The sequence below is a fragment of the bacterium genome (genome assembly GCA_020444325.1).
GTDB lineage: Bacteria > Bacteroidota > Ignavibacteria > SZUA-365 > SZUA-365 > BM516.
The window spans coordinates 173,015-230,518 of the sequence record JAHLLD010000006.1 but is presented as its reverse complement, the minus strand read 5'-3'; the positions used below and the strand labels follow the sequence as shown (position 1 = coordinate 230,518).

Annotated in this window: 58 protein-coding genes and 1 tRNA gene (2 of these 59 only partly in view); 45 read left to right on the top strand and 14 right to left on the bottom strand. The window is 56.2% G+C overall.

Translation table 11 applies throughout. The features are described from left to right. Window positions 1–806, bottom strand: partial view of a TIGR01777 family oxidoreductase gene (locus tag KQI65_10350; protein MCB2205139.1) — the 5' portion only. Its footprint begins 118 nt before the window's first position; the window shows 806 of its 924 coding nt (coding positions 1–806); it begins with the start codon at window positions 804–806; its stop codon lies beyond the left edge, outside the window. Between the two features lie 190 nt (window positions 807–996). On the opposite strand from KQI65_10350, the gene KQI65_10345 reads away from it, so the two are divergent. Then, complete coding sequence (locus tag KQI65_10345) at window positions 997–2,052, top strand: class I fructose-bisphosphate aldolase (protein MCB2205138.1); 1,056 nt, start codon at window positions 997–999, stop codon at window positions 2,050–2,052. Between the two features lie 267 nt (window positions 2,053–2,319). On the opposite strand, the gene cydB is transcribed toward KQI65_10345, so the two are convergent. From cydB to KQI65_10330, 3 genes are all read right to left on the bottom strand, one after another. Then, the gene (gene cydB / locus KQI65_10340; protein ID MCB2205137.1) at window positions 2,320–3,336 is read right to left on the bottom strand and encodes a cytochrome d ubiquinol oxidase subunit II; all 1,017 of its coding nucleotides are present in this window, start codon (window positions 3,334–3,336) and stop codon (window positions 2,320–2,322) included. 4 nt (window positions 3,337–3,340) lie between these two features. After that, window positions 3,341–4,777 (bottom strand): cytochrome ubiquinol oxidase subunit I, encoded by a 1,437-nt coding sequence (locus KQI65_10335; protein ID MCB2205136.1) that lies wholly within the window; start codon window positions 4,775–4,777, stop codon window positions 3,341–3,343. Between the two features lie 119 nt (window positions 4,778–4,896). Further along, window positions 4,897–5,139 carry a hypothetical protein gene (locus tag KQI65_10330; GenBank protein MCB2205135.1) on the bottom strand — a complete coding sequence of 81 codons (243 nt, stop codon included), beginning with the start codon at window positions 5,137–5,139 and terminating at the stop codon, window positions 4,897–4,899. 134 nt (window positions 5,140–5,273) lie between these two features. Here KQI65_10330 and KQI65_10325 point away from each other — a divergent pair, with 134 nt between their 5' ends. The 10 genes from KQI65_10325 (at window position 5,274) to KQI65_10280 (ending at window position 12,107) form a co-directional block, all read left to right on the top strand. Beyond that, the gene (locus KQI65_10325) at window positions 5,274–5,582 is read left to right on the top strand and encodes a metalloregulator ArsR/SmtB family transcription factor (protein ID MCB2205134.1); all 309 of its coding nucleotides are present in this window, start codon (window positions 5,274–5,276) and stop codon (window positions 5,580–5,582) included. Between the two features lie 89 nt (window positions 5,583–5,671). Further along, window positions 5,672–6,790: a C-GCAxxG-C-C family protein gene (locus KQI65_10320; protein MCB2205133.1), complete on the top strand. Its 1,119-nt coding sequence runs from the start codon at window positions 5,672–5,674 to the stop codon at window positions 6,788–6,790. A gap of 288 nt (window positions 6,791–7,078) precedes the next feature. Further along, complete coding sequence (locus KQI65_10315) at window positions 7,079–7,417, top strand: metalloregulator ArsR/SmtB family transcription factor (GenBank protein MCB2205132.1); 339 nt, start codon at window positions 7,079–7,081, stop codon at window positions 7,415–7,417. A 5-nt stretch (window positions 7,418–7,422) separates the two neighbouring features. Continuing rightward, window positions 7,423–7,656, top strand: coding sequence for a TM0996/MTH895 family glutaredoxin-like protein (locus tag KQI65_10310; GenBank protein ID MCB2205131.1), 234 nt, complete (start codon window positions 7,423–7,425; stop codon window positions 7,654–7,656). Window positions 7,657–7,682: 26 nt separating this feature from the next. Next, window positions 7,683–8,102, top strand: a complete 420-nt coding sequence (locus tag KQI65_10305) for a hypothetical protein (GenBank protein MCB2205130.1) — start codon at window positions 7,683–7,685, stop codon at window positions 8,100–8,102. A gap of 2 nt (window positions 8,103–8,104) precedes the next feature. Continuing rightward, complete coding sequence (locus tag KQI65_10300) at window positions 8,105–8,806, top strand: sulfite exporter TauE/SafE family protein (protein MCB2205129.1); 702 nt, start codon at window positions 8,105–8,107, stop codon at window positions 8,804–8,806. 54 nt (window positions 8,807–8,860) lie between these two features. Next, complete coding sequence (locus KQI65_10295; GenBank protein MCB2205128.1) at window positions 8,861–10,156, top strand: permease; 1,296 nt, start codon at window positions 8,861–8,863, stop codon at window positions 10,154–10,156. 215 nt (window positions 10,157–10,371) lie between these two features. Beyond that, complete coding sequence (locus KQI65_10290; GenBank protein MCB2205127.1) at window positions 10,372–11,169, top strand: hypothetical protein; 798 nt, start codon at window positions 10,372–10,374, stop codon at window positions 11,167–11,169. Next, window positions 11,114–11,590 carry a thioredoxin family protein gene (locus KQI65_10285; protein MCB2205126.1) on the top strand — a complete coding sequence of 159 codons (477 nt, stop codon included), beginning with the start codon at window positions 11,114–11,116 and terminating at the stop codon, window positions 11,588–11,590. Before KQI65_10290 ends, KQI65_10285 begins: the two co-directional genes overlap by 56 nt. Before the next feature lie 10 nt (window positions 11,591–11,600). Next, window positions 11,601–12,107: a TlpA family protein disulfide reductase gene (locus KQI65_10280; GenBank protein ID MCB2205125.1), complete on the top strand. Its 507-nt coding sequence runs from the start codon at window positions 11,601–11,603 to the stop codon at window positions 12,105–12,107. Here the strand turns inward: KQI65_10280 and KQI65_10275 are convergent. Genes KQI65_10275 through KQI65_10250 form a run of 6 tightly spaced genes read right to left on the bottom strand, consistent with a single transcriptional unit; the run spans window position 12,104 to window position 16,353 of the window. Beyond that, window positions 12,104–12,865: a DUF1573 domain-containing protein gene (locus tag KQI65_10275; GenBank protein ID MCB2205124.1), complete on the bottom strand. Its 762-nt coding sequence runs from the start codon at window positions 12,863–12,865 to the stop codon at window positions 12,104–12,106. The genes KQI65_10280 and KQI65_10275 overlap by 4 nt on opposite strands. 17 nt (window positions 12,866–12,882) lie before the next feature. After that, window positions 12,883–13,419, bottom strand: a complete 537-nt coding sequence (locus KQI65_10270) for a thioredoxin family protein (GenBank protein ID MCB2205123.1) — start codon at window positions 13,417–13,419, stop codon at window positions 12,883–12,885. Further along, the gene (arsM, locus tag KQI65_10265) at window positions 13,406–14,221 is read right to left on the bottom strand and encodes an arsenite methyltransferase (protein MCB2205122.1); all 816 of its coding nucleotides are present in this window, start codon (window positions 14,219–14,221) and stop codon (window positions 13,406–13,408) included. The genes KQI65_10270 and arsM overlap by 14 nt, the downstream gene beginning before the upstream one ends. Window positions 14,222–14,255: 34 nt before the next feature. Beyond that, window positions 14,256–14,945: a protein-tyrosine-phosphatase gene (locus KQI65_10260; protein MCB2205121.1), complete on the bottom strand. Its 690-nt coding sequence runs from the start codon at window positions 14,943–14,945 to the stop codon at window positions 14,256–14,258. After that, window positions 14,942–16,012, bottom strand: coding sequence for an ACR3 family arsenite efflux transporter (gene arsB, locus KQI65_10255; GenBank protein MCB2205120.1), 1,071 nt, complete (start codon window positions 16,010–16,012; stop codon window positions 14,942–14,944). Before arsB ends, KQI65_10260 begins: the two co-directional genes overlap by 4 nt. Then, complete coding sequence (locus KQI65_10250) at window positions 16,009–16,353, bottom strand: metalloregulator ArsR/SmtB family transcription factor (protein ID MCB2205119.1); 345 nt, start codon at window positions 16,351–16,353, stop codon at window positions 16,009–16,011. The genes arsB and KQI65_10250 overlap by 4 nt, the downstream gene beginning before the upstream one ends. 219 nt (window positions 16,354–16,572) lie before the next feature. Between KQI65_10250 and KQI65_10245 the strand changes: the two genes are divergently transcribed. The 5 genes from KQI65_10245 to KQI65_10225 all read left to right on the top strand — a co-directional run bounded on the left by KQI65_10245 (window position 16,573) and on the right by KQI65_10225 (window position 20,422). After that, window positions 16,573–17,724, top strand: coding sequence for a hypothetical protein (locus tag KQI65_10245; protein MCB2205118.1), 1,152 nt, complete (start codon window positions 16,573–16,575; stop codon window positions 17,722–17,724). 63 nt (window positions 17,725–17,787) lie between these two features. Further along, window positions 17,788–18,414: a porin family protein gene (locus KQI65_10240; GenBank protein ID MCB2205117.1), complete on the top strand. Its 627-nt coding sequence runs from the start codon at window positions 17,788–17,790 to the stop codon at window positions 18,412–18,414. 36 nt (window positions 18,415–18,450) lie between these two features. Continuing rightward, entirely contained in the window at window positions 18,451–19,206 is a 756-nt protein-coding gene (locus tag KQI65_10235; protein MCB2205116.1) for a DUF1573 domain-containing protein, read from the top strand. Window positions 19,207–19,296: 90 nt separating this feature from the next. Beyond that, window positions 19,297–20,028 carry a PASTA domain-containing protein gene (locus KQI65_10230; protein ID MCB2205115.1) on the top strand — a complete coding sequence of 244 codons (732 nt, stop codon included), beginning with the start codon at window positions 19,297–19,299 and terminating at the stop codon, window positions 20,026–20,028. Window position 20,029: 1 nt separating this feature from the next. After that, window positions 20,030–20,422 (top strand): hypothetical protein, encoded by a 393-nt coding sequence (locus KQI65_10225; GenBank protein MCB2205114.1) that lies wholly within the window; start codon window positions 20,030–20,032, stop codon window positions 20,420–20,422. Here KQI65_10225 and bshB1 read toward each other — a convergent pair. Next, window positions 20,415–21,146: a bacillithiol biosynthesis deacetylase BshB1 gene (gene bshB1 / locus KQI65_10220; protein ID MCB2205113.1), complete on the bottom strand. Its 732-nt coding sequence runs from the start codon at window positions 21,144–21,146 to the stop codon at window positions 20,415–20,417. The genes KQI65_10225 and bshB1 overlap by 8 nt on opposite strands. Window positions 21,147–21,148: 2 nt before the next feature. Beyond that, window positions 21,149–24,076, bottom strand: coding sequence for a hypothetical protein (locus tag KQI65_10215; GenBank protein ID MCB2205112.1), 2,928 nt, complete (start codon window positions 24,074–24,076; stop codon window positions 21,149–21,151). 358 nt (window positions 24,077–24,434) lie between these two features. Between KQI65_10215 and KQI65_10210 the strand changes: the two genes are divergently transcribed. From KQI65_10210 to KQI65_10165, 10 genes are all read left to right on the top strand, one after another. Continuing rightward, window positions 24,435–24,605, top strand: coding sequence for a hypothetical protein (locus KQI65_10210; protein MCB2205111.1), 171 nt, complete (start codon window positions 24,435–24,437; stop codon window positions 24,603–24,605). Window positions 24,606–24,616: 11 nt separating this feature from the next. Beyond that, entirely contained in the window at window positions 24,617–24,850 is a 234-nt protein-coding gene (gene rpmE, locus KQI65_10205) for a 50S ribosomal protein L31 (protein ID MCB2205110.1), read from the top strand. Beyond that, window positions 24,847–25,104, top strand: coding sequence for a 30S ribosomal protein S18 (gene rpsR, locus KQI65_10200; GenBank protein ID MCB2205109.1), 258 nt, complete (start codon window positions 24,847–24,849; stop codon window positions 25,102–25,104). Before rpmE ends, rpsR begins: the two co-directional genes overlap by 4 nt. Before the next feature lie 28 nt (window positions 25,105–25,132). Further along, window positions 25,133–25,357 carry a 50S ribosomal protein L28 gene (rpmB, locus tag KQI65_10195; protein MCB2205108.1) on the top strand — a complete coding sequence of 75 codons (225 nt, stop codon included), beginning with the start codon at window positions 25,133–25,135 and terminating at the stop codon, window positions 25,355–25,357. 256 nt (window positions 25,358–25,613) lie between these two features. Next, window positions 25,614–25,964 carry a hypothetical protein gene (locus tag KQI65_10190; protein ID MCB2205107.1) on the top strand — a complete coding sequence of 117 codons (351 nt, stop codon included), beginning with the start codon at window positions 25,614–25,616 and terminating at the stop codon, window positions 25,962–25,964. Between the two features lie 101 nt (window positions 25,965–26,065). Beyond that, window positions 26,066–26,395 carry a hypothetical protein gene (locus KQI65_10185; protein MCB2205106.1) on the top strand — a complete coding sequence of 110 codons (330 nt, stop codon included), beginning with the start codon at window positions 26,066–26,068 and terminating at the stop codon, window positions 26,393–26,395. Window positions 26,396–26,411: 16 nt separating this feature from the next. Beyond that, the gene (locus KQI65_10180) at window positions 26,412–27,125 is read left to right on the top strand and encodes an acetolactate decarboxylase (protein ID MCB2205105.1); all 714 of its coding nucleotides are present in this window, start codon (window positions 26,412–26,414) and stop codon (window positions 27,123–27,125) included. Between the two features lie 69 nt (window positions 27,126–27,194). After that, a tRNA-Ser gene (locus KQI65_10175) sits at window positions 27,195–27,283 on the top strand. 461 nt (window positions 27,284–27,744) lie between these two features. Then, the gene (locus KQI65_10170; GenBank protein ID MCB2205104.1) at window positions 27,745–28,593 is read left to right on the top strand and encodes a hypothetical protein; all 849 of its coding nucleotides are present in this window, start codon (window positions 27,745–27,747) and stop codon (window positions 28,591–28,593) included. A 161-nt stretch (window positions 28,594–28,754) separates the two neighbouring features. Further along, window positions 28,755–29,120 (top strand): hypothetical protein, encoded by a 366-nt coding sequence (locus KQI65_10165; protein ID MCB2205103.1) that lies wholly within the window; start codon window positions 28,755–28,757, stop codon window positions 29,118–29,120. A 120-nt stretch (window positions 29,121–29,240) separates the two neighbouring features. On the opposite strand, the gene KQI65_10160 is transcribed toward KQI65_10165, so the two are convergent. Then, window positions 29,241–29,561 (bottom strand): antibiotic biosynthesis monooxygenase, encoded by a 321-nt coding sequence (locus KQI65_10160; GenBank protein ID MCB2205102.1) that lies wholly within the window; start codon window positions 29,559–29,561, stop codon window positions 29,241–29,243. Window positions 29,562–30,344: 783 nt separating this feature from the next. Here KQI65_10160 and KQI65_10155 point away from each other — a divergent pair. The 4 genes from KQI65_10155 to KQI65_10140 all read left to right on the top strand — a co-directional run bounded on the left by KQI65_10155 (window position 30,345) and on the right by KQI65_10140 (window position 36,231). Then, window positions 30,345–30,965 carry a hypothetical protein gene (locus KQI65_10155; protein MCB2205101.1) on the top strand — a complete coding sequence of 207 codons (621 nt, stop codon included), beginning with the start codon at window positions 30,345–30,347 and terminating at the stop codon, window positions 30,963–30,965. A 246-nt stretch (window positions 30,966–31,211) separates the two neighbouring features. Beyond that, complete coding sequence (locus KQI65_10150) at window positions 31,212–33,365, top strand: NAD(P)-binding protein (GenBank protein MCB2205100.1); 2,154 nt, start codon at window positions 31,212–31,214, stop codon at window positions 33,363–33,365. A 15-nt stretch (window positions 33,366–33,380) separates the two neighbouring features. Beyond that, window positions 33,381–35,507, top strand: a complete 2,127-nt coding sequence (locus KQI65_10145; GenBank protein ID MCB2205099.1) for an NAD(P)-binding protein — start codon at window positions 33,381–33,383, stop codon at window positions 35,505–35,507. 1 nt (window position 35,508) lies between these two features. After that, complete coding sequence (locus KQI65_10140; GenBank protein MCB2205098.1) at window positions 35,509–36,231, top strand: acetoacetate decarboxylase family protein; 723 nt, start codon at window positions 35,509–35,511, stop codon at window positions 36,229–36,231. On the opposite strand, the gene KQI65_10135 is transcribed toward KQI65_10140, so the two are convergent. Beyond that, a complete protein-coding gene (locus KQI65_10135; protein ID MCB2205097.1) occupies window positions 36,213–37,199 on the bottom strand; it encodes an acetoacetate decarboxylase family protein in 987 nt (328 codons plus the stop codon). The two genes, KQI65_10140 and KQI65_10135, sit on opposite strands and share 19 nt — an antisense overlap. Before the next feature lie 218 nt (window positions 37,200–37,417). Here KQI65_10135 and KQI65_10130 point away from each other — a divergent pair, with 218 nt between their 5' ends. From KQI65_10130 to KQI65_10060, 15 genes are all read left to right on the top strand, one after another. Beyond that, window positions 37,418–42,754, top strand: a complete 5,337-nt coding sequence (locus KQI65_10130; protein ID MCB2205096.1) for an AAA family ATPase — start codon at window positions 37,418–37,420, stop codon at window positions 42,752–42,754. 230 nt (window positions 42,755–42,984) lie between these two features. Beyond that, a complete protein-coding gene (locus KQI65_10125) occupies window positions 42,985–43,218 on the top strand; it encodes a hypothetical protein (GenBank protein ID MCB2205095.1) in 234 nt (77 codons plus the stop codon). Continuing rightward, the gene (locus KQI65_10120) at window positions 43,215–43,571 is read left to right on the top strand and encodes a type II toxin-antitoxin system PemK/MazF family toxin (GenBank protein MCB2205094.1); all 357 of its coding nucleotides are present in this window, start codon (window positions 43,215–43,217) and stop codon (window positions 43,569–43,571) included. The genes KQI65_10125 and KQI65_10120 overlap by 4 nt, the downstream gene beginning before the upstream one ends. Before the next feature lie 59 nt (window positions 43,572–43,630). Beyond that, a complete protein-coding gene (locus tag KQI65_10115; GenBank protein MCB2205093.1) occupies window positions 43,631–44,266 on the top strand; it encodes a hypothetical protein in 636 nt (211 codons plus the stop codon). A 23-nt stretch (window positions 44,267–44,289) separates the two neighbouring features. Further along, entirely contained in the window at window positions 44,290–44,835 is a 546-nt protein-coding gene (locus tag KQI65_10110; GenBank protein ID MCB2205092.1) for a hypothetical protein, read from the top strand. Window positions 44,836–46,197: 1,362 nt separating this feature from the next. Continuing rightward, window positions 46,198–47,085: a T9SS type A sorting domain-containing protein gene (locus KQI65_10105; protein MCB2205091.1), complete on the top strand. Its 888-nt coding sequence runs from the start codon at window positions 46,198–46,200 to the stop codon at window positions 47,083–47,085. A 64-nt stretch (window positions 47,086–47,149) separates the two neighbouring features. Next, window positions 47,150–51,718, top strand: a complete 4,569-nt coding sequence (locus tag KQI65_10100) for an AMP-binding protein (protein MCB2205090.1) — start codon at window positions 47,150–47,152, stop codon at window positions 51,716–51,718. Between the two features lie 143 nt (window positions 51,719–51,861). Further along, complete coding sequence (locus KQI65_10095; protein MCB2205089.1) at window positions 51,862–52,500, top strand: methyltransferase; 639 nt, start codon at window positions 51,862–51,864, stop codon at window positions 52,498–52,500. 19 nt (window positions 52,501–52,519) lie between these two features. Then, entirely contained in the window at window positions 52,520–53,230 is a 711-nt protein-coding gene (locus KQI65_10090) for a 7-cyano-7-deazaguanine synthase (protein MCB2205088.1), read from the top strand. Further along, the gene (locus tag KQI65_10085) at window positions 53,227–54,924 is read left to right on the top strand and encodes a hypothetical protein (protein MCB2205087.1); all 1,698 of its coding nucleotides are present in this window, start codon (window positions 53,227–53,229) and stop codon (window positions 54,922–54,924) included. The genes KQI65_10090 and KQI65_10085 overlap by 4 nt, the downstream gene beginning before the upstream one ends. Window positions 54,925–55,134: 210 nt before the next feature. After that, on the top strand, window positions 55,135–55,512 hold the full coding sequence (locus tag KQI65_10080) for a hypothetical protein (GenBank protein MCB2205086.1): 378 nt from the start codon (window positions 55,135–55,137) through the stop codon (window positions 55,510–55,512). A 13-nt stretch (window positions 55,513–55,525) separates the two neighbouring features. After that, the gene (locus KQI65_10075) at window positions 55,526–55,930 is read left to right on the top strand and encodes a hypothetical protein (protein MCB2205085.1); all 405 of its coding nucleotides are present in this window, start codon (window positions 55,526–55,528) and stop codon (window positions 55,928–55,930) included. A gap of 53 nt (window positions 55,931–55,983) precedes the next feature. Next, window positions 55,984–56,811 (top strand): hypothetical protein, encoded by an 828-nt coding sequence (locus KQI65_10070; protein ID MCB2205084.1) that lies wholly within the window; start codon window positions 55,984–55,986, stop codon window positions 56,809–56,811. A gap of 37 nt (window positions 56,812–56,848) precedes the next feature. Next, the gene (locus KQI65_10065) at window positions 56,849–57,406 is read left to right on the top strand and encodes a YceI family protein (protein ID MCB2205083.1); all 558 of its coding nucleotides are present in this window, start codon (window positions 56,849–56,851) and stop codon (window positions 57,404–57,406) included. A 6-nt stretch (window positions 57,407–57,412) separates the two neighbouring features. Next, on the top strand, window positions 57,413–57,504 hold the 5' portion of the coding sequence (locus KQI65_10060; protein MCB2205082.1) for an OB-fold putative lipoprotein. 352 nt of this gene lie beyond the right edge of the window; only the first 92 of its 444 coding nucleotides appear in the window; it begins with the start codon at window positions 57,413–57,415; the stop codon falls past the right edge of the window.

Genomic DNA, 57,504 nt, shown 5'->3' with positions numbered 1-57,504 from the left:
AGCTCGCCCATGGCCAGCTTGATGACGAAGGCAGGGACGCTGAAACGGGAGGGACGGTCAAGCGCCATGCCCAGCGCATCGGCAAATTCTCGGTTGCGGAGAATGCCGGGGGCAACGGCATTGAGGACGCCGCTGATTTCCTCATGATCGAGCGCGTGGAGGATGATGCCGACGACGTCGTCGATATGCACCCAGGGGAACCACTGCTCGCCGTCGCCGACGGGACCACCGGCAAACATCTTGAAGGGAGTGAGCAGTTTGTCGAGCACACCGCCGTCATGCGCGAGTACCAGACCGAAACGTGTGGTCACCACGCGCACATCCAGCTCCTCTGCCTTCCGCACTGCGGCTTCCCAGTCAATGCATAACTCCGCGAGAAAATCCTTGCCCGGGGCGTCGCTCTCATCAACCTGGTCCTCACCCGTGTCGCCATAAAACCCGACAGCCGAAGCGGAAATCATGGCTGAAGGATGCTTCTCCGCTTTTTTCATGGCGTCGATCAGCGCAGCGGCCGTAGCGATGCGGCTGTCGTAAATGCGCTGCTTGTACGCATCTGACCAGCGCTCCTCCGCGATGGATTCACCTGCAAGATGAATGATGGCGTCCACTTCGGCGACGGCAGACTGCCAGTCGTCGTCGTCGTCGCTGAGCCAGCGAAGAATGTTCACGCCATCGGGAAGCTTGTCCCCTGCGCGTTTGGGATTTCGGGTGAGAATGGTGACGGTGTCTCCGCGGCGGGTCAGTTCCCTGGTGACGCGGGAACCAATCAGACCGGTGCCTCCGGTCAGGAGAATATGTTTCGACATGGCTACGGACAGATGAGTAGTGAGAATCTTCACTGTGTAACATGCGCCGGACTGCAAATCATTCCCACTCGCGCAGATATTTTACAGCAACGGAGAAGGATGCGGTACATCACGAGGATGTTTGTCCTGATTATGCGCATATTGTACATTGAAGAACATCCAATGTCTCAACAGCAGTGATTGATCCGCCATGATTGAGAAAATTCAGGAATTGCTCGGCAGCGATGCCGATAATCTGCTCAACCACACCTGCAACACCATCGCGAAAGATGCCCTGCACCTTCCGGGACCCGATTTCGTCGACCGCGTCTGGAAAGACAGCGACCGCAATCCCCGCGTGCTGGTGAACCTGCAGCGTATTTACGGACATGGACGCCTCGGGAATACGGGCTATATGTCCATTCTCCCCGTGGACCAGGGAATCGAACACAGCGCCGGCGCTTCGTTTGCTCCCAACCCGATTTACTTCGATCCTGAAAACATCGTGAAGCTGGCCATCGAAGGCGGCTGCAATGCCGTCGCCAGTACGCTTGGCGTCCTCGGCTCCGTCGCCCGCCGCTACGCGCACCGCATCCCCTTCATCGTCAAGATCAATCACAACGAACTGCTGACGTATCCGAATACCTTCGATCAGATTCAGTTCGGAAGCGTCGATCAGGCATTCGACATGGGTGCGGCAGCCATCGGCGCCACAATCTATTTCGGTTCGGATGAGTCTGACCGCCAGATCCAGGAAATCGCCGAAGCCTTCGAGTACGCACATGAACTCGGTATGGCCACGATTCTCTGGTGCTACCTCCGCAACCCGGGCTTCAAGAAAGACGGTACGGATTATCACACCGCGGCGGACCTGACGGGACAGGCCAATCACCTTGGCGTCACCATCCAGGCCGACATCATCAAGCAGAAACTACCCACGAATAATGGCGGTTTCACGGCGATCAACTTCGGCAAAACGCACAAGCTCGTGTACGAGCAGCTCAGCTCTGACCATCCCATCGATCTGACCCGCTACCAGGTCGCCAACTGCTACATGGGCCGCGCGGGACTGATCAACAGCGGTGGTGCCAGCTCTGGCGCGACCGACATGGCGGAAGCCGTCGCCACAGCCGTCATCAACAAACGCGCAGGCGGACAGGGACTCATTTCCGGCCGCAAAGCCTTCCAGCGTCCCATGACCGAAGGCGCCGCCCTCCTCAACGCGATCCAGGACGTGTACCTCTGCGAGGACGTGAGCATAGCGTAATAGCGCCGCGATACGGCGCGTAGTTGTCCCGCTAAGCGGGACGGCGTTGCCAGCCACTTCGTGACTGTCGTTTTCGTCCCCCCGTTCCTTTCAGGAGCGGGGGGACGCTGTTTTATGCACTTTCTGCATATTCTTCTGTCGCGCAAGCGACAAACGCCTGTCGCGCAAGCGACAAACGCCTGTCGCGCAAGCGACAAACACCTGTCGCGCAAGCGACAAACACCTGTCGCGCAAGCGACAAACGACCGGCGCGTCAGCGCCGAACTACTAGTATGAAAACTTCCCCAGCTTCGTTTTGCCGCGGAAGATCCAGTAGATCGCGACGGTGTAGCTGAGGACGAAAGGCATGCCGAGGATGGCGATCCAGCGCATGATGCCGAGGGTCTTCTGGGAAGACGCGGCGTTGTAGATGGTCAGGTTGTAGGCCGGGTCGATGCTGGAAACGATCATGTTCGGGAAGAGATCAAAGCCGAACAGGAAGGTTAGCGCAGCAATAGTAGCGGCCGATGAGATGAAGGCGTAGCCGGGCTTACCGAGATAAATGGCTCGCGGGATGTTGGCGATGGCCAGCACGTTGAGCACGACGACGACCCATGCCCAGGGGATTTCCTGGAAGTTTTTCACGGCACTCGGCAGCATGACCAGCGTCGCCATGGTGGTGAGCATATACAGTACGAGGAATACGCCGAAGGTCGTCCACATCCAGCGCTGAATGCGCTTCTGCAGATTACCCTCGGTTTTCAGGTACAGGTATATCGAGCCGTGCATGGCGAAGGTCGCCACCGCAAGCACGCCGGTGAGCAGGGGGAAGGGGCCCAGCAGATTGAAGAGTCCACCGGTGTATTCCATGTCGGGACCAATGGGCAGTCCTTTCATCATGTTCCCAACGGCCACACCGAACAGGAAGGTCGCCAGCGTACTGGCGCCCGTGAAGCTGACGTCCCACATCTGCCGCCACCAGCGCATTTCCTGCTTGGAGCGAAACTCCATCGACACGGCGCGGAATATCAGGGCGAAAAGTAGCAGCATGAATGGAAGGTAAAAGCCGGAGAACGCGGTGGCGTATGCGTGGGGGAAGGCCGCGAACAATGCGCCACCGAAGGTCACGAGCCAGACTTCATTGCCGTCCCAGAGGGGACCGATGGAATTCATGAGCAGGCGGCGTTCTTCATCCTTTTTCACGAAGAGGTGCAGAATCCCCACGCCGAGATCGAAACCGTCGAGAATGGCGTAGCCCGTCAGCAGCGCGCCCATGAGTATGAACCAGAAGGTGTTGAGATCCATTCTCCTAGCCCTCCTTTCCGTCTTTGTCGCGGGGATTGGTCAGCGATGCACCTCCGGTGCCGGCCCTCTCTCCCACGGTTTCCAGTAGTCCACCCTCCATGCCGGACTCCAACTCGGAGACGTCATCGGGTCCGTGCTTGATCTTGTCATTCATGATGTACAGCCAGATGGCGAAGAGGAAGAGATAAATAATCGTGAAGAGAATGATGCTGGTCAGAACTTCCTCGGCGGAAACGGCTTTACTCAGCGCGTCGCTGGTCCTGAGCAAACCGTAGACAATCCAGGGCTGACGGCCGACTTCGGCGGCGATCCATCCTGCCTGGTTGGCGATGTAGGGGCCGATGATACTGAAGACGAATACCCAGAGCAGCCATCGCTTGTCGAACAGCGTGCCCCGCCATCGGAAAAATGAGGCCAGCAGGGTGATGAAGATGAAATACATCCCCAGGGCCACCATCAGATGATAGGTCTGAAACGGGATTTGCAGTGGGGGATGTTCGTCTTCGGGAATGGCATCCAGTCCGGTCACATCCGCATCGAAATCGCCGTGCACGAGGAAACTGAGTCCTCCCGGAATGGCGATACCCATATGCACTTTCTGCTGATCCGGATCCGGGATGCCGAACAACCAGAGATCGGCCGGACCTGTTTTAAAATGTCCTTCAAACGTGGCGAGCTTCGCAGGTTGCGTCACCGACACGGTCTGGGCCTGATGGTGTCCGCTGACCAGCGCGGCGAGGGATGCGATTGTGGCAACCGCGAGTCCGATAGTGAATCCCTGTTTCGCCACGACCATATGCCGCTTGTGCAGGATATACCATGCCGTGATGCTCATGACGAAAAAACCGCCAAGGATGAATGCGCCAATGAGCGTATGCGTCAGCCGGTCGACGGAGGAGGGGTTGAACACCATCGTCCAGAAGTCCGTGATTTCGGCCCGGGCCATCATGCCTTCACCCACGATGTGGAATCCCGCCGGCGTCTGCTGCCAGGAATTCGCCACGACAATCCATACCGCGGAAAACATGGAGCCGAAGGCCACCATGAGTGTGGAGAAAAAGTGCATCTTCGGTCCGACACGATCCCAGCCGAAGACGAGAACGGCGAGGAAACCGGATTCGAGGAAGAAGGCGAACACACCTTCCGCGGCGAGGGGAGAGCCGAACACGTCACCGACATAGCGCGAATACGTCGCCCAGTTGGTGCCGAATTCAAACTCCATCACGATACCCGTGGCAACGCCCATCGCGAATACCACGGCAAAAATCTTTGTCCAGAACCGCGCCATGACTTCGTACTGGCGGTTCTTCGTCTTGAGAAACATTCCCTCGGTAATGACCATGACCACGCCGAGTCCGATCGACAGCGGCGGGAACAGGTAATGAAACATGATCGTGAGGGCGAACTGGAAGCGGGAGAGAAAAAGGACGTCAAGATCCATGGGGAGATCCTTTCATAAGGTGCTGCGTGTATTCACATCACGGTGTGTACATATATGTGATGCGCTTCAAGGCTAACAGATTTTGGAGGAAATGAATTCCTTCCGGGAGTATGTCACCATCAGACCGATTCAGCAGCAGGCTCTGGAGTAGGCGCAGGGAGCCCGTTAATCACCGGCCAGATCGCAAGCAGTATTTCGGCCAGCTCGAACGGCATGAGGATGCCGGAGATGCTCGCTCCAAGCGTCGGCGCGAGGTAGTACAATACCCCGTCGATGGTTTCGGAACTGCATGCATTCCAGTCCTCCGTTCCGTATGATGTTCGCGGGCCGGCGCCCGCATGATCTGTCAGTATTGCACTCAAACATAAACAACCTGAACATCGCAGGCAAAGCTCTGAAAACGTTGTTCTCCAGCGGCAATCCGCTATTGACATTCCATGTATACTTGTACATATTGACATGTAATCATACATGCATTGAAAGGACGCAAATATATATGGAGCATCACGACCTTCTTGCCGAAATGTTTACGGCACTCGGTCATCCCAACAGGTTGAGGATTGTTGCTTTCCTTACCGATGGTGAACGTTGCCAATGTGAATTGCCTGATGTCCTGCAGCTGGAGCAGTCGAATATTTCGCGCCATGTCAAAGTCCTCGTCAGTGCAGGGGTACTCCGCGCACGGAAGGATGGCATACGGACCATGCTGCGGGTTTCGAATCCCGCGGTTTTCGACCTCTTGAATGACTCGGAAGCAATTGTACTCGATGCCCTGCAAAGCCGCATCAAAGCCTTGGTGCCATAAGCGGGGCGAGCCATCTCCATCTTCGTTTTCATCTCGATAGAAGCCCACCTGGGCTGAATAGACTCACCATTATCAGCCGGAGATGCACAATGAATCAAAACCTTACCAGGAAACAGTTCCTGAGAAATGGAACAAAGTATGTGGCAGGGATCGCAGTGGGAGCAGCCGCGCTCAATGCAATGGACTTGAAACCGCTCCAGGCCTTCACGAAAACGGCCGCGTGGCCATATCCGTATGCGGAACTCGATATCGAAGCTGTACGCATCGCTGCGCACGATGCGTTTTGGAGCGGGAAGGGATGCTCGTACGGTGCGTTCTATGGAATAATGTTCGAGCTGCGCAAGCAAATCGGGGAACCGTGGGATAGCTTTCCACCTGAGATCATGATATATGGCCATGGTGGTGGCGCAGGGTGGGGGGCCACCTGTGGCACCATTAACGGGGCTGCCGCCTTGATCTCGCTCGTGAGCGAAAAGGCGACATCAGATAAACTGGTCAACGAACTCTATGGCTGGTACACTCAGGTGATGCTGCCCACCGATACGAGCAATCAGCTCGGCGTTGACTCCGGGTACGGCGAGAACAAGGTCACCGAGGCGCTCCCGCAGAACGAGTCGGGTTCACCTCTCTGTCATGCTTCCGTCACCATGTGGTGTGATACCGCAAAGAAGAAAGTTGGTGATCTCGAACGCAAGGAGAGATGTGCCAGAGTCACCGGTGATACTGCTGCATATGCCGCGTACCTGTTGAATGAAAACCTGCTCGGTGAGTTCAACCCGATGTATGTTGTTCCGCAGGAGGTTACCGACTGCATGGCTTGCCATGGAAACGGGATGAATGACAACGTGGCAGCCAAGATGGAATGCGAGACCTGCCACGGCGATCCGCATGCCACCAGTGGTATCACCCAGCTCGGCGGAGCTGCTCTCGGATTTTCTCTCTCGCAGAACTACCCCAATCCATTCAATCCGAAAACAACGATCAAATTCGCACTTCCGAAGTCGGAGAATGTGTACCTGTACATCTATGACAGCCATGGAAGGTTGATGAACACTCTCGTCAACGGGGAGAACATGGCCGCTGGAAGCTATGAAGTCACCTGGAACGGGATCAACGATTTCGGGCAAACGCTTTCAAGCGGTACGTATTTCGCCCGTATCAAGGCGGGGCAGTTCGAGAAGACCCGCAAGATGATCCTCGCGAAATAACCAGCCTCTCCTGATCACCTTGCTTGACAGCGGGGCGGTGGTGGCCGCCCCGCTGTGATGTTCTCCCGGGCCGAGGGAGAAGCTCTCCCGGTAATACAGGGTAATTTCATCCAGATATCTTGACACCAGATTGGGCGTTTCGTATATTTACGAAATACGAAACGCCCGATGGATTCAGCAAATGCGTATAGCAACCGCGAGAGAGCGGATCACTGGCCGGACTGTACAGGGCGTCTGAACGAGTTCCTGAAGTATGACGAGGAACACAACTTCTGAAAGGATATCGCCATGGAACAGAGTACAGAGATAGAATTAAACACGAAGCTCGCCCGCTTTGCGAAGGCGCTATCGCATCCAGTTCGGATTTATATTCTCGAACTGCTCAATGCTCAGGCGTGCTGCTACAGCGGTGACCTGGCTGAGAATCTCCCTATTGCACGCAGCACACTTTCACAGCATCTCAAGGAATTGAAAGACGCTGGACTCATTCAGGGGGAAATCAATCCCCCGAAAATCAAGTACTGCATCAATCATGCGGTATGGAGTGAAATGCGGGGAGAACTCAATCGTTTTCTCAACACGGATATCAAAACTGCAACCTGTCACATTGATTCTAACGAGAGGTAATCAACATGAATATCAAGATCCTGGGAACGGGCTGTCCCAAATGCATCACGCTGGAGCAGCGCGTTCGAGAAGTCGTCACAGCGGAAGGCCTGGAGGCAGATGTTTCAAAAGTCGATGACATCATGGACATCATGGCCTACGGCGTCATGTCGACACCTGCATTGGTTGTCAATGAAAAGGTCATTGTGAAAGGCCGTGTCCCAACCGCACGAGAGATCGTGGAACTTCTTCAAGCATAACTGACAAGAAACCTCGGAGTATCATCATGAAAATGCTGTCTGTCATTCTCGCACTGATGTTCATCATGTCTGGAAGCGCAAGGGCAAGCACGACCGGAAGCACTGATGTTGAAAATGGGAAAAACGTAAAGCAGAAGACCGTTTCCGTGTATTATTTCCACAGCACCCGGCGTTGCAAAACCTGTCTGAGCATCGAGCGCGTCGCCCGAGGCGTTCTGAAGGAAAAGTATGGGGACAATGAGAACGTGTCCTTCCAATCATTGAACATTGAACACGAAAAAAATGAAACGCTTGTAGAGAAGTACAAGATCGCTGGATCCTCACTGATCGTTTGCTGCGGGAAGGAGAAAGTTGATCTCACGGCGAAGGCTTTCCAGTACGCGCTCTCCAGCCCGGAGAAGCTCAAGGACGCGCTGATCGCTGCCGTCGGTAAGATGCTGAAGTAGAAATGGAAATTCTTCAGCAATGGCTTGATGCTACCAATGTTCCGGTGCTTTCCGCCTTTATTCTGGGACTGATGACTGCCATCAGTCCCTGTCCCCTCGCAACGAATATCACTGCCATCGGCTATATCGGCAGGGATATCGAAAACAGAAAAAAGGTGTTCTACAAGGGACTGCTGTATACGGCGGGCAGGGCCATTTCATATACCGGATTGGGCATCGCGATCTTTGTCGGCGCATCCACGTTCGATGTGGCCAGGATATTTCAGGGATGGGGTGAAAAACTGCTGGGACCAATACTGATTCTTATCGGACTCTTCATGCTTGACCTGCTGCATCTGAGTTTCGGTGGAGGCGGAAGCTGGACGAATCGAATCGGAGAACGGTTCACCCAGGGATCGTTTGGGGCCTTGTTCCTCGGAATGCTGTTCGCTCTCGCATTCTGTCCTTATAGCGGGGTGCTGTATTTCGTGATGCTCATGCCCATGACCGTTGCAAGCGTAGATGGTCTGTACCTCCCGGTGGTCTTTGCTGTCGCGACCGGACTCCCCGTTATCGTGGCTGCCTGGCTTCTCGCATTTACTGTCAGTGGAATCGGAAGTTTCTATCAGCGCCTCAAAATTTTTGAAAAGTGGTTTCGCCGGGCCGTCGGCGTACTGTTTGTACTTACCGGGGTGTATCTCATCTGGCAGGTGTTTTTCTCCTGACAAATATTAAGCGCAAGGAAGTGCAGCCGCTATGGATGGCTGCCATCTCTCACAATGGAACAAAGAAAAGAACTGAAAATATTTTCCTTGATCGCGGCGTTTTTCCTCGCCGCTTGGTTTATGCCTGTCGGAACACCCCGTTTCGACAATGCGGTACTCGAATCCTTCGAACTGCTGCGTTGGTACGCTCATGAACATGTTCTCCTCTGCCTGGTGCCGGCGTTTTTCATCGCCGGTGTGATCGCCGTTTTCGTCAGTCAGGCGTCGGTGATCAAGTATTTCGGAGCCAATGCGGTCAAGTGGAAATCCTATCTTATCGCGTCCGTTTCTGGCAGTATACTCGCGGTCTGTTCATGCACGATTCTCCCGCTCTTCTCCAGCATTCATAAGAGAGGTGCAGGACTCGGTCCCGCCATCGCCTTTCTGTATTCCGGTCCCGCCATCAATATTCTTGCCATCATTCTCACTGCAAGAATACTCGGCTTCGAACTTGGTGTGGCCCGTGTGATTGGTGCAGTGGTTTTCTCCATCATCATCGGTTTACTGATGGCATTGTTCTTCCGAAAGGAGGAGCGCGAGAAAGCTGCTGCGCAGTTGAACCTTCCCCCGGTCGAGGACGGCCGGCCGTTCTGGCAAACCGCCCTGCATTTTTTTGCGCTCGTGGGTGTGCTGGTGTTTGCGAACTGGGGGCAACCGGGAGATGACGCAGGCCTGTTCTCGCTGATTTTCGATTGGAAATGGTTCCTCACCGGGGCCTTCGCCATCATTGTTGCGTACACACTCGTTCGTGTCCTCGGTATGAAACCGCTGCATGTGCTGCTCGCTGCGGTACCAGTTGTCGTCCTAGCCATTCTCGTCCCGGGCAGCCCTCTCCTGGCTTTCGTCGTCGGTACGGGAAGTCTCACCGTTCTCACCGCGTTGTATCCGGGCGAGCCCCGGGAATGGCTGATGTCCAGCTGGGATTTTACCAAGCAGATCATGCCGCTGCTTGCTGCGGGCGTTCTTGTGGCGGGGTTGCTGCTTGGAACTGCCGGCGGCGAAGGACTGATCCCGAACGAGTGGGTTTCCGCGCTCGTTGGTGGAAATTCGCTCGGCGCAAATCTCTTCGCTTCGGTGTTCGGTGCGTTCATGTATTTCGCGACGCTCACGGAAGTCCCCATCGTCCAGGGATTGCTTATGAGCGGCATGGGAAAGGGGCCCGCACTCGCACTTTTACTTGCAGGCCCGGCCCTTTCGCTACCAAACATGCTCGTCATCCGCAGCGTGATGGGGACGAAAAAAACGCTCGTTTTCGTCGCCCTTGTCGTTGTCATGGCGACTCTGAGTGGACTGCTGTACGGCAGCTTTTAAGTAGGCTTCGTTATGGATCGATAAGATCGGCATGAGGTAGTACTGCCTGTAGGAGTTTATGCATGCAATCTGAAAACGTCACCTCCCAGGTTGAACGCTTGCTCTTTATTACACTGATCTTTCTCTGTTGTATTGCTGATTCGGGGAAAGCTCAATGTACGTGTATGGGCGGAGCCGCCGTCGGAGGAGGGGCGCCCACATACGGGAATGCAGCGATGAATATGCTCCCTGTCGGGGGCATGCTCACTTCTGCCTCCTATCGGTATGGACATGGAAATACCTTCCTCCGCGGGGACAGCCATACGGAGACTGGTGCTGTACTCTCCTATACCATGCATTATCTCGACCTCGCTTTCGCATACGGAATTCATGCGCGAGTCACTGCCGTGGCGAACCTGGGGTTTTTTCCACGCAAATCCCAGCGATTCCCGGACTACACCATCACCGGGAGCGGTGTATCTCATGTATTTCTCGGAGGGAGATACCTTCTGTACAGGGACGAGGCAGATGGTTGGGATTGGAATGCGGGAGCTGGCCTGCGCATCCCACTGTCTGCTGCGTCAACGAATCTCCCTCAACATATCGACCCGAGTACAGGTGCCTTGGGCGTATCCCTCCGATCACATCTCACTGGCAGCTTGAGTGAGGATGTCCTCTATCTCCTGTTCGGGCAGTCATTTGATATCAGTGCGACGAATTCCGCAGAATACCGGTATGGTCCTGTTCTGCGGTCCTCCATTGCTTTTCTCTGTCGCGTCACGGAACCCCTGGCGGTGATTGCGGAGATACGTATCGAGCATCGATGGCAGGATCACTTTTATGATGGACCAATCGATGATTCGGGGATGTCGACGCTGGTTTTTTCTCCGCAGTGTGCCGTTCGCATTGGACCGCTGCTGTTTTCACCATTTTTCGATTACCCTTTGTACAGGTATTATCATGGGACACAACTCGCGAATGATATGCAAGCAGGATTCCACCTTATCTGGAAGTCTGGCGAAGCTGCGCATTGATCGCGTCATCCTGCCCTTTCTCATCGTTGTGTTCCTCCTGCTGACAGCGTGCGATGACGAATCGACAGGAACTGCACCAGGTACGGTGACGCAGGGAACCCCGGTGACATTCCTGGAGATCGGAATGGACCACTGTGAAGCGTGCATTCTGATGCGTCCCATCATGGAAGCAATCGCTTCACGCTATGGAGAAGAGCAGCTTACCGTCATTTTTCTTGACGTGATAAAGGATAAGGCGGAAGTCGACCCCTATAACATCCGTGTCATGCCGACGCAGATATTCCTTGATCAGGAAGGAATTGAGTTTCACCGACATGAGGGGTTTTATCCAGAGGAAGTTATAGATTCTCTTCTCTCCACGCGAGGTCTTACTCCTTCCCGGCCCCCTCCAGTACTACGTACCTTAAATTCACGTTCGTAGTGGGAGCATCATGAAGAACCTCATCGCGACAGTTGTCATCTTCCTGTGTTGCGTAGCAACGTTGCGCGCACAGAATCTTACGTCCGTTGATTTTTTTCTGCAGGATGTAGAAGGGGAGGACCAATCCTTTCAGCAATATCTCGCAGAGGTAAGAGATAACACTGGAAGAGGGAAGAGCGGAGTCGTCGTTCTGGTATTCTGGGGATTGTGCAAAGCGTGCAAGCAGGAGTTGAAAGCATTGGAGAGCGTGTACAAAGCGCACACGGCTGGAAATCTGCATATCCTCGCCATCAACATCAACAATACCCGCAGCATCGCCAAGGTCAAATCATACATCACTGCTCAGAGAATCCCATTCGAAGTATGGCTGGATCCCGTCAGTGAGGTGTTTAAAAAACTTAATGGACAGGGAATCCCCTATACGCTCATTGTCGATACGGACGGAAAGCTCCTCCTGAAGCAGCACGGTTTTCTTGCTGGAGACGAGAAGAAATTCGAGAAAGTGATCAAAGACTAACGCGCCCCCTGCGCAGCCACATCGGCGAACATGAAGATGATGCTTTCATTTTCACCTATGCGCAGACCAAGCGAACCGTTGATCTGCCCCTCCCACTCCGGTATGAACGTAATCGTGAAATCAGCGCGTTCGTCCGGCGCCAGTGTGAGCTGCGTCGGCGACACGCTGCCACCCGACAGGGGAAGCTTTGCCTTCCCCGCCTGCTGTGGGTACGCGGGATACGAGATCAGGCTCACGCCTGTCGTCTCCACCAGCAGCGTGCGATCCGAAATATTATGTACTGTCGATTGCACGGTGACCTGTTTACCAGCGCGGGCATCGGGGATTTTAATGTATGACGGATCGAGCGCAATGTCGCTGCGTACACGTGCAGATACGCGCAGGACGGTATGTGCTGTGTCGTCTCCGGAGAGATACACGCTCACGGATTTCCGCACGCGATCGCGTGAGCCACGTGGCGGGGTGAATGTTGCCTGAATACGTGCCGTCTCACCCGGGGGAATGATTTTTTCACTTAGTACGACAGCCGTGCAGCCACAGCTCGATCGAGCGGAGGCTATGGTGACTGTATCAGCGCAGCCATTGCGGAATATGAAGGTATGCGAGACAGTGTCGCTCTGCGCTATGCTGCCGAAATCGAAATCAGTGGATTCCTCAAGCTGAAAGCATGAGCGCGGCTCCTGCTGCTGCGCATCCATACTCGTCGAGAGGAGGATAACCAGCAAACTGATCGCAGTTAGCAAACGTGGGGAAAGCATGAAAAATCTCCAGAAGTTCAGTATGTGAGCGATTCGTTCTCCGGTTCTTCCGAATTCGCGGGAATATGGGCGAGCATGTCCTTGAGTTCCCACACACCCCGATGCCGCGCAACTTCCCGGCCCTGTGCATCAAAGATAATCTGTGCGGGAATCAGCGTCACTTCCCATTCCGCGAACAATTCCGGTGTATCTTCCCAGAAAACGATACCAATGCGAATGTCCGGTCGACGCAGCGCGAGGGTTTTGAGAATGCCGCGCATTTCCTGACATGGCAGGCAGCGCTTCCCACCGAATTCAATCACAGATGTGCTGCCCGCAGAAAGGAACACTCGCATCGTCTCGGCGCGCAGTGGGACGATAAGCGTATCAGTCGGATTCCGCTCAACGGATGCTTCGTCACTGGATGCCTGTTTTTCGCCGCATCCGTAAACAGAAGACAGCAGGAGGAGCAGGATCAGGCTGCCGATGGCTCTGTGGAGCTGTCTTCGGGCGTCGTCGGCGATGCCGCAGACGACATCCAGAAGATCTGTGTGTATCTGATCAGCGTTTGACACCTCTGACGGTGACGCTGACCAGACGTGCGCCATCGAGATTACGTGTTTCTTCCGGGAGATTTGAGAGCACATCTGTAAGCACATCCTCGGGAATAAGAATAGGTTTTTCTACGGGCGTCTGAACGCTGGCAAAGCCAGCCTGTGCGATGTGTCCAAGGTACGCCTGGCGCTGCTCGGCACCCGAAACACAGCCCGCGTACAGCTCGGCCACACTGCGTAGCTCATCCGGCATTTCGCCTTCCACCACGATGTCGGATACCGTGAAGCTGCCTCCGGGACGCAACACGCGGAAGATCTCCGAAAACGCTTTCGCCTTGTCCGGCACGAGGTTCAGCACGCAGTTGGATATCACGACATCGATCGTATCGTCGTCGACCGGCAGCGATTCGATTTCACCCAGCCGAAACTCAACATTCCCGATGCCCAGCTTCTCACGATTGGCATTCGCCTTCGCTATCATCACCTCCGTCATATCCACACCGATCACGCGTCCTTCATCGCCGACAGTATGCGCAGCGATGAACACGTCGTTCCCCGCGCCGCTGCCGAGATCCAGCACCGTCATTCCGGGTCTGATGCCGGCATGTTCGGTGGGAATACCACAGCCCAGCGCGAGATCGGCATCCGCGACATAGCCCTGTTGTCCGCTGTAATCGTCAGCCATGATAGAGTACGTCATCCCATCCCCACAGCACGACGACGTTGCCCCGCAGCATGAGGACGCATTCGTCTCCTTCGCCTGCTCCGCGATCACACTGTATTTCTCCTTAATAACATTCTTTATCTCTTCCGGCGTCTTCATAGATCACTCCATTGCAAGTGAATTCGTTGTAGTGTTAATCAAATCCGTTCTTCACGCGTCCCCCGCCTGCGTCCGCCACAAGCTTCATGACAAGAATCATCTCCCGCCCGATCTCCAGGCAGCGCTCACGGTAGACTTCCGCTTCGCGCCCGCTGCCGTCACTTTGCTTCGGGTCTTCATAGCGGATGGGGAAACGGGCGGCTGCGCCGGGGATGAAGGGACATGCTTCGTCGGCGTCACTGCAGGTCATGACGGCCGCGAAATTGCCTGAGGGATTGGACGGGTCGTCGTAGCGTTTCGACCAGCTCTCCAGCGGTGGAGCGGAGGGTGAAAAGCGCAGGGAAATATGCAGTTTCTGCATATTTTCGCCGGCTTCCTCCTTGAAACCACAGCCGACCAATGCCGCGATGGCATTGGGATGAAAGGCAGTCGCTTCCGTTCCTCCTGAAAAACACTGCACGCCATCGAGCCCGTATCCCCAGGCCGCGACCTGCGCCCAGATTTGCGCCATGTGACTGCGGCGCGAGTTATGCGTGCAGATGAAAATCAGTCGTGCCGTATCGCGCTGCGCAAGCTCTTCCGCGATCCATGCTGCCGTCTGCTCTAGCAATGTTCTGCGGTCCTGCGCGATGAGGTCTGCGCTCTCTCGGAGTTGTGCGAAGGTATCTGCAAGAGCAGGATACAGCTCGTTAAAACGCGCATTATCTGTTGCTGCCGTACTCATACGGTGGCCTCCTTCGTATTGCGGAAATATTTCTCCCTGAAGCGCAGAGCGACACCGACGAGGGCGATGAGGACCGGGACTTCAACCAGGGGACCGATAACAGCGGCGAAGGCGACACCGGAATTGATACCGAAGACGGCGACGGCAACGGCGATGGCGAGTTCGAAGTTGTTGCTCGCGGCCGTGAAGCTCAGTGTCGCCGTTTTTGAATAGTCGGCGCCCATACGTTTGCCCATGAAAAAGCTGACGAGGAACATCACGACGAAGTAAATCACCAGCGGCAGGGCGATGCGAAGGACGTCCATCGGTAACTGCACGATGAGTTCACCTTTCAGTGAGAACATCACGAAGATGGTGAACAGCAGCGCAATGAGCGTGATCGGGGAAATACGCGGTACGAAGCGCGAGTGGTACCACTCCTTGCCTTTCCTGCGTACCAGCACAAAGCGCGTCAATGCGCCGGCGATGAAGGGGATGCCGAGATAGATGAATACCGATTCCGCGATGTCCGACATGGCAACGTCCACCACGGTGCCCTGCATGCCAAGCCACTCAGGCAGCACGGTGATGAACACCCAGGCGTACACCGAGTAGAACAGCACCTGGAAGATGGAGTTGAAGGCCACGAGTCCTGCCGCATATTCGTTGTCTCCGCAGGCGAGTTCATTCCACACGATGACCATTGCAATACAGCGCGCGAGACCGATAAGGATGAGTCCGGTCATATACTCCGGCTGTCCGGGAAGAAAGAGCACGGCGAGACCGAACATGAGTATCGGACCGATAATCCAGTTCTGCACGAGGGAGAGCGAGAGCACGCGCACGTTGCGGAACACGTCGCCGAGTTCTTCATAACGGACTTTCGCCAGCGGGGGATACATCATCAGGATGAGTCCGATCGCGATGGGGATGTTCGTGGTGCCGGACTGAAAACTGTTCCAGAACCCTGCAATGCCGGGTGCAAAATGTCCGAGTCCCACACCCACCGCCATGGCCAGGAAAATCCACACCGTGAGGTAGCGGTCGAGAAAGGAAAGCCTCCGGGGCTGCTGTGCTGCAGGTGTCATGCTTCCTCCCCGGGAATGCAGCACACAAGTTCCGTCGCGTTTTCCAGTGTATTGATGTCGTCGTGATATTGCGCGTTGTCCGCAAAGCCTTCCTTCAGTACTTCAAGCAGGTGAAGGACAAAAGGTGATTCCCGCCGCAGCGTGTAATACATCCAGCGGCCATCCCTGCGTGTGGATACCAGCTGCGCGTGTCGCAATGTCCCGAGATGACGTGACACCTTGGTCTGCGTCATGCCGAGTACCCGCTCAATGTCGCAGACGCACAGCTCGTCACGTTGCAGCAGCAGATTGACGATCCGCAGACGGTTCTCATCCGCCACGGCCTTCAGCACTTCCCCCATTTCCCCGACGTCGTTTACAACAGTGTATGTTTCCATGTTTGCATTTTCCATTTTTCCATATGCACATATTCGCATAGCCGAATATATACATATCACACGCCCTGTGCAACCCCGGCGCGCACGAAGCGTGCCTTCCACTTGCGAAACGCCATGCTTTTCCCGAATATGCAAGCTGCCTCCTTCGGGAAGCGTTGTTTCACATCCACCGAGGGTGCCGCCATGAGAGGCATGCTTTTCCTGCTTTCCCTGCTGATTATCCCCCTGCTGCTGTCCTGCGATGATGACAATGTGATCGAGGCGCTGCCCTCGCGCTACGTGTATTTCGTGGACCAGGCGGGGACGCTGCAGCGTTATGACATCACGCTGAAAAAGGTCGAAAACATGGAACGGACCAACGTCACGCGGGTCACACCTGTGGCGGCAAATGGCATCGTCCTGTTTGAAGTCGCTCCGGGAGCCGAGACACGGTTGTACGGACATTGTGAAGACGGCAGTCTGATTCCCGTACCGCAGCCGGTGACCTCGGGTCCATCAGAAGAATACATCTATGGTGTGGGAGGCGCGGTGCTGAGTCGCGAAGGACATCATGCCGCATGGTCGGTGTACCGTCGTCCCACTGGCTCGGAAGACAGCACGGAGTGGGCGCAGGAACTCTGCCGCTTCGACTGTTCCTCATGGGAGATGAACCGTGTGGACGTTTCCGTGTATGTGCGCGAGCAGTTCGAAGGGACCAACTTCAGTCCTGACATCATCATCGTTCGTGAACTGATGATCAGTGACGACGGTGCCAATGTCATCGTCAGTGTCGACATGATGCAGAAGGAAGGGGGCGTGGCGGTGGACCATCAATCGCTGCTGCTGCGCTGGCAGGGCGATGCGCTTTCGATGCTGCAGGGCAATCGCCAGGGCTTTCACCTCATCGCCTTCGACGGCAGCTGCACCACGCTGTTCTACTCATCCGCGGGGAAAGGCATGGCGCTCGATTGCGCGGGTGGAAACGCCGTGAGCAAGAATTTCAGCACCGACCACAAGGAACTGCTGCGTCCCTCCGCATTCACAAAGCGTACGGGCGAATATCTCGCTTCATACAGCAACGGGGCGCTGCTCGCGCTCGTACGCGTGGACAACGGAGAGAAGACGTCGGTGCTTTCCTCGGTCAGGGATATCACGGCGATGTTCCCCGACATCATTTTCGGGGAATTGCAGGACTGGGCTTCCGTATCACCCGATGGCGAATGGGTGGTCTTCGGATGGATTGGCGACAATACCGAGTACCTCTTCACCGTACGCCGTGACGGAACGGACCTGCGCCAGATCGGCAAGGGACGTTTCCCGATACCCGCAACCATCTCGGATGAAATCCCGCTCTGAGCATTGGAACGCAAGCGCTGCTGACGAGGTACAAGCGGACAGCATTTTATGAAAGGAAGTCACATGCGACGTTTTATCCTGCTTTCGTTTTTTTCCCTGGTAATGTTTTACAGTCCGCTCTCCGCTCAGCGCGTGTTTATTGAAAATACGATCGGGGTGGGTCCCCATGTCGGCTGGTATCAGAGCAACGACGCGGAGGAGGGGGCGCTGTATTTCGGCTTCCAGGGACGCCTGCGCTGGGGACGGAATGTCGGGCTCGAACTCACGCTCGACTATCGTGACAATGAAATGTTCGATGCGGGGAAATTTGATGCCACCCGCCTGAGTGCGGATGTGATGTACATTCCGATTACCGCTTCGCTGATGATATTCGCTCCCCTCGGCAGTTTCCTCAATCCCTACGGCGTGGCCGGGATCGGGTGGTATTACACGCTGACGGATTACGAGCTGATCAATGCCGGTGTCGACGTCCGCCGTCTTCTCGAGAATGAAGACAATTTTGAGATGGGCTATCATTTCGGACTGGGACTGGAAATCCCGTTCTCAGCCAACGTGGCCCTGCACTTTGATGCGCGTTACATTTTTCTCGGTACGGAAATCCGGACCATTCGCGATATCACCACGCTCGATACGGATACCGACAACAGCAATGGTATCATGTTCGGGGGTGGACTCATGCTGTATCTCTGACGCAACCTGTATCTCTGACCCAACGGAAGAATCATGATGAAATCCACGACACGTTTTTTCCTTCTTCTGCTCCCGGCATTTCTGATCCTCCTGCCCGCATGCTCGGCGCAGGACAAGGCGGATGAGGGCGACTGTTTGCACATCGAGGGCGGGGAAATCCATGATTTCGGGACGATCAACCATGGCGAAAAACCCACGCATGCGTTTCGCTTCACGAACACCTGCAGTGATACCATGCGTTTTACGGCAGTGAAGGCGAGTTGCAGCTGCACGGCTGCCATGCCCGACGATGATGTGCTCGCCCCGGGTGAGGATACGGAAATTCGTGTGACCTTCTATCCACCGCGATCGAGTAATGGACATGTGGAAAAATCCGTTTCCGTGTTTGTGAACGATGAGCCGCGGCCGCATTTCGTCCTGCGCATCAAGGCGGATATCGTCTCCGGTTTCCGCACGGAGCCCGAGAAAATCGAGGTCGGCAGTATTCCCGTGGGACGCGAGGCGAAACGCAGCTTCACCATCACGAACCTCGGCGATGCGCCACAGGAAATCGTTGCCGTACAGGCAGTACTCAGCATCGAGGATCGGGGAGATGACGGCAGCGGTCCGCCTGTCGTTCGTCCCGTGACCACTGCATCCTTCTCCCCGGAAAAGTTCACCCTCGAAGCGGGAGCGTCGCAGGAGATTACAGTGCGCTTTACCCCGAAGGTGAAAGGCAAACTGCTCGGCAGCGTGGTGGTGTACAGCGGACCCGAAGCGCGACAGGTGGAATTTACCGGTATGGTTGAATAGCGGCAGATTGCCTGTGAATCAGACAGCGCTTTTGCGCACGAAGTGGCAGCATCCTAACTTGTCTTTTTACTTGATTGGATTAACGGCGTCATGGCACTCAAGGACAAACTGACTTCACGACTCGCGATCAAGATTTACATCGTGCTCTCCAGCCTGTTCATCCTTATGTTCATCGCGGATGCCTGGATCATGCCGGCCCTCGTGCACTCACGGGACGAAATCACCATTCCCGATGTCACGGGGAAAAAGGCCGAGGCGGCCATGGCTCTGCTCGAGAGCAAGGATCTCAAACCGCAGATTTACGACACCGCGTCACACCCGGATATCCCGCCCGGACATGTGGCGTTTCAGGATCCCGTCGCCAACAGCGTGGTGCGGGAGGGACGCAATGTGTATCTGACGGTCAGCGGCGGGGAAGAGCGCATCGCCATGCCGAATCTGCGTGGACGCTCGCTGCGCGACGCGCGTATCACACTCGAACAGATGGAATTCCGCATCGGGAAGGTGAGCTACGAGCCATCGGATCTCCCGGCTGAATCGGTGGTCTCGCAGAACATCGCGCCGGGCAAACGTGTGCCGAAGAACAGTGTCGTGGAAATTACCGTGAGCGGGGGATCGGACATCGAGGTGGAAATCCCGTACCTCGTTGCACTGAGTCTGGATGAGGCGCAGCAGAAATTGCTTGAAAGCGGTCTGCGGCTCGGCAAGGTTTCCTACAGCGAAAACAGCAGTTTCCTCCCGAACACGGTGCTGGCGCAGGATCCTCTCGCGGGCGATCCCATCGCTCCCAATGGCGCCGTCAATCTCACCGTGGCGCACTGACATGACCGTACATGAAATCATGCAGCAGGTCGCCCTGCTGTCCACTGGCGAATACTCGCATAGCGGGGATATCAGTACGATTGAAATCCCGACACCCGGCGGAAGACGGCAGGTGATCTATGGGAAAATTGATCTGATGGGGGATGAGGAAGTTGCGGTGATGTATTCGACCGTAGGACGGGTCAACGAGTGCGTCGACCTGCGGTACCTGCTGCAGCTCAATGCCTCGCTGCGCTACACACGAACGGCACTGCTGGAAGAGGAGGAGGTTGTGCTGGTTGCGATGTTCGACCTGCTGACGACGACGATCAAGGAATGTGCCCGCATGATTCAGGAACTGGCGGCGGTGGCCGACGATCTCGAACGGCGCTGGTACAGCGACGACATCAGCTGAGCAGCCACTCGGCTTCAAAACGCTGCGGCTGCAGCGGCAGAAATCCTTCCCCGTATTTCCCTCCGACATGAAAACCGAGACGCTGTGCGCGTCCGATCAGCGAGTCAAGAAACTCCGGCGTACTGATATATGTCTCCGGTCCATCCTCGTTTTCCCCCGTATAAAACTGCGACGCGTATGCGCGCACGGCCTGCATTTTCTGCTCGAACACCGCGCTGATGTCGATGATGAAGGCCGGTGTGAAGTCGTGGGAGAGCATGTAATAGTAGGCGCGGGCGGGACGCCAGGGCAGCTGCGCGCGTCCGGCAGTGTCGCTGCTTTTCAGCTTCGCGAGTCCCGACGCGAATACGGCATCGCGCACGAGTTCGGAGGCGTGCATGTGATCGGGATGCCGGTCTTCGAAATATGGCAGCATTACGGTGGCGGGACGCCATTGCCGCAGAGCGCGAATGACAGCCATGCGCTGCTCGGGAATGTTGGCGAGTCCGCCGTCCGGCAGATCCAGGTTCTCACGCAGATCGAGTCCGAGAATGCGCGTGGCCTCCGCGGTTTCCGCGGCACGACTGTCCACCGTTCCCCGCGTGCTGAGTTCGCCTCGCGTGAGGTCGATAATACCCACGCGCCGCCCCGCCTGCGAGAGCAGGAGGAGCGTGCCGGCGCAATGCAGCTCTGCATCATCGGGATGCGGTGCGAAGGCCAGGACGTCGAGCTGTGAAGCTTCCATGCTTACCTCTTTTCAAATTTTTTCAGTTCCTCGAGCCTCTTGAGCACGTCCGCGCGGTAGGGATCAATAGGGGATGCAGCTTTCAGGTATGCCTCATACGCCTCGCGTGAAAACTTGAGCTGTCCCTGTTCGGCATAGAACATGCCTTTCAGATACAGGGCCTTCGCGGGGTAGTATGCTCGTTGCGTGGCCTGATCCAGCACGCGTATGGCTTCCCAGATGCGGTTCTGACTGTAGTGGAACGATGCCATGTTGCAGTAGAATTCCTCATTCGTTTGATCGAGCGTGATGGCGTTTTCGTACAGCAGCAGCGCATCGTCGGTTGCACCTTCCCGTGCTCGGATGGTGGCCTGGTTATCGCGGAAGCCGGCATGTGATGGATCGAGGCGCTTGATGCCGTCGATGGCGAGTCCCGACGCTTCACGATCACCGATGTTGAAGGAGGCGATCATCAGCAGACGCAGGAGATACGTGTTCACCGGCATCAGCTGCAGGGAGCGGGTGATGAGTGCGAGTGCGGGACCCCATTGCTCGTTGCCGACATAGCTGGCGGCCTGGCGCAGGAAGAGGTCACCGAGCACGCGGGCACCTTCCTCGTTCTGCGGTGTGGTGACGAGAAGCTGCGTCAGCTCACGCACCGCGCTGCTGTCGTCGCCCGCCATCACGGCCGCTTTTGCGCGGAGCACGGTGTTGCGTTCCTGGAACAGCGTCTGCGTCAGCGTCCGCGTACTGTCATCTGCCGAAGCGAGAAGACGGTCAGGCGGAGTGCGCTGTGCGAACAGCTGCATGATATCCACGAACGTCCCCTGCGCATCGAATCCGCCGCGTTGTGGCAGCATGTCGAACATGCCATACGGCGGGAGTCCCCCGGCAAGTCGTTCCATGCCCGCGCGATTGGCGCCGTAGGCGGAGAGCAGGGATGCATAACTCCCGAGTTCCGCACGGCGGAAATGCAGTTCCATGTCTTTCGACTCGTGCATCAGCGATTCGAAACGCGCACGTGAGGGCTGGTCTGCGGCAAAGGCGCTGTTGGAAGCGATGATTCCGACCATGGCATTTTCCGGATCCGGCGTCGAGATCCAGAGCTCCACTGCAGGGAAGACTTCCGCTGCAGCGGAGAAGACGGGACGCAGTCCGTCGAGCGGCATGCGCGCGAGCGAAATCCACTGCGCCATGATGCCCTTCTCACTGAGGTGGTCCGAGATAGCCTGGAACCAGGCGGTGGTGAACAGCTGTGGGGCGGGACCCGCTTCAGCCAGTGGTTCGGCGGAAATGATCACATCGACTTTTTCATCAGTGCGCGCGAGGTATGCTTCGATGCGTTCGTTGTGGAGGCTGACGTTTTCGAGCCAGGGACGAGGACGCGCGGTGGTACGAGTGGCATCCGAGAGGTGCAGGATCGCCGCCGAAGGTTCGACGACGGTGACCGAAGAGGGCTTGTGCATCTGCACTGCCTCGATCGGGATGCTGCTGCCGAGTCCGAGCACGAGCACCGAAGCATCTTCCGGTCCCATGAACATCGGGAGATGTCCCATTCGATACAGGTCGCTCTGCACGGCGCGCGACGCCTGGGTGAGCGTTTCCTGCTGATTCCAGAACAGCGCATGGAAGCGGTCGTCATAATCGCGCGATTGCTGCAGCGTCATTTTCCCGGCGGGAGTCGCTTCCTCTTCGACGATGCGGAACGCCTGCGGATTGAAGAAGTTGTGAAATCCGGGCGTCTGCAAACCGGTGAGCAGCAGCAGATGCGCGGCCCACAGCGAAGCCGCGATGATCCATCCCGTTTCGCGTCGATAGCGGCGCAGCAGGAGATACAGCGCCAGCAGCGACAGCAGTCCGGCGGCACCAACGCCAATCCACGTGAAGAAGACGAGTCCATTGAGAATGAGAAATCCCACAATGCCCGCAGTGAGCAGCGTTTCGAGCATGTACTGAGAAAGTACCGGGGTATCGGGTTTACGAATATGTGCGAAACCCATGGCGGCAAAAAACACCGCGCCGAGCAGATGCAGCATGAGCATCTGCGCTGCCGCATCGGCCACCGCGCCCTGGTAGTACTCCGTATACATTGAAGGATACCAATCGGCCACATAGGAAGCGGAAAGATTGATCAGCAATCCCGCCGCGAAAATCAGCGCTACGATACCGACGATAAGTCCCTGCGCCCTGCGTGCGGTCATGAGTCCCACCTGCCATCCGAGTCCCATCGCAATCAGCAGCGCTGCGGGCATGCGCGCCAGCATTCCTTCCGAAATCGCGGGCATCTGCGCCATTTCATAGAGATACCAGGGCAGAACGAAGGTAATCAGCAGCGGCACGGCATACTGCACTGTTATCCACGGCGACGGCAGGCGCAGTTCCTTTTCCTGTTTGCGCACGGCTTTTTCGTCCGGCGCCTTGTCCTTCGGGAAATTGAACACCAGCGGGAGGGAAGCAGCGGCCTGGATGAAGAACAGCAATCGCAGATCCATGCCCGTGGTGAGCAGCGTCATCCCGAGCGCCCCGAAGCCTGCCCCGAGCAGCAGCCAGGGCAGACGGTCGCCTTCTTCCTCGCGCTGGGCCTCAGCAGCGGCGAGCGCGGCGAGGGGGAGTCCCGCCCCGATGCCATAAATCACCGTGAGAATGAGCAGTGGGACGATGGAAGACTGTCCATCAACGAACGCGAGATTGTCTGTTATCGAGTAGAGTCCCATCACTCCCGCCGGCAGCAGCAACGCCAGCGTTGTAGGCAAATAGCGGCGAAGGGAGGAAGGAAAGAGGGAAAAGAACCACGTACGCTGGCCCGTGAGCAGCGCGGCCACAAAGGGGATAATTCCGAGAACGAGCGGAAAGACGCCCCAGTAGAGGGTTGGGAAGAAAAAAGAGTGTGCGGCTGTCCAGAACGCGATCATGGCCCCGGCGGCGACGCCGGTCAGCAGGCGGTATTTCACGTGGGCTCCCGTCTGATAGAGAAAACAGGGTCAATCCCCTAACATACGCAACCGGCGCGCTTTCCTCAAGGTGAATGGGGGCTCCCTCGAGGTGCCGGGGTGTCCCTGATGCTGCAGCCGTCCCCTTTCTGGCGTGCGAGCCTCGTTTGAGGGGGGTATAAAAGAAGGCACTTGCACAGGTCGGGCCGCTTCCGTATACTTGTTGTCCTGTCCCGCACGATGGCTGCAACGCATTGTGCAGGGGTGGAGTATCCGTCCCACCTGAGAAAACTATTGACTCTGGACGGATTGTTTCTTACATTTAATTCTGCTTTGACTGAAGCAGAATTTTCGATGAGATATCATCAGGAGAACGATCGTGGCGAAGAAACAGACATTTGCCGACAAGTCGAAGGCGAAGGACAAGGCTGAAGGAGTATCCATCAAGGCCATCGTGTCCATTTACGACGAGGACACCAAGTCCTGGAAGTTCCGCGAGCGCATGATGCGTGTCGCGAGCGTCAATGACCTGCAGAACATGAAATTTTAATTGGTGATACAATGAAAGAAAATTTGCATCCGCGCTATCACAAATGTGAAGTGACGTGCAGCTGCGGCTCGACCTTTGTCACGCGCTCGACGCGCGAGACGCTGAAAATAGAAATCTGTTCGCAGTGCCACCCGTTCTACACGGGCAAGCAGAAAATCATCGACTCGGCAGGCCGCGTTGAGAAATTCAATCGCCGTTATGCCAAGTACAACGAAGCCAAGAAGAAGGAGAGTCAGAGCGCATGAGACCCCAGAGACGTGGCGGCCGCCGCCGTTCGAATGTTGCAAAGCGCCGTCCCGATCCGTTCCGCGGACAGGACGTCATTTACATCGACTACAAGGAAAGCAAGTTCCTCGAGCGCTTCACCAACGACCAGGGCAAGATTCTCCCGCGCCGTCTGACCGGCCTGTCTGCAAAGAATCAGCGTCGCGTCGTTGAAGCGATCAAGCGCGCGCGTTACATGGCCTTCATGCCGTTCGTGGGCGAAGGACTCAAGTAAGCAATCGATAAACGAAGAGGATAGATCAATGGCTCGCAAATGTCAGGTGACGGGTAAAGGTCCGCTGGTTGGAAACCACGTTTCCCACTCGCACAACCGCGTCAAACGCCGTCAGCTCCCGAATCTTCAGAAGAAGAAAATCTATATTCCGGAGCAGAAGCGCTTCGTGACCGTGCGCATCAGCGCCCGCGCCCTCAAGACCATCAACAAGAACGGCGCCTTCGTCACCCTTCAGAAGGCCGGCCTGTTGTAATCTCCCCCTTTCTGCCCTCCCTTCCCGGGAAATATGCAGAAAGTGCATAAAATGTATGAGTGAAGAGCGCCCCTCTGTGTTTCGACGCAGAGGGGTGTTTTTTTATAGGGGTTGGTTGCGGACAAAATAGCCTCTTATTGCGCCTGACACAAATTCGATGGTATCTTGCGCGGAGTTCGCTTTCGGGCGCATTTCACGCCATCCCGCGGAGAAATATGCAGAAAGTGCATAATTATTCATTCATGAGAGGGCAGGTATGAGGACATTCTGGGGATTTGTCATCGGCATGGCAGGGATTTACCTGAAGACCGAGTATGGTCTGGAAGATGGTGCAAATGGCCAGATCGCACTGTACGTGTTTTCCGAATTGCTCATCGTCACTGGCGGAGCAATGTTTTTTCTCAAAGGCCGTTCAGGAATCGGGTGGGGATGGGGCTACAGCATTATGATCGGAGTGGTCGGTGCGGTAAACATTTTCTACGCGCTCACGGATGTCCCTCGAGTAGAATGGGTTGTTTACTCCATTTACGGATTTGCGTTGCTACTCATCGGTTGGAGGCAATTGAGTATGGAGAAGGAAAAGGAATCCGAAGCCGGGGTAACGTGATGAGAGTTGGAAATAGATCATGTCTGACGCTTCTGTGCGTTGCTGCTCTGTTTATCTGCGCTTGCAGCGATCGTCCCTCTGCTGAAGAGGCCGCGCAGTACATGAAAGAACACCCGCATCCACTGAAGCTGATGATGACGGATTCGAGTATTGTAGCGCAGTATGCAGGCAAGGGAGTGCTTGAGAATTACCGTTTAACCCTCTGGCAACCGGATAAGGAAGGTATGTTTCATATCGTGGACAAGATGAGGATAGCCTGCGCACCAATTCATATGGGCGAGAAGCACGAATGGTTGTTTTCCGAGCTCGGCATCGACACTCTCATTCCAGGTTCGACCCTTCATTACGGTAATCGACAGATCGACAGCAGCCAGTTCGGCTATGCATGGACACTGAAGAAGGATACTATAGTTCCAATACTTGTCTATTAAATCTGAGTTGTTTCCCATGGTCAATAGAAGAATAATCCTTTTCGGTTTCACAATGTTGTGTGTCTGCGGGGTGCTTGCCGCACAGACGCCACAGGTGTATACCGCCGGGGAAATCAGGAAGGTCATGCGTGATGGAGATTTACGTCCGACGATGGATTTGACGGACTTCGCCCCGGATGCCCCTGTGTACGCAATTGGTCCGGTTGAAGGACTGCAGGGCGAGATCACAGTCTGGAACGGGCGTCCGTCAATCGCTCGTGTGCAGTCTGACACCGTGTCCGTCGCCAGCACGTTCGAAGTGCGTGCCAGCTTCCTTGTTTACGCCGAAGTCCCTTCCTGGCAGGAGGTACCCATTCCCGCAGAAGTTCAGGATCTCGCCGGCCTAGAAAATTTTGTCGCCCGAGCAGCAGTCGAACACGGAATTGATGTGAATGACGCCTTCCCGTTCGGCGTTCGCGGCGTTCTGCCCTATGTAGCATACCACGTCGTGAACAAGACCGATACCACAACGCACAGCAGGGAAAAGTGCGAGCAGGTGCAGGTCCATTTCTCGCTGGAGAATGCCGACGTACGCCTCCTCGGCTTCTACTCGGACCATCATCACGGCATTTTCACGCATCATGGCAGCAACATGCACGTACATATGGTGACAGCGGACGGCAGGAAATCCGGCCATCTCGAATCCGCAACACTCAGCAGCAACGCCGTACTGCTCCTTCCCAAGCTGTGATTCCGTCGCACATCTATTGCATCAGCCACGCCGATTTGCTATCTTTGAAATCAGCCTAATGGCATCCCCGGAGAGGTGGGTGAGTGGCTGAAACCAACGGTTTGCTAAACCGTCATACTGGGAAACTGGTATCGAGGGTTCGAATCCCTCCCTCTCCGCAAAGCAAAAGCCCCGTCAACTGACGGGGCTTTTATCGTTGTGGAGCACTCCGGAACCTCAATGAGAACAGCGTGAGTTTTGAGTGCGAGGGCTGTGATATCAAGGGGTTGCAATAATTACGACGAGCGTATTGTTATCGTAGTTTCGTGTCCAATGGAATGGGCTGTATCCACCAGGATTCACCTGATGATGGATGTTTATTGGATGTTTTCGGTGGGCGAATTACCGCAATAGTATCATCCTCCGCGTCTGATTCTGCCCATCTGCGAGTAGAATCGTGATTCCCCATCACCGTAGACCTCCATGCCGTCCACTCTAACGATCTCGCGTGCATGGAATTAAGGCGGGATGTTCTTTCCGAAGATCGAGTTCGGAATCGATTTCAGAGAGAATGGTCTTGCATCTCGGCGGCACGCTGACGAACTTGCTGCATAGCTGGACCACTCGGAGGGACATTTTCATGCCACGCCTGATACTCGCTGTCTTCACTTTCTTCTTCCTCGTAGGTATACCCGAGCGCACCCAGTGCAACAATGAAGAACTTGATTCCCTGTCGCTTCAGCAAGCCCAGGTGTATCTCGATTCGTTGTGGGCAATCTACGAAGTCAGGGATACGGATGAGGATTACGCCCGCAAACGTATGCACGCCTTCCTCGATGCCTGGGCTGATGAGGGAAGGAAGGAAGTGTCGAACAGTCCTCGAGATAGCATGGCGAAGCTTTGCGATGAGGTGATCAATATCACTTTCAGGCCCCGCTTCCCTCATCTCGCTGAACACTACAGACCAGAAGACAGCGCGCAATTAACGAGTCAGGGTGAATACATCGTTGTCCGCGATAGTATTAGATATTCAGTTGCAGAAGACGCGATGGATTGGGATACTCTTGCATCGCAATCTTATTGGGAGCCGATGGTCACGGGTAGGATCCTCAGTCAACTGACATACAGGAAGTGGCGGCCTCGTCTTCAATCCCCGCGCAAAGTTCTCTATCTCGATGAAGGCCGGAACGTTGCCTTCCGGGCGTTCCTCAATGGCCATACGGATCTGCAGGACTACAGGTTTAAGAAATCAGAGAACGACATTCGCTTCACATGGGTCGACAGTTTTTTCCCGATATGTCCCGGTCACTGGGGTGATTACTACGGCTTACCGACGCTGAAAGCTGTTGGTCGGTTTATCTTTTCTCCATCGATGAAGAAAGTGATAGTCTCCATCGCAGATGGTTGCTTCACCGGGTCCAAAGCAATCCTGATCCAGAGAGATGACGGCTGGCAGCAGGAAACTACATTTGGTCACTGGGTGGAGTGATTTCGAGTGGAGCACACACACTCCAAATTGCATGCAACAATGCGACACTTTCCGGAAGGCTGCTGGGCGACCGTGGATGTTTATTGGATGTACGGGTGTTCGACATGTGCTGGAAGACCTGTAAATAAGGGGGGCTCGTTATCATGATCATCGGAGGTTCTATGAAGTGGGTGATGTATTTGTCGGTAATGATTGGACTGCTCATCATTGGTGCAGGATTTACGTATGCTCCTTACTTCGCGTGGTGTGAGTACGAAGATCTGCAGGGCGGTACGAAGATTGGCAGGCATTTTACATTCAGTCCTCCATCGAAGGAACAGGCGCTACGTGAATTAAAGGATGCCTTGCCTCACATCAATGTCACTGATCACTGGAAGGAGAAAGTAGCAGCAACGTACACTGAGCCCATGACACCATTGCAGCGACATCAGGGCATAAGCTCGATTTTTGTCGGCTCAGCTTTTATTGCCTTCCCATTTCTGTACCGATCGAGAAAGAGAAAATCTCAGAATAGGATAGCCACGTGACAGGAGAGAGGATATGCAGATCAGAATCGGGATCGCGAGCATCGCTGTTGCCCTGCTGCGATAGCGCACCTGGTAATCACGTCCCAGAGCGTCAAGCACGGTCAGTCTCACCTACGTGTATTATTGATCCCTGGTTTCGATCAGTTCGTAGTGGGCGGCTTCCTGGTCCCAGCGTTTCAGAACCTTCTGAGCGACATCGGGGACATACGATTTCCTGTAGTCCTCTCCCTGGAAGTCGATGACGTTCTGAATCGAATCGAAAGTCATGATGGTTACGAATTCCACTTCCTCAGAATGTTCTGTTCTCAACACTATCACCTGTCGAAAGCCGGGAATGTTCTTCGCTTCGATACCAGGCAATACCGTGTTACTGAGAACCTCCTGGTATGCATCTGCATTCTCCAATGTGGTCCATCCATGCCATACGCGTTTGATACTCATACGCTCCTCGCTGTTTGGGCTTTGACGTGATAGCTGAACCGCCATGCCGTTTGGATGGTTCCGGGCGGGGACCGCTGAGCCGTCGCGTATGGTATCCGAGTGCTTGTGCTCCAGGACTATTTCTGATACACCGTGATGTCTGCTGTCATAAGGCTGTTGCCCTGGGCATCACGAAACACAGCTTGTGGGAGATTGTACTGCCCCAGCGACCTGTTGTAAAAGATAACGCAGGGTTCGTTTTCCCTCGTTGACAGATTTTGAACAAGACCATCCAATTCAAATTTGTCAATCAACCACATGATATCGTTTAACCGTGATCCGGATAATTTCCAATACCCCATGAGGGTATCAGGTTCATTTCCCCAACTCGTTGTCCAGTTTGCGTCTGTTTCGAGGCTGAAATACTGCGCTCTTTCAAACCGCAATACCGGCGCTTCTGCCCACGATACCCGGATGGTGCCATTCCATGTGAATCTGAGGAACCACCCCCCGGCTCCGGCATCCGTTGGGGAGTCCGCGTCATCGGAACATGCAGGCAGAACTGAAGCGAATAGCAGTACAGCACAGACCAAAACGTACTTGCTGAGCTTTCCATCGGAGTACATTGGAAGCCATTTTCTTGGTGGAGCAACGCTTTCCAACGTTACAGTATCACCTCTTTAGATTCAAGAGGGGGGTCCTTCAAAGCAAGAAGGACGATTTTATGGTTTTCTTCTCTTTAGAGGTTGTATTAACGTAGTGTGAAAATGTGATCGTTGTGCAGAATTACTAATGGGTGGATGTATGCGAAACTGGCCGAAGAGGTATTCCATCGTATTGGCGCTGGGTCTGCTGCTCGGGATGCTCCCGGTATCCAGTCTGCAGGCACAGTCGTATGCCGTTGTCGTCAAGGGAGGATACAGCGATTACGGAGAAGCATGCATCGGAGGTATTGGAGGTGGAGGGTGCGAGTGGAACTGGGAACGTGGTCCCATTCTCGGAATTGGAATCCGCAGGCGCACAAGTGAATCGTTCGCCGTTGAGGCTGTCCTGGATTATTCCTGGCATCGATACCGCGGAGGGGAATGGGAAATGAATCTCGTCAATGAGCCGTGGAATCGTATCCTGGAATTGAATGCAATCGCACGGTATTCGATTGCGCTGTACCGGCCGGTGTATTTCAATCTGCTTGGGGGAATGGGGCTGTCGTATCAGGACAAGGATGACCTGGTCCGTGAGTATGACGGACAAGTCTATACCACCGCCGGTGTGGAATCTTTTCATGTCAGCGGTGTGCTTGGCTTTGCGCTTGAAGGACGCGTCGCTGATCGCATCGAGCTGTCGCTGGAGGGAACATGGCATATGCGGTATTACATCTCTCCCACCGTACAACTTGGGATCGCGTACGTTATCGACCCTGACTAGCAGTACCGACCACGGAGAAAGGTCGTGTACCCGTGCGCAGCTGTTCATGTTCATTGTTCTGAGCTGCGCACAGGAATCCCGCGCAGGCTGACCACGCCCAGTCCCCCAATCTGCTTTCCTCCCTTGTATTTGTACCCTTCCCGGTATATCTTCCTACTGTCCAATTTGCTTACAATTTTATTCTAGCGCGGCGGAACTGTTCCGCCTGCAGTGCGCTGATATCTTTATTCGCAAGGAGCGTATTCCATGGCAGTATACCCTACCGAGGAAAAAAAGCGTGTTGCCGTGCTTGGCGGAGGATTGGGGGCATTGACCGCTGCGTTTGCGCTGACGAGCCCCGAGAATCCGGATGCACACAAATACGAGGTCACCGTCTATCAACTGGGATGGCGGCTTGGAGGAAAAGGTGCCAGTGGACGCAACCAGGCTATTGCCGATCGTATCGAGGAGCACGGCCTGCATGTGTGGATGGGTTTTTATGAAAATGCCTTTGCCGTCATGCGCGAAGCCTACGCGGAATGGAAAGGTCCGGGAAATCTCTTCGGGGATTGGAGAAACGCCTTCACGCCGCAGAGCTACGTACCGTACCAGGAGTATGTCGAAGGACAGTGGCGCACCTGGGCGATTGACTATCCGATGAACACGGGACTGCCCGGTGACGGAAGCGAACTTCCCTCGCTGTGGGACTATGTCGAGATGCTGCTCGGCGAACTCTGGGATATGCTGACACGGCATCAGCTCGTCGACGCTGCGAAAGAGACATCGCACAAGCCTGCTTCATGGCTGTCAAAACTATTTCATCACGCCGTCGAGGATGTTGAGGGCGAGCTTGCCAAAGCCGGGGGAATGCTGCTAAGGCATGCGCTCGATTTCGCACGCCTCCTCGACGCGGATCCGAAACAGCACGATCCGAAGCAGCACTCGAAGCTCGATGCACTGCTCGGGAAATTTCTGCACTGGCTGTGGGAGACGATCGGCAAGGATGTGGAGAACGACGACACGCTGCGCCGGCTGTGGATCCTCGTGGAACTGGGCGTCGCAAATCTTCGCGGCGCCATTGCTGAAGGGGTGTTCACGAAGGGACTCGGCGTTTTGAACCGTTACGAATACCGTGATTTCCTCAGGAAATACGGGGCTTCCGAGCTGACGCTTTCGTCCGTCCCGGTGCGCGCTATCTACGATCTGTATTTCGCGTTCGAGGACGGCGACATTGACCGCCCGAACATCGCCGCCGGTGTGGCCCTGCACGCGATCATGCGCATGGTCTTCACCTACAAGGGCGCCATCTTCTGGAAGATGAACGCCGGGATGGGCGACACGATCGTCTCGCCGATGTATGCCGTACTGCGCCAGCGCGGGGTCAAGTTCAAATTTTTCCACCGCGTCACCGATATCGAGGACGATGGCAGCGGTGCGATCTCAACGCTGCGTATGATGCAGCAGGTCCGTCTCCGCAAACCCGACACCGAATACGATCCGCTGATCATGGTTGATGGACTCGCCTGCTGGCCAAGCGAGCCCCTGTATGATCAGATCGACGAAGCGCAGGCAAAGAAGCTGCAGGCACAGAACATCGACCTTGAGTCGTTCTGGACGCCGTGGAAGGATGAAGGGGAGGAGGAAGCTCTCACGCTGAATAAAGGTGAGGACTTTGATCTCGTCGTGCTCGGGATGCCGCCCGCGGTGCTGCGTACCGTGATGTCGGAATCGATTCGCGCACGTGCGGACTGGAGGGCCATGCTCGATAACGTCGGCACGGTGCAGACCATGGCTGCACAGCTCTGGATAGAGAAGGACCTCGCGGAAATGGGCTGGAATGCTCCGAGTCCGATCACCACGGCATACGCCGAACCGCTCGACACCTGGTGCGATATGTCGCATTTGCTCGTCCGCGAGAGCTGGAAAGCGCCATATCTGCCGAAAGACATCAGCTACTTCTGCGGACCCATGCAGGATCCGCCATCGATTCCCCCGCCCGGTGATCATGCGTTTCCGGGACGCGAGGCCGACCGTGTGAAGGACGCCGCGATGCAGTGGTTCGACGCCGAACTGGCGCACTTCCTTCCTTCCGCAGCTCCGGTGGTCAATCCTGCAGGCTTCGATTACAACCTTCTTGTGGATACCGCGCCTGGCCGCAGCGGGAGGTCGCGCTTCGATTCGCAGTACTGGCGCGCCAACTGTGATCCTTCGCACCGCTACACGCAGTCCACCGCGGGCAGCATCGAACATCGTCTCGCCGCTGGCGCCTCCGGCTTCGACAATCTCATCTTATGCGGCGACTGGATCGACTGCATCATCAACGTCGGCTGCGTCGAATCGACGGTCATGTCGGGTCTGCTCGCATCGCGCGCGATCTCGGGATACCCGGAGACCATCGTCGGCGAAAACATCAGGTCCTGACGGAGAACAATGAATATGAAAAAACGCATTGCAGTACTCGGCGGGGGACTCGGATCCATGACGACGATGTTTACGCTCATGGAGGATCCCGACTGGCGCGAGAAATACGAGTTCACCGTATATCAGCTCGGGTGGCGGCTGGGCGGCAAAGGTGCGAGCGGACGAAACAGCAACTTCGGCGAGCGCATCGAGGAACACGGTCTGCACATATGGCTCGGCTTCTATGAAAACGCGTTTCGCATGATCAAACGTGCATACGCAGAACTGGATCGTCCCGAAGGCTCACCGCTGCGCAACTGGCAGGACGCCTTCAAGCCGGGGAATCTCATTGTGTTCACCGAGCACATCGACGGAGCATGGAAATACTGGCCCATCGAATTCCCGACCAATGATGAGGAACCGGGCACGGGCGGTGTTCTGCCGACCGTGTGGGACTATATCCACATGCTCATCGAGATGATGCACGGGCAGGTGCACGACAGTTCAGCACTCGATGAGCTGCTTCAAAGGAAGCACGGGCACGGATTGCACGGTATCATCGAGAAATTCGTTCATGATCTCGAACATGTCGGTGCCACCGCCGCCGAGTTCGCAGGACTCGCTTTGCTCGAGGAAGCCAGGCGTCTCTCCAAACGGCTCGATCCCGATCCGGCTACGCATGATACCTCGCAGCATCACGTGCTTCTCGGTCTGGTCGATGGTTTCATGAAATGGCTCCGCGAACTCCTCGAGCATGAACTCGACGAGCACGACGGTCTGCGCCGACTCTTTATCATGCTCGACCTGGCGTACGCCATTGTACGTGGCATCATCACCGACGGCGTTCTCGAACGGGGATTCTCCGCGATCAACGATGTCGAGTTTCGCGCGTGGCTTGCACGTAATGGCGCTTCGATGGAATACAGCGTGCATTCTGCACCCATTCAGAGCATCTATGACCTGGTGTTCGCGTACGAACGCGGCAACACCACCGATCCCGCCTGTGCCAATCTGGAAGCGGGCACGGGGTGTTACGGCATGCTGCGCATGCTGCTCACCTACAAAGGCTCCCTGTACTGGAAAATGCAGGCGGGCATGGGCGATACGATTTTCACGCCGTTCTATGAGTTGCTGTGCAGGTATCCGGACAATATCCGTATCGCATTTTTCCATCAGGTCACCAGCATCGATTCCGACGACGGCGAGCGTGTCACATCGATCAACGTCTTTGAACAGGTGCGGTTGCGTGAGGGGATAGACAAGTACGAGCCGCTCGTCGAGGTGAAGGGACTCCCGTGCTGGCCATCAGCGCCACTGTATGACCAGCTCGATCCGAAGGATGCCGAGGAACTGCAGAAAGAGAAAATCAATCTTGAATCGTTCTGGTCCCCCTGGCGCGACAAAGCGGCCGAACGCACGCGAACGCTGCGGGTGGACGAGGACTTTGACGAGGTCATCTGCGGCATTCCACCCGCCATGCTCACGCATCTGCTTGCGGATTCCATCAAGGAAAAGCCGGCATGGTCCGCGATGCTTGCCGCGGTGAAGAGCGTGCAGACGCAGGGTATGCAGCTGTGGCTGGCACCCGATCTCAAAGGATTGGGGTGGACGACGACGGATACGCCACTCCTCGGTGCATACGTCGAGAAAGAAAGTACCTGGGCGGACATGAGTGATCTCATCCAGCGCGAGAACTGGCCCGCTGATGCGACACCAAAATCACTGGCATATTTCTGCGGTGTGTTTGAAGAGGTGGACAGCATTCCACCATGGACGGACTCCGATTTTCCGGCGCAGGAGTACGCTCGTCTTGGGAGCGATGTGACGGCGTGGCAGTTGTCAAATATCGCGACACTCTGGCCGGATGTCGTCGACTCCAATGGAGGCTTCAAGCCCGGCGTTCTCCTGTCACAGTATCTGCGCGCAAACATCGATCCGAACGAACGCTACGTGCTCTCGGTCGTAGGCAGCACGGCGCACCGCCTGGAAGCGGGAGGGTCGGGACTCAGCAACATGGTTCTTGCCGGTGACTGGGTGCGCAACATTATCAACGCCGGGTGCGTGGAAGCTGCCGTGATCGGAGGTATGCGTGCTGCGCGGGCCCTCTCCGGCCGACCGGTTCACATTATCGGGGAGGAACACGGCCCCGAAGGGACGGCCTGACATGGCGGTTTACGGAATCAGTGACTACGAGGCACCGATGGTGCCGCTCGCCGTTTCGAATGCCGCCGTGGATGCGTTGCTGCCGAGCGGACTCGTCCGCGCAGAGCAATCGGCGACGCCGCCGGGGACGCATCCGATACTCCTGCCGCTCGCCCATAATTACAACACGCGGCCGAGCTGGCTGCCGCTTTTCAGTCTTGACTACCTGGAGTACAGTGTGGTGATTCCGTATGTGGCACGCAGCGGATCGGCGTCGCTGCTCACATATATTCCGATTCTCTTTCTCAATAAGTTATTCCCCATACTCCTCGGGCGCCTGGTGTACGGTTTTCCGAAGAGGAGTGCACACATCGCCTCGGCACCGCCACTGTATCAGGCGAACCTGTCCTCGGGCACCACGCTCGTCGAAGCGGACCTCCCGGCATACGGCGACGCGCTGCCGCCCGCGGAGTACCCGCATTTCGCGCAGATCGATCCCATGCTGCGTTTCCCCATCGTGACACGGTGGATGGGACTGCTGTACGTCTGCTCAGACATGAACTGGGAACTCGACACCGCGGCACGCATACGGCCGGTGTCTGGTGAGCTGCTGCTAACGGAAGATTTCATCCCGAATCTGGAAGAAAGGCGCTTCACGATCAGCGGCATCGACCGCCAGCCGCTCGGCGCCTTTCTCCTGACAACCCAGTGGACCTTCAGTCTCCCTCACTTTTGCGGAAGCTGAACGAACTCGGCGATCTTGCGTCCCTCGCCAAGCTGCAGATCATACTGCATGCGCGTTGAGACGAACGTCGGCACGGTGGACCCGGTGAAACCGAAATCCTTTACAATCGGGTGACTCTGGTAGTCCGCGATCTCAAGTTCCCACGGATCAAAACGCACGCTCATGCCATGCAGGTTGCTCATCGTCAGATCGAATTCGACAATCGCCTGATAGCAGGCACGCGTGCCGTCGGCGGCATCGCGAAACTGCTTGAGGGCGACGACCGGCATGCGTCCCTTGAAGAGATCCTCGATCGCGCTTGTGAGGAAATGGAGATCGGGCAGCACGAATTTGTGATGTTCCTTCGGCAGGCGCGCGAGTGCGGTGCGCACCGTCTCTTCCAGCGTTTGCAGTTCCGTATGATCACCCGATGCCGGGTTGGCGGGACGCAGTGTAAGCAGACGCTGCATGGTCGCCTGGCTGTCGTAGCCGTAATGCGCGACCACGGTAGTATCGACGGTGAACGGTGCTTCGGGCGTCTGACCGAGCGACACGTTGGCAATGGCCTTCGGGAAACCGTAGATGATTTCACCCGCCAGCATGGCCGGCGGACTGTCGACGAAGATGTACGGCGTAAACCAGGCAAAGCGGTCGGCGATGAACACACCGGCTTCCTCTCGTCCCGCCACCGTGAGCATCCACAGAATGGCCTCATGCTCTTCGAACCACGCTTCCGGCGGTCGTTCGGCATGCGTTTGCGTCAGGTGCGAGAACGAGAGCATGACGAAGGACGAAAACGGGCGGTAGATCGTCTTGCCATCGCCCAGCGTGGCGAGCGGCGTATTGAGATAGCGGTCGCACATGGCCGCGAGGGCGTTGATGTCGGCCTGCAATACGTAGCAGTGCGAGTCTACGTCCTTGACGAGAAACGGCTGGCAGAACACCTGTTCGCCTCCGCGTGTGATATATGGTGGGTATGCTTGCTGCATGAACGTCCACCTCCTTTGCGTGTAGTTGTGGTGTGTACAGACTGTCGTCGTGTGATCGGTTTGCGCGGTCGAACAGACGATATCCGCGCCGCACATTCGATGTCATAGGATTGATTGATACGGACTAATATATGCCGCGAACGCAGACGCGCAAATCAGCTGCGAGGTGCGGCAAGCTCAGCGCTCCCGGATTCGTTATTTCCAACACGAGGTTTTCAATGCGTACGATTAAAGGATACACACTCGAGGAAACACTTTACGACGGCTCACGCACGCTCGTGCGAAGGGGGCGCCGCGACAGTGACGGTGAACGCGTCGTCGTGAAATTCCTGCGTTCCGAGTATCCGGGCGCGCGCGACCTGGCGCGGCGGGAGAGGGAGTTCGAGATTCTTGGCCGCATCACGTCGAACCGTGTCGTGCGCGCCATTGCGCTTGAAACCGCCGGGAACGGGAAAGCGCTCGTTCTTGAAGATTTTGGTGGTGTTTCTCTGGCCAGTGTGCTCGCTGAGCGGCAGCCTGAGATCTACGAGTGCCTCGACATCGCGATACGCATCGTTGAAGGAATCGCCGCGATTCACAAGCATCACATCATCCACAAAGACATCAATCCGGGAAACGTGATATACGCGTCCGGCACCGGCGAGCTTCGCATTGCCGATTTCGATATCGCCTCGATGCTCTCGCGCGAACAGCCGGAGATTCTTCATCCCCGGAGGCTTGAAGGGACGCTGTCTTTCCTCTCACCGGAGCAGACGGGTCGCATGAATCGCGCGATTGACTATCGCTCGGATTTCTACTCGCTCGGTGTCACGCTTTACGTGCTGCTTACGGGCCGTCGGCCATTCGATACCGTTGATCCGCTCGAACTTGTGCACAGCCACATCGCACGCACTCCACTCCCGCCGCGCGAAGTGAATCCCGATGTCCCTGCGGTGCTCTCCGACATCGTTCTGCGTCTGCTGGAAAAGACGCCGGAAGCACGCTACCAGAGTGCTATCGGTATCTTACACGATCTCGAAAAATGCCGCGACCTGCTGCGTCGCGATGGAATGATTACGCCGTTCCCTCTCGGAACACTGGATGTCTCCGAGCGCTTCCAGATTCCGGAACGGCTCTACGGCCGGGACCGTGAGACCGCGCTGCTCCTTGAAAGTTTCGACCGCATCGCGAAGGGGAGCACAGAGCTTATGCTCGTCTCGGGCATTTCCGGTATTGGCAAAAGCGCCCTCGTGCATGAGATCCACAAGCCGATCGTGGAGCGGCGCGGGTATTTCGTGGTTGGCAAATACAACCAGTTCGGGCGCGCGCAGCCGTACAGCGCGATCATCCAGTGCTTTCAGGAACTCGTGCGGCAGATACTTACAGAGGATCCTGACACCATCGACGCCTGGCGCGAGCAGCTCAGCAGGGCCCTGCTCACGCTCGGCCAGGTTGTGGTGGATGTCATTCCCGAAGTCGCCGATATCATCGGTCCCCAGCCACCCGTGCGTGAGTTGTCTCCTTACGAATCGCAGAATCGCTTCAATGCCGTCTTCCTGAAGTTCGTGCACGTGTTCATGCGTGCCGATCATCCGCTCGTGATGTTTCTCGACGATCTGCAGTGGGCGGACACCGCCTCGCTCAACCTTCTTCACCTGCTGCTCACTGATCCGAAATCCGGCTACCTGTTTCTCATCGGGGCCTACCGGAGCACCGAGGTTGCAGCCGGACACCCGCTGACGGCCATCCTCGCCCGTCTCGAGCAACAGCAGGCGCCGATACAATCCGTGGAACTCAATGCATTCGAACCGGCGCATGTTGAAGAGTTGCTCTCCGATACGCTGCGCCGGCCGAAAGGCGAGTGCGCTGCACTGGCCTCGCTTGTCATGCGGAAGACGGCAGGCAATCCGTTTTTCGTCAACGAGTTTCTCAAAACGCTGTACACGCGTGGACTGGTCTCCTTCTCGACCGAGGAGGGCGGCTGGGTCTGGGACACCGATCGTATCGACAAGGAGGCGATCACCGAGAATGTCGTTGTTCTCATGTCCGATCGCATCTCTTCGCTCGGCACCGATGCGCAGGAACTGCTGCGGGTCGCCGCCTGCCTGGGCGCGACTTTCGATCTGCACACTCTGTCGCTGGTGCGTCCCGAGTCCGTGGCCGTGCTTGCCGGTATGCTCTGGGAGCCGCTGCAGGCCGGACTCATTCTACCGATCGGTGATAACCTGCAGCTCGATGCCATTGCGCGCGAGGGATTACACGACATCAGCGACGTCTCTCCTCCCGAGTATCGCTTTCTTCATGACCGGGTGCAGCAGGCGGCATACTCACTCATTCCCGAGAAGGAGCGACCTGCAACGCATCTTCGAATCGGTCGGTTGCTTTTCCAGAACATGGCTCCCGGGAAGCGGGAGGAACGGATATTCGACATTGTCATGCAGATGAACCTCGGGGCCACACTGCTCGCGAGCGACGATGAGCGACTCGATCTTGCGCGGCTCAATCTTGAAGCGGGCAGTAAAGCCAAGCTTGCCAGTGCCTACGAACCCGCTCTGCGTCACTTCGACGAGGGGATTGCATTGCTGCCGGAAGACCCGTGGGAGAATTGCTATGATCTCGCGTATGCGCTGAACGTCGGGAAGTTCGAATGTGAGTACATGCTGCTGCGATTCGAGCAGATGGAACTGCTGTTCACCTACATCGTCGAACGTGTGCGCAAACCGATTGAGAAGCTGCCGCTTTATGTCGTGAAGCTCGTTGTGAAGAGTGCGGCCAGCAGCTACGACGAGGCGAATGCCATCGGGATCGAGGCGCTGCAGCTTATGGATATCACGCTGCCTGAGCATCCAACACAGGAGGACATCGGCGCTGCCTTCGGCCGTGTCATGCAGAAGATCGGCGACCGGAAGCCGATGGATCTGCTCGATCTCCCACTCGCTTCGGATCCGGTTACACATCAGCTCATGCGTCTGCTCAGCGATCTCATCGGTCCCACCTACCAGGGCAACCTCGACCTGTTCGCAATGGTTGTGCTGCAGATGGTTGAGCGGTCGCTTGACTATGGCAACACGGTTTACTGTGCGCATGGCTACAACCTGTTCGGGAGCATGCTCGCGGTCATGGGAAACTACGATGCCGCGGTGCAATTCGGGCTCATGGGTAATGCACTCAGCGAGCGGTACAACGATCTGTCGAGTATCAGCCGCACGCACCTGGTGTTTGGCATGATGCTCAGCCATCTGCATCTGCCGCTCACGGAAAGCCTTCGTTTTCTGCGCAGGGCGGAAGAGGCAGGGCAGGACTCGGGCGATTTCCACCCTGTCATCTACGCCGTTGCGCATGCCCCGATGACCATGTTCCTGCTCGGCACGCCCCTGGGCGAAATGACGGTGGACGTCGAGCATGCCTATGGCTATTCCGCCGCCGCGCACTATCAGGACGGTATCGACATGGCGACCAGTTACCGGCAGTCCATCCGCTGCCTGCAGGGGAAGACGCGCAGCGGTGATGATCTCAGCGACAGCGAGTACGATGAAGCAGAGACGATCACCCGTCTGGAAAGCAACGTAGGATTACTTCCACTGCACTGGCACCTCGTCTGTCGTCTTTTCATCTGCTGTTTCCAGGGTGAGTACGCAGCAGCCGTGGAGGCAGGCCAGCGCGCACTCTCGATGGTCGCGCTGTCGAGTACGTTCTCGCATGCACTGGGGAATTACCTCTACCTTCCAGTCGCCCTCCTGCTCAACTGGGAGAAGCTCACTGCCGAACAGCAGTCCGAAGCGGAAACACAGATAGACGTATGCCTCGAGAAGCTCAACGGTTTCGCGACGGAGAACGTCGAAGCCATCCGCAGTCTCATCGAAGCCGAGCGCCTCCGTATCCAGGGTAAAATCCTCGAGGCCGAAGACGCGTATCACAACGCTATCGATCATGCGCATGCGCGAGAGGCGATTCACATCGAGGCGCTGGCCTGTGAACGCGTTGCACGTTTGTATCTCAAGCGCAAGCGCCCCAGGGTCGCTGAAGTCTTTATCCGTGACGCGATTTATCATTACAACCGCTGGGGCGCATCACACAGAGCTTCCATGCTCGCGAGGGAATTCCCCGGTGCGCAGGCTGCGCATGGCAGCAGCGAGACACTCACCGTAGTCGGACCGGAAACCGAGACAACAAATACCGTCATCGGTGCGCTGGACCTGGCCTCCGTGATGAAAGCGACGCAGGCCATAAGCGGCGCTATCGTACTCGGGGATCTGCTGCGACGTTTGATGGACATCGCAATTGAAGCCGGGGGTGCCCAGCGTGGCGTTTTCCTGCTCATGCGCGACGGCCGCATGCGCGTCGTCGCCGAGGCGCGCGTGGGCGAGACGACGACACTGTTGCTGGAACAGCCGGCCGACCCCACCGGCGTGGTAAGCGAGTCCGTACTGCAGCTCGTGACGCGTGAACGCGATACGCTCATCGTCGATGACGCCACCGAGGATATGCGTTTTGCTTCCGACAATTTCGTCCAGACACATGCGCTGAAATCCATCCTCTGTATGCCCATCGTGCAAAAAGGGGCTTTGAGCGGCATACTGTATCTCGAGAATTCCCTCACCTCGGGCGCATTCGCCGCACAGCGCGCCGATCTTCTCGCACTGCTTTCGGGACAGATTGCAATCTCCCTCGAGAATGCGATGCTCTACAGCGACCTCGAACGGAAGGTTGAGGAAAGGACAACCGAACTGCGTCAAAAGAATGGTGAGCTTGCCGTGGCCCTCGATCACCTGCGCAAGACGCAGGGACACCTGATTCAGGCAGAGAAGATGGCCTCGCTCGCTCAGCTCACCGACGGCATTGCCCACGAGATCAAGAACCCGCTCAATTTCGTCAACAATTTTTCCATGCTTTCCCGGGAGCTGATCGGTGAGATTCTCTCGAGCTTTGAAGAGTACCGCGAAAAGCAGGTGAGTGAGGTGTCCGAGAAATTCGGCGAGATGTTCACGAGTCTCTCCGGGTATGCACTCCGCATTCATGAGCACGGCCAGCGGGCGGATCGTATTGTCCAGAACATGCTTCTGCACTCGCAGAAGGGAGGACGCACTATCACTTCCGTCGACATCAACGCGCTGCTCGATGACTCACTGAAACTGGTCAGCAACGCGTTGCACTCACAGTATCCGGATTTCGAACCAACAATCGAGCGTTCATTCGCGGACGGACTGCCGGAGGTCCAGGGCTTCCCACAGGACCTCATGCGCGTGTTCATCAATCTGATGAACAATGCCCTTTACGCCATGCACGAAAAGGGCGAGAGCGAAGCCGCTCCAGGCTACAGTCCGACACTCAATTGCATGACCGCATTGGAAGGCGACGCCGTCATCGTGCGAATCTCCGACAACGGATCCGGCATTCCCGATGATATCAAGGCCAAGGTGCTCGAGCCCTTCTTCACGACCAAGCCCACAGGAGTGGGAACCGGACTGGGCCTTTCACTCAGCTATGAAACTGTGGTCAAGGGCCACGGCGGCCGTATGCACTTCGACAGCACTGACGGCGAAGGTACGGTGTTCACCATCGCGCTGCCGAAGTAGCCGTTTCCCATATTTTAACACATGTTAAAATTCGCCTACTGAGTTTTAACATGTGTTAAAATTTTATTCGCCGAGTTTTAACATATGTTAAAATTGCTGTTTTGTATGTGCATGACCTCTGACGACGGCACTCACGTGTTTTTTAGGGTTTGATATTTATCATCGTAGTCCCTAGATTGGGTCCAATAACAGGACCCAATAACAGAGCCCTGAACGAGGGGGTTGTTGCGATGAAACAGGCCAAATTCAGTATCGACGAGTCACATCTGCGTGTTCTCGAGCAGTGCAAGAGGTATGGTTTCAAGGATAAGAGCGCACTTGTGAGAGCGGCCCTGGATTTGTTTTCCTCGGAACTTGAGCGGCAGCGCTTGGAAGCGTCTGCGGAGCTTTACGCTGAGGTGTACGATGGGGATGAAGAGATGAAAGAATGGACCGAAGACGCAGCGACGCAGTGGCCCGGATGAACAGTTTACGACGCGGAATGGTCATCGACATTAACCTCGAACCGGTACGCGGTTCGGAGTCTGGCAAAGTTCGTCCCTGCGTCATTGTGACCAATGAAATATACAGCCGAAGGCTTCCGGTTTTGCAGGTAGTGCCTCTCACAGGGTGGACGGAGAAAAAAGCGGAAATACTCACGAATGTCGAGATCAACCCTTCGGAGGAAAACGGGCTGGACAAGCTGTCACTGGCAGACTGTCTGCAAACGCGTCCCGTTGATCACAGGCAGCGCCTGGTCCGCATTCGTGGCACACTCGAAGCACGGCACCTCGAGGCAATCGACCGCGCACTCAAGGCGGTGTTCGGACTTTCCTGAATTTCAACCGATAAATTATCTTACTACTGGAAGTCTGTCATACTGCGATAGAGAGCATCATGGTTCTACGAACAGTGTTATGTATCGCCGTCGCGTTGGTCTGTGCGTGTTCGGATGGGGGACGCGGCTCCATTGAGGGTTCGGACTTGAGTCCGCAGCTGCAGGCTGCAATCGATGAACTTGAATCGGATCTCTCCATGTTCGCAGTGTTTTTCCCGGAAACGCGTGATGCCTGGGAAGATACAATGGACCGTCCGGCAAGGGAATATCCCATCGGCAATTTTCGATTGATGTCTATCGGTGACGACCAGAAGGTTCTCACCGGGGACTCACTTCAAGGTCATCCCTATCTGTTGGCACTTGTTTCGGCCACCACGGAAGAACAGCAATACGCGTTTTACCACCTTCTTCATCAGCAGTATGCGAGGGTGGAACTCAAGTTCGTGTTCCTCTATTACAGAGACAGCACGTACAACGCATCCTGGGATGAGGTGCAAAAGGCGGGGTGGAGCTTGCCCGGTTTTGTCGCGGATTTCGATTCTTCTTCGTTCGAGAAACGGCTCTTCCCGTCACCGCAGTCGTTACAGGGCAATATCTATCTTGTGAACGCGGAAGGGAATGTCATTGCGTCGGAGAGAAGGACGCGTCCCCTGGAATTCCTGTACTGGACGCTGGAACATGTTTATGACGATTAGGAAGTGAAGAACAGACTGGGAATATGCACGAATCCCCGGGGTTCACGATGAGCACCGCGCTCGAACGGATTCTGACGGAAGCCTACAAGGAGGAGATGATTCCGTGGCTGAAGGATCATCCCGAATCCTTCGACGAGGCCGTCGTGCTGGCGCTCTCGGACAGGCAGCCGCTGGCCTGGCGGGCGGCGTGGCTGCTGTTCGACTGCATGGAAGACAATGACGCGCGTGTGCGCAGGTATCGTTCGAAAATCATCGCGACCATTCCGAAGCGGGAGGATGGACATCAGCGCGAACTCATGAAAATCCTTTCTCGCATGGAGTTGAATGAGGAGCACGAAGCGCGCCTTTTCGATCACTGCGTGTCCGTCTGGGAGCAGCCCGCCAAGTCTCCTTCCGTCCGCATCACCGCCTTCCGCCACATCGTCAGGATGGCGAAAAAATATCCCGAGCTGGCGAATGAAATTACAGGTCTGACGCAGGACTGGCACCTCGAAACCCTTTCTCCAGGCGTCAAAAGATCCATCGCCCGCCTGCTCAACGACCCGGCAATCAAACGCTCCCTCCGTTGACCCTTCCCCTGAGTACCCGTTAATAAGTACTTGTTCGTGCGGCGCTCGATCTATTCCTTCCTGAACCAGAACGCTCTCGAGTGACAACGCTGTAACTAATGATTCAGTCGCGTGTTGAAGTTCACAGCGGACAGGGTTGAAAATTTCTACACCTACAGGGGGGTAACCATGTACAGGATTGCATCCACTCTCTTTCTCACGATCGTAATCGCGATAATCCTCACTCCATGTAATGTGTCCGCGCAGTCATCAGGCCAGTGGACCAAACTTGATGTTCCTCCCGGGGGCTCGTTCACCAGCATCCTTTGTGTTGGTGACACACTGACGGTTCGTGGGCAGTACTCACCAGACAGGGGAGACAATTGGTTTCCGCAACATGAACCTCAGGAATGGGATTTCCATGATTTGCGCTTCTATCACGCATTTGCACAGAACTGGGTTCTTGCACGGCATTTTTCCACATGCAGTACTTCACTCTGGTGCTTTGATTACTCAGAACGCGTGTGGAAGAAGGTCCATGATGGCTTCGAGGCATTCCATGTTCTCGTCCATCAGGATACCGTCTTCATACCTACCTCCAAACAGGGTGTACTGCTCTCGACAGACCCATCCGGCAAAGTCTGGAAAAACAGTGGGGAAGGGCTTGACAGTGAAAGGCTGATGTTCACCATTACGATGTTTCGCGGCCGTCCTGTAGCCGGATCCAGGTTCGGGTTGTTTTATATGTACAAGAATGGGAGGTGGGAACTGTTCTCGAACAGTCCCTCAGGCTTACCTATCTTTCGCATCGCCGCGAACAGTCGCTATCTTTTCGCGACCGAAGAGACTGGGGGACTGATCAGGTCGGAGGATGGGAAGAATTGGACTCGTGCTCCAATTCAGTTTGCGTACAGTATCTGGACCGCCCTTACTGTGACAGATTCAATTGTGATAGCAGGAGGCGCATACAATCCGCACATTAGCCTGGATGGAGGGGAGACGTTTCATGCTGAGACATTCGGACTCAGTCGCGTAAATGTCTTTGATGGCGTTATCATCGGCGATCGCATTGCGCTGTCCTTGAACGGCCCCGGAGTGTTGCTGTCGGACGATTACGGGGTGCATTGGAAATTCGGGACCACATCTCCCAACAGCGTGAGTAGTGTGGCCTGGGTAGGAAATGATAGGTTCATCGCGATGCGCGGGCAACCGGGAATCTACACAAAGAAAGAAGGCATATGGGAGTGGCTCCGGCCTGGTCCGTTTGGAACTCCAGCATCTGAGGAGGCTAGTCAGCTTCTTGCCGTCGGTTCATCACTCCTGTATGCAACGAAATTTGCGGGATACTGGAAGTCAGACGACGCCGGAAAATCCTGGGAACGCATGGAAGAATTGGATGCTGTTTCTGAAGCGCATCTATCAGTACACAATGGCGTGCTGTTTGCGGCGGCACAAAACTTCATCGGGTATTCTACCGATATGGGATCCAGTTGGAGATCCGGAGACGTTCCGTTCGGCTTTTATCCTGACGCAGTACGCAGTCTCGAATCTACATACTACAGCTGCGGTCGGCATGTTGTGCGGTCAGTTGACGGCGGGAGTACCTGGCAAACTGATCGTGAGGGTCTCCCAAGCGAAGAGGCATATGTATCATGGAGCGATCCCTTCGGTGTATACATCGGTTTCCAGGGGCCGAACGCCCATCAAAACTGGATTTACTGGAAATCAAACGACAGCGAACCGTGGGAACCACTTGGTATCGCACCAGCAGAGGGAGGTCAGGTACGGTCGATTCTCTCACATGGGAAACAGATCTTTGCGACCGGGGAAGACATCAGGTTGTCACGACTTGATGATCATATGGGGCCCTGGTATGCATGGGATGAAGGACTTCCAGATTCCCGCGATGCACGGCTCCTGACGGTCCATGACGGGTGGATATACGCAAGTCCCTCGCGAGGTGGATTCTACCGACGAAAACTGGACGGCTCGACAGCGGTTCCGCGTGTGCCGCAACATCATCAGCTGCCTGAGCTTTCACTGCATCCACAGCCGGCCGATGATATCCTGCAACTCGACGTCCGCGATTTCGCATCCCGGGGAAGATCAATCACCGTGTTTGATATTTCAGGTCGTTGCGTGGCACAGCGGACGGTGGACGGCAATGCCATCATTTCCCTCACGACAGAGTCATGGGACAGTGGATTATACCTTGTTGTGCTGCAAGGGACGTGGGGAATGCAAACTGCGCGTTGTCTCATTAGGCATTAAGCTACTGTGCAGCATGACACCGCTGCGCATTGACAGTTGACGGACGTCTGCGTAGTTTCAATACATGCCCGCAGCGATTGAGGACCTCCTTCAGCAATATCAGCGGCAGCGGGATCCGGATATTCCAGCTCGTATGCTGAACCTGATCCACTCCGCCCTCCCGCATTTCAATGCGACGGATCGTTTGAATGCGGCGCTGCGCGAATTCCTTTCCGCCGCTGCGGGCGCGGAATTCCGGTGCGCGCTCACCCAGGAACAACGATACGGTATTTATGAAAAGACGGTGCGCGCGGTCCTGCTCCGGCTCCGCTATGGGGTGGGAGATCTGCTAGCCGACCGTGCACGCAGTCATGGGACCGCCTGTTACCTCGAGGAGGGAGACGGCGAGAGACGCAGACTGAGTTTCGCTCAGGTGGAGAAACAATGCGGTATCATTGCGCATGCAATGCGTGCAGGGACACCGGGGACGCATCCCCGTGTCGCACTCTTCACCGCCAATTCGCTTGAAGGAGCACTGTGCGATCTGTCCTGCCTGGTACATGGCATTCTCAATACGCCACTGAGCGTGCATCTCGACGAGTCATCGCTTGCGTCCATTCTGCAGCAGCTCCGTATCAACCTCGTGTTCGTCGACACCAACGAGCGGCTGCGGCTCCTGCTCCGCGTCATGGCGGAATACGGACTCGAGCTGCTCCCCGTGTTCATCGGCGCGGGAAATCCGGAAGAGCAAGGTGTCGAACTGTTCGATGCCTTCATCGCCAAAAACCGGGAAAGGAGTCTGCCGGTTGGCGAAGGCGGGCAATCGGCAAGGGACATTCCGTATACGGGTACTTCGACCGTCATGTTTACTTCGGGTTCTACCGGACTCCCCAAAGGCGTTGCCTTCTCGCAGATGAACATGGTGAGCAAGCGCTTCGCGCGCGCGGCGGCGCTGCCTGATGTCGGCGACGATGAAACGCTCGCCGCTTACCTGCCGCTGTTTCATACCTTCGGACGTTTTCTCGAACTGCAGGGCATGCTGTTCTGGGGAGGACGATACGTGTTCGTCGGCAGTTCCGGTCGTGAAGCACTGTTCGCACGTATGCGCGAGGTGCAGCCGACAGGACTGATCAGCATCCCCCAGCGCTGGGTCGAGCTGCGGGAGGAAGCGGACCGCTTCGATACGCTTGCTGCGGCCTGTGGAGGGAAATTGCGCTGGGGACTCTCGGCAGCCGGGTACCTGAGTCCATCGGTCTTTCGCTACTTCCATCAGCATGGTGTGGCGCTCGGCAGTGGTTTCGGAATGACGGAAGCGACAGGCGGCATACTCATGACACCGCCCGGTGCGTATGAAGCCGACTCCGTCGGCATCCCTCTGCCCGGCATCGACGTGCGCCTGCGCGAAAACTGCGAGATGGAAATGCGCGGTCCCTACGTGGCCACTCCGCTGGAAAACGCAACCGAGGTGTCGGAAGAATCCGGGGATGGGGAGTCGCTGCATGGACGGTGGATTCCAACAGGCGACCTGTTCGCACAGAGTGAGAGCGGGCATTACCGCATTGTTGACCGTGTGAAGGATATCTACAAGAACAGCAGGGGACAGACCATTGCTCCTCTGGCGGTCGAGAACCGTTTTCAGGATGTGCCCGGCATCAGGCGTTGTTTCCTGGCCGGTGATGGACGCGCGCATAATACTCTGCTGATCGTTCTCGATGCGTCCGCTCCCATTCTCGAAAAGCTTGCCTCCACGCAGCAGCGGGAGCGATATTTCAACGAGATCATCCGTGCCGTGAACAGGGAGCTTCCCGTATACGAACGCATTCTCGAATTCACGCTGCTCGATGAAGACTTTTCCGAATCCCGCGGTGAGCTCACGCCCAAGGGCTCGCTCAATCGAAAGCGCATCAGGGAGAACTACAGTGCGGAGATCGCGCGCATGTACCAGGAACGCGCGCTGCGCTTCGAGATTGCCGGCCTGCGCCTGCGTCTGCCGTTGTGGATGCTGCGGGATCTCGGGTGCACTGAACGGGATTTGCAACTGCGTCCTGAGGGACTCTATAACGCGGCCACCCGCGCACTGCTCCCCGTCGCGGCCGGAAGGAATGAGGGACACTGGCGAATTGGTGATCTCGAATACCAGCTGCGTTCGGCGACCGTGGATCTCGGACGCCTCTGCAGGCAGCCGTATGGTTGGACAGGGAATGCAGCATTGACCGGTTTCCTCCCCTGTCACGAGGGGTGGGATGTCCCGCTCGATGAAGTCGAAGCGGTGATCCCGCTGCAATGGCCTGTCGATGCTGTGCGTATGTCGGACGGCGCTGATCGCACCGAGGTGGGAGTGGACGCGTCGTCGAAGGCCAGTATCGGCACCGTGCTGCAGCAGCTGCATCGCATGCTGTCCATTACCTTCACTGCGGATTCCCCTCTGGCACTGCAGCTCTTCGATGATCTCGGCGCCGCGCTTGAGTCGATACCGCACCGGCATCTGTCCCTGCTCCGCAAACGCCTCGGTGCCTGTGCCTGGCATCCGGATGAGGCCGTGCGCATCCGCGCCTACGAAACACTGTTGCTGTTCGATCCAATGCCAGAGGATGCCGCACCGTACAATGCGTTCATGCGGTCCGAGCGCAGTTTCCTCGATGGTCCCGCCCTCGACCGTATCGCTTCGCCCGACATGCGCGGTGAGCGGCTGGCAGCTCTGCGCCGCCGTCTGCACAGTTACCGTCAGCAGCAGCCGCATCCCTCTGCAGCGGAACAACGCGTGTACAACCATCTTCTCGTGCTCCTCTACCGCCTGGCCGCGCGGGATGCGTCCTTCGTCTACGACGTGCGCGCGGAACTGGCGCTGTGGATGCAGATCGATGAGATGCGTGACAGGGCAGGAGAGTTGTTCTATGCGCTGAAGGATGTCTACGTCCGCAGGCAGGAAGCGTCATCCACCAGACGTGACAGTCTCCTGCACCTGCTCGATGCTGCGCTTGATGCAATGCCGGACGCCGCCGGCGCGGATCGTGATCGGCTGCGCGTATTGCTCGCTGAGACGCCGTTTCTCTCCCTTACGGTTCTCATGCTTTTCGGTATTGACGGACTCGGTTCGGAAGCGATGGTGCTCGATCAGATCCTGATTGAAGCGCTGCCTTCGTCCAGAAGCGGCTCGCGATCTTTCCGCGTCATATTGCAGACACGCACGGGGAGAAGATTTACCTTCCGTCTCCTGCTCGATGACCGCTACCGCGAGAAAGCGATGCACGAGGATGTGCTGCGGCTTCTGCGGATTTCCGGTGCTCCTGTGCGCCATGCAGCGCTCCCGCGCTTCGGGAGCTTCATGCCGGAAGCAGGGGCCATTGCTCTCGCGGAATCTGCGGGTCGCAGCCTGGCGGAGTTTATGGATCGCGGTGCGGCGCAGGCCGATGAAGCAGAGCTGCGTCGCTGGTGGATATCCGGTTTGTCTGCCTGGATACGCGGCTGGCGCGATAGCAGTCATGAACTGCTGCCCGGCGCCATTGAAGCGGAAAATGTCATCGTACCACTGTTGCGCTATCGCGAGGGAGCGGTGCTCGCCTCGGTCGAAGGATGGCGGAGTTGCGACGGGACGCACTGTCTCATTGAAGGACTCTTTGATATTCTCCGGCGTGCGGCAGAGCGCTGGAATACATCCCGCCTGCAGCCTTCCTGGGTCATTGATGCCTGCGCTGAGGTGCTTGGTGAACAGGAAGCGACGGAACTGCTGCAGCATGTGGATGAGATGCTGGATGCGCGTGGAGTGCACCTCGATATGAAGACTGCCGCACTGATCCGTTACGAACTGGAGCAGCGTGCACAGCGTTACAATCCACCTATTGCGGTACGGAATGCCGTCGCCTGCTGGCGCGATTGGGCGCACACGTATCCGCTGCTCGTGGAGGAACGCGGGGAGGATTACCTCCGTCACGTGCTCGATCTGTATGGTGTCATGCGATACGGCACCGCCGCGCGGTGGTTTGTGACGCGGCGGACGGTGCTCGGTGGGCTTCCAGGCGACTGCGGACAGCAGCTCGATGAACTTATCCTGCGCCTGCACAGGGACAGCAGTTTCGCCGTTACGCGCAGCGTTGAACTGGCCGAATTGCAGGAGCAGATTCCCGCCGGCGGCATGCGCGAGCAGTTTTTACGCATGGTGTTCCCCGCAGCGGAGGGAGCAGACCTGCAGCTCGTGAGGACGCAGATCGCGGGAAGAAAATCCGCCGTTGTCGAGCATCCCATGGAAACCACCGGAAGCGGGGAGATGCTGATTCGTGAACCACTGTCCGCCGCCGAGACAGGAAGCATTCTCGCCCTGCTTGTGCAGGAACGGCTTCCCGTTCCGTCAGGTGAAAACCTGAGATACCTGGCGCTTATCGACGACAGGCAGAGAGTCGCTGGTGGTGCTGTATTTTCCGTCCTGCCCACATCCGAAGCTGAGCTGCAGGCGGTCATCGTCGAGCAGAGCCTCCGCGGCAACGGTTATGGGCATGCTCTGCTGCGGGACCTCGCCCTGCAGCTCAAGGCCTCCGACATTCAATCGCTTCGCGCGCCGCATTACCTCGCACCATTCTGCATGCATGCAGGATTCACTGCCGATTCACGTGACGGGGAATTTCGCCTGCTCCTCGAGGAAGCAGCATCGCCGGAGTGAGGGGTTGGAAGGAAAATTTTATTGCCGGGTAATTATCCGGATATTCATGTGTCTTTCGTGGTGGACAGCGGGATGTTGATCAGAATGGCCGGGCTATGGGACTTGCAAGGAAGGTGTTGAACAGGGGGCTGCGCAGAAATGCGATGCTTACGGCATTGCTTTTCGGCGTGCGGCTTCAGGGCAGTGAACGGATTCACTGGGACATGACGACACTGGTGCTGCAGCGTGCACTGCGCCTGCGCCTGCGCAGCGGAATGCGTGTCGCGGAGATCGGTACGGGGCCTTATGCGCTGCTTGCGCGCATCGCCAGGCGCCTCTGCACATGTACGGTGGATGCGGGCGACATCAATCCCACGTACGTTCAATCCGCCAGCCAGGAAGTCGCAGGTACGGCGTCCAGTGTGTCCGTGATCGAGAGCGATCTGTTTGCCGCATTTACCGGGCAGTACGACCTGGTGTTTTCAAACACACTGTATATTCCGCGTGCGGATGGCAGGTCGCGGGAGATAGACCGCATGCACCCTTCGGAAACGGACTGGTGTGGCGGGGAATCGGGCTACGAATTTATTGAGCGCCTGCTCGCTGATGCCAGGCCGCGCCTGCGTCCGCAGGGCCTTCTGCTTCTCGGCTTCAACGCCGCCTATCTTGATGAGCAGGAAGTACGTCGGCGCTGCGACGTCTTCGGGTACGAGGTGGATATGTGTACCCGCATGCCGCTCAATCCCTCATGCGTACTTCACCTCACCGCGCAGCAATCTCAACAGGGACAGAATCCCCGATAACAACCAGGAAGGAGGAATGATGAGTGATATATCCGTACTGTTTTCAGGAGGACCAGATTCTACACTGGCGGTGCTTCGTGCATTGAAGTCTGCCGAGAGGGTGCACCTGCTGACCTATCATCACGGACTGATGAGCCGCATGGGACGGCATCAGGTCGTCACCCGTGAATTGCAGCAGCGCTTTGGCGAGCATCGCATCATTCCTCATGAGGAAGAGATCGGGAAGCTCTATCGACAGCTGTACAGAGCGGACTGGCAGCGGCGCATCCCGCGCTACCGCAGCTTTTACGTGCCCTGGCTGTGTGGATCGTGCAAGCTGGCGATGCATTGCAGGACGATTGCATACAACCGCGAACATGGGATAGCACAGACTTACGATGGTGCCAATAAGGAATCATCACCGCTGTTCCCGGCACAGACCCGGGGATATATCGGTGTCATGCAGCAGCTCTATGAAAGGCAGAACATGCAGTATGAAGCGGTAATATTCGATGAAGAGAACACCGACCTGCAATGTGAAGCCCAGGGGATGGCGACCATGCATGCCACGAAAAAGGAACATGTGTATTTCTCCACGCAGCACAGCTGCTATGTTGGACTCGTGATTCATGCGCACGCGCGTCTCTACTATCGTCCCATTCGCGGCAAAGCACGTATGCCGCGGTTGGCGGAACAGCTATTGGGTGAGGCCATCGGGCAGCTTGACGCTGGAGAGGGGGTGGGGGTATGAACATTCTGGGACTCAGTGTGTTTTGCGATGCTTCAGCAGCGCTGGTGTCCGGTGGGGAAGTTCTCTGTGCCGTGGAAGAAGAGCGTCTGAATCGTATCAAGCATTTTGAAGGAATGCCCTGGCTGGCCGTGGATGAATGCCTTCGCATCAGTGGAATGCAGATGCGCGACATCGACGCAATCGCCGTCGGCTGGAACCCCTGGCTCGGATGGGGGACACGCATTTCGGCATCGCTGCGCGACAGTCTGCGCCGTCCCTCTGCTCTTCAGAGCAAACTGCACAGGGGTGGGAATTATCTTCAGGGTATTCGCAATATCATTCGGTTGCGGCATGGGTTTGAAACCCGCTTCGGTCCGACCAGGGCCAGCATCCGCTATGTGCACCATCATCTCGCACATGCTGCCAGCGCGTTTCTCGCCTCTCCATACGAAGAAGCAGACGTCGCGGTGGCCGACGGCGTTGGCGAATCGTCGACCTTCTCACTGTTCTCCGGGGTCGGCAATGACCTGCAAACCCGCATGGCAGTCAGCTATCCGCATTCACTGGGGCACCTCTATGCTTCGGTCACGGCGTTCCTCGGATTTCGGCCCACCAGTGACGAGGGGAAAGTCATGGCGCTTGCTTCGTTCGGAAAGGACCGGTTCCGGCTGCTCTTTGATGAAACCTGCGCGATGGGAACGAACGGAGATGGGTTTCGCCTGAAGACGGGAATTCTCGATTATCATCAGGCCCGGCATGGACAGTTCAGTGAGGAATGGTCCGTGCGCACGAAGATGAAACCCAGAATGAGAGGAGAAGAGTTGGACACTTCGCATCAGGATCTCGCCTGTTCCCTGCAGTCCTGTGTCGAGCGAACGGTATTCACGCTGCTTCGCAGGGAACTGCCTCATGCGGGATCGCGTCCCCTGGCAGCCGCCGGCGGATTGTTTCTGAACTCCGTCCTCAATGGAAGGCTGCAACGCGAAATGACTCCTGATCTTTTCGTTCAGCCGGCTGCCGGTGACAACGGGGTATCTCTCGGAGCGGCGCTGCATGTATCCTCCCGAATGGACCCCACGTTCAGACGTACTCCATTGCGTCATGCATTCCTCGGGACGTCATTCGATGAACCGCAACTGAAGGACGCACTCCATTATGCAGAAACTGCATATTCCCGTGCCGATGATATCACACAGGTGATTTCCGAAGATATCGTGGCAGGTCGTGTGGTTGCGCGCTTTGATGGCCGAATGGAATTTGGTCCCAGGGCCCTCGGCAACCGCAGCATTCTTGCATCTCCACTCCATCCATCCATGAAAGACATATTGAACCGCAAGGTCAAACACCGCGAGCCATTTCGTCCTTTTGCCGCTGCACTTCTCGCGGAGGATGTCGACGAGTATTTTGAGAACGGTGGCATATCCCCATTCATGCTGAAAGTATTCTACTTCAAACCGCAGTACCGGAAAGTGTTCCCCGCGGTGTGTCATGTCGACGGCAGCTGTCGGCTGCAGACGGTAACGCGGGACGACAATCCTTCATTGCACGCGCTGCTCATGCGGCTGAAAACAATGACGGGACACGGCATGGTGCTGAACACCTCGCTCAACGTGGCAGGTGAACCCATCGTGCGTACGCCACAGGAAGCACTGCATCTCTTTCGCAAGACTGAAGTAGACAGCATGGCGCTGGGGCCATTTTACCTGCGCAAGTGAGGGCAGGTATTCCGGGAGATACCGATGTACCGTATTGACTGGAGGTAGGGGCCGGATTTCTACCTTTTTGCATCTATATGGTCCGCATTACTATATCTGTGAACGAGCCAAGGGTAAGTCTGAACGCAGCGAATGTAACCGCGTATACATTCCTGCTGTCTGTTTATATGAAAGCAAAGCAATATTCACTCAGCTGATATACGAGGAGCAATGTCTCGTCTACATTTCGGTATTCTCAGCACAGGCATTGTGGCGCTGCTTCTTGCCACTTCCGCCTGCCAGCACGATCCGGTCGGTGTCGACCAGCAGCCTACTGTTTGCTACCAGACCGATGTCAAACCCATCATACAGAACAACTGTGCCAAAAGCGGATGTCACGCCGGCGGTGAGATCGACCTGCGGAGTGACGCAGGGATTCTGCGTCATGTTACGCCAGGAAAGCCGTTTGAAAGCAGCCTGTACAATGCCATCACCAGTACATGGATCAATCCCATGCCTCCATCGCCCAATCCACCGCTGACGCAAGAGCAGCGCACCATTATTCAGCTCTGGATACTCCAGGGTGCAGATACCAATTGCGGCAGTTGAGGAGGTGGGCACCATGAAATTCAGAATGCTTTATTTCGCGCTGGCTGCGGGACTCCTGCTTTCCGGCTGCTACTATGACAGTGAAGAAGCGTTGTACCCATCACTCAGCAGCAACTGTGATACAACGAACGTGACCTTTGCCGGAAGCATCGTCCCCATCCTCTCAGCGAACTGCTACAGCTGTCACAGCAATGCGAACTCCGCACAGTTCGGCAGCAATATCAGGCTCGAAGCGTATGACGATGTGAAGCAGAACCTCGATCGGCTCCGCGGTGCGGTGAACTGGCAGCCCGGTTACACCCCGATGCCTCAGAATTCCGCCCAATTGCCCGACTGCTCCATTCGCATCATAGAAATCTGGATCGCCCAGGGCGCACCCAACAGTTCTCCCTTCACGACGGCAGGAGGTGCACAATGAGATCTCTCCATTCCTCCTTCATCGTATGCGCCCTCGTCCTGCTTCTGCCTGTGATGCTGCATGCGCAGGATGACATGAATCTTCTCGATGAACTGACCACGCCGAAAACGGAGTACGCTTCGGCCACATTCAAGGCCTCGCGCATCATCAACGGTCATTCCATCGAGCAGATGAAAGCGCGGCAGCTCGATTTCCGTATTCACCACCGCTTCGGCGAAGTGCGCGACGGCGCACAGGAACTCTGGGGACTCGATCAGAGCACCATCTTTCTTGGACTCGAGTACGGGGTGACCGACTGGCTGATGCTGGGTATCGGACGCTCTTCGTATCAGAAGGCGTATACCGGCTTTGCGAAGTTCAAGCTTTGGAGACAATCCACCGGAGAAATCAACATGCCCGTCGCCATCTCAGGCTACGCTGGCATTGACGATCAGACCATCAAATGGCGCTATCCTGATCGCGAAAACTATTTCTCCTCGCGTCTCTCCTACATCTTTCAGCTCTTTATCGCGCGAAAGTTTTCCGAAGAACTCTCGCTGCAGATCACGCCACTTGTGGTGCACAGAAATCTCGTTCCTACCGCGCTGGATCCGAACGACCTGTTCGCGCTGGGATTCGGTGGGCGCTACAAGATCACCAGCCGCGTTTCAATCAATGCCGAGTACTTCATTCCCATTACGCCGGGGCGCGACGGTGTCACGCAGCCGCTGCAATCCTTTTCCATCGGTACGGACATTGAAACAGGGGGACACGTCTTTCAGATCATGCTGACCAACACACTGCCGATGACTGAACGCGGATTCATCGGCGAAACCACAGGGAGGTGGGAAGACGGCGCGATTCATCTCGGCTTCAATATTTCACGCGTGTTCTCACTCTAGCCAGGCCCAGAACTGTCACATCGGATTGGATATAGATATGAAACATACAGCACTCCTCATTCTCGCCCTGCTGCTGACCGTCGCGACGGCCGGCGCACAGGACAAATACATCAGCAAAAATGGTCACGTCTGGTTCTATTCGCAGACACCGCTCGAGACCATTGAGGCCCATAACCACGAGGTCGCGAGTATCCTCACTCCCTCCACCGGGGAACTGGCCTTCCAGCTGCTCATCAAGGCCTTCAAGTTTGACCGTGCCCTCATGGAAGAACATTTCAATGAGAATTACATGGAATCGTCGAAGTACCCGAAAAGCGATTTCCGTGGCACGATCACGAATCTCGACGACATCAACTTCTCAAAGGACGGTACGTACAAAGCCACGGTGGAGGGCAAGCTGACCATCCACAATAAAACCAACAGCGTCAAGGAAACCGGGACGATCAAGGTCAGCAAGGGGACGATCAGAATCAGCGCGAAGTTCGACGTGAAGCCGGAGGATTATGGTATCGAGATTCCGGGTGTCGTGCGCGATAAAATTGCGAAATCCTTTGAAGTCACCGTCGACATGACATATAAACCCTACAAAAAGTGAGGCAGCATGAGTAAACCCCGTATCATACTGCTCTCCATCGCCTCCGTTGCGGTGCTTGTCATCGGAATCGGACTCGCAATGTATTTCAAACCGCACAA

Excerpts from the sequence above, each read along its gene's own strand:
- KQI65_10345 (MCB2205138.1), top strand. The coding sequence starts at position 997 with ATGATTGAGAAAATTCAGGAATTGCTCGGCAGCGATGCCGATAATCTG.
- cydB (MCB2205137.1), bottom strand. The coding sequence starts at position 3,336 with ATGGATCTCAACACCTTCTGGTTCATACTCATGGGCGCGCTGCTGACG.
- KQI65_10335 (MCB2205136.1), bottom strand. The coding sequence starts at position 4,777 with ATGGATCTTGACGTCCTTTTTCTCTCCCGCTTCCAGTTCGCCCTCACG.
- KQI65_10325 (MCB2205134.1), top strand. The coding sequence starts at position 5,274 with ATGGAGCATCACGACCTTCTTGCCGAAATGTTTACGGCACTCGGTCAT.
- KQI65_10320 (MCB2205133.1), top strand. The coding sequence starts at position 5,672 with ATGAATCAAAACCTTACCAGGAAACAGTTCCTGAGAAATGGAACAAAG.
- KQI65_10315 (MCB2205132.1), top strand. The coding sequence starts at position 7,079 with ATGGAACAGAGTACAGAGATAGAATTAAACACGAAGCTCGCCCGCTTT.
- KQI65_10310 (MCB2205131.1), top strand. The coding sequence starts at position 7,423 with ATGAATATCAAGATCCTGGGAACGGGCTGTCCCAAATGCATCACGCTG.
- KQI65_10305 (MCB2205130.1), top strand. The coding sequence starts at position 7,683 with ATGAAAATGCTGTCTGTCATTCTCGCACTGATGTTCATCATGTCTGGA.
- KQI65_10300 (MCB2205129.1), top strand. The coding sequence starts at position 8,105 with ATGGAAATTCTTCAGCAATGGCTTGATGCTACCAATGTTCCGGTGCTT.
- KQI65_10295 (MCB2205128.1), top strand. The coding sequence starts at position 8,861 with ATGGAACAAAGAAAAGAACTGAAAATATTTTCCTTGATCGCGGCGTTT.
- KQI65_10290 (MCB2205127.1), top strand. The coding sequence starts at position 10,372 with ATGAATATGCTCCCTGTCGGGGGCATGCTCACTTCTGCCTCCTATCGG.
- KQI65_10285 (MCB2205126.1), top strand. The coding sequence starts at position 11,114 with ATGATATGCAAGCAGGATTCCACCTTATCTGGAAGTCTGGCGAAGCTG.
- KQI65_10280 (MCB2205125.1), top strand. The coding sequence starts at position 11,601 with ATGAAGAACCTCATCGCGACAGTTGTCATCTTCCTGTGTTGCGTAGCA.
- KQI65_10275 (MCB2205124.1), bottom strand. The coding sequence starts at position 12,865 with ATGCTTTCCCCACGTTTGCTAACTGCGATCAGTTTGCTGGTTATCCTC.
- arsM (MCB2205122.1), bottom strand. The coding sequence starts at position 14,221 with ATGAAGACGCCGGAAGAGATAAAGAATGTTATTAAGGAGAAATACAGT.
- KQI65_10260 (MCB2205121.1), bottom strand. The coding sequence starts at position 14,945 with ATGAGTACGGCAGCAACAGATAATGCGCGTTTTAACGAGCTGTATCCT.
- arsB (MCB2205120.1), bottom strand. The coding sequence starts at position 16,012 with ATGACACCTGCAGCACAGCAGCCCCGGAGGCTTTCCTTTCTCGACCGC.
- KQI65_10250 (MCB2205119.1), bottom strand. The coding sequence starts at position 16,353 with ATGGGGGAAGTGCTGAAGGCCGTGGCGGATGAGAACCGTCTGCGGATC.
- KQI65_10245 (MCB2205118.1), top strand. The coding sequence starts at position 16,573 with ATGAGAGGCATGCTTTTCCTGCTTTCCCTGCTGATTATCCCCCTGCTG.
- KQI65_10240 (MCB2205117.1), top strand. The coding sequence starts at position 17,788 with ATGCGACGTTTTATCCTGCTTTCGTTTTTTTCCCTGGTAATGTTTTAC.
- KQI65_10235 (MCB2205116.1), top strand. The coding sequence starts at position 18,451 with ATGAAATCCACGACACGTTTTTTCCTTCTTCTGCTCCCGGCATTTCTG.
- KQI65_10230 (MCB2205115.1), top strand. The coding sequence starts at position 19,297 with ATGGCACTCAAGGACAAACTGACTTCACGACTCGCGATCAAGATTTAC.
- KQI65_10225 (MCB2205114.1), top strand. The coding sequence starts at position 20,030 with ATGACCGTACATGAAATCATGCAGCAGGTCGCCCTGCTGTCCACTGGC.
- bshB1 (MCB2205113.1), bottom strand. The coding sequence starts at position 21,146 with ATGGAAGCTTCACAGCTCGACGTCCTGGCCTTCGCACCGCATCCCGAT.
- rpmE (MCB2205110.1), top strand. The coding sequence starts at position 24,617 with ATGAAAGAAAATTTGCATCCGCGCTATCACAAATGTGAAGTGACGTGC.
- rpsR (MCB2205109.1), top strand. The coding sequence starts at position 24,847 with ATGAGACCCCAGAGACGTGGCGGCCGCCGCCGTTCGAATGTTGCAAAG.
- rpmB (MCB2205108.1), top strand. The coding sequence starts at position 25,133 with ATGGCTCGCAAATGTCAGGTGACGGGTAAAGGTCCGCTGGTTGGAAAC.
- KQI65_10190 (MCB2205107.1), top strand. The coding sequence starts at position 25,614 with ATGAGGACATTCTGGGGATTTGTCATCGGCATGGCAGGGATTTACCTG.
- KQI65_10185 (MCB2205106.1), top strand. The coding sequence starts at position 26,066 with ATGAAAGAACACCCGCATCCACTGAAGCTGATGATGACGGATTCGAGT.
- KQI65_10180 (MCB2205105.1), top strand. The coding sequence starts at position 26,412 with ATGGTCAATAGAAGAATAATCCTTTTCGGTTTCACAATGTTGTGTGTC.
- KQI65_10170 (MCB2205104.1), top strand. The coding sequence starts at position 27,745 with ATGCCACGCCTGATACTCGCTGTCTTCACTTTCTTCTTCCTCGTAGGT.
- KQI65_10165 (MCB2205103.1), top strand. The coding sequence starts at position 28,755 with ATGAAGTGGGTGATGTATTTGTCGGTAATGATTGGACTGCTCATCATT.
- KQI65_10160 (MCB2205102.1), bottom strand. The coding sequence starts at position 29,561 with ATGAGTATCAAACGCGTATGGCATGGATGGACCACATTGGAGAATGCA.
- KQI65_10155 (MCB2205101.1), top strand. The coding sequence starts at position 30,345 with ATGCGAAACTGGCCGAAGAGGTATTCCATCGTATTGGCGCTGGGTCTG.
- KQI65_10150 (MCB2205100.1), top strand. The coding sequence starts at position 31,212 with ATGGCAGTATACCCTACCGAGGAAAAAAAGCGTGTTGCCGTGCTTGGC.
- KQI65_10145 (MCB2205099.1), top strand. The coding sequence starts at position 33,381 with ATGAAAAAACGCATTGCAGTACTCGGCGGGGGACTCGGATCCATGACG.
- KQI65_10140 (MCB2205098.1), top strand. The coding sequence starts at position 35,509 with ATGGCGGTTTACGGAATCAGTGACTACGAGGCACCGATGGTGCCGCTC.
- KQI65_10135 (MCB2205097.1), bottom strand. The coding sequence starts at position 37,199 with ATGCAGCAAGCATACCCACCATATATCACACGCGGAGGCGAACAGGTG.
- KQI65_10130 (MCB2205096.1), top strand. The coding sequence starts at position 37,418 with ATGCGTACGATTAAAGGATACACACTCGAGGAAACACTTTACGACGGC.
- KQI65_10125 (MCB2205095.1), top strand. The coding sequence starts at position 42,985 with ATGAAACAGGCCAAATTCAGTATCGACGAGTCACATCTGCGTGTTCTC.
- KQI65_10120 (MCB2205094.1), top strand. The coding sequence starts at position 43,215 with ATGAACAGTTTACGACGCGGAATGGTCATCGACATTAACCTCGAACCG.
- KQI65_10115 (MCB2205093.1), top strand. The coding sequence starts at position 43,631 with ATGGTTCTACGAACAGTGTTATGTATCGCCGTCGCGTTGGTCTGTGCG.
- KQI65_10110 (MCB2205092.1), top strand. The coding sequence starts at position 44,290 with ATGCACGAATCCCCGGGGTTCACGATGAGCACCGCGCTCGAACGGATT.
- KQI65_10105 (MCB2205091.1), top strand. The coding sequence starts at position 46,198 with ATGGAAGAATTGGATGCTGTTTCTGAAGCGCATCTATCAGTACACAAT.
- KQI65_10100 (MCB2205090.1), top strand. The coding sequence starts at position 47,150 with ATGCCCGCAGCGATTGAGGACCTCCTTCAGCAATATCAGCGGCAGCGG.
- KQI65_10095 (MCB2205089.1), top strand. The coding sequence starts at position 51,862 with ATGCTTACGGCATTGCTTTTCGGCGTGCGGCTTCAGGGCAGTGAACGG.
- KQI65_10090 (MCB2205088.1), top strand. The coding sequence starts at position 52,520 with ATGAGTGATATATCCGTACTGTTTTCAGGAGGACCAGATTCTACACTG.
- KQI65_10085 (MCB2205087.1), top strand. The coding sequence starts at position 53,227 with ATGAACATTCTGGGACTCAGTGTGTTTTGCGATGCTTCAGCAGCGCTG.
- KQI65_10080 (MCB2205086.1), top strand. The coding sequence starts at position 55,135 with ATGTCTCGTCTACATTTCGGTATTCTCAGCACAGGCATTGTGGCGCTG.
- KQI65_10075 (MCB2205085.1), top strand. The coding sequence starts at position 55,526 with ATGAAATTCAGAATGCTTTATTTCGCGCTGGCTGCGGGACTCCTGCTT.
- KQI65_10070 (MCB2205084.1), top strand. The coding sequence starts at position 55,984 with ATGCTGCATGCGCAGGATGACATGAATCTTCTCGATGAACTGACCACG.
- KQI65_10065 (MCB2205083.1), top strand. The coding sequence starts at position 56,849 with ATGAAACATACAGCACTCCTCATTCTCGCCCTGCTGCTGACCGTCGCG.